General features: G+C 69.5%; 55 protein-coding genes and 1 tRNA gene (2 of these 56 only partly in view). 38 read left to right on the top strand and 18 right to left on the bottom strand.

What is annotated here, in order from left to right; genetic code table 11:
- The 3 genes from ACPW96_RS09125 to ACPW96_RS09115 form a co-directional block, all read left to right on the top strand.
- Window positions 1-730 carry the 3' portion of a CDP-glycerol glycerophosphotransferase family protein gene (locus ACPW96_RS09125; protein WP_425882809.1) on the top strand. 707 nt of this gene lie to the left of the window's left edge, so the window shows 730 of its 1,437 coding nt (coding positions 708-1,437); its start codon lies off the left edge, out of view; its stop codon occupies window positions 728-730.
- Window positions 731-840: 110 nt separating this feature from the next.
- On the top strand, window positions 841-1,128 hold the full coding sequence (locus tag ACPW96_RS09120; RefSeq protein ID WP_425882808.1) for a hypothetical protein: 288 nt from the start codon (window positions 841-843) through the stop codon (window positions 1,126-1,128).
- Between the two features lie 102 nt (window positions 1,129-1,230).
- Window positions 1,231-1,509 carry a DUF3253 domain-containing protein gene (locus ACPW96_RS09115; protein WP_425882807.1) on the top strand — a complete coding sequence of 93 codons (279 nt, stop codon included), beginning with the start codon at window positions 1,231-1,233 and terminating at the stop codon, window positions 1,507-1,509.
- A gap of 81 nt (window positions 1,510-1,590) precedes the next feature.
- On the opposite strand, the gene ACPW96_RS09110 is transcribed toward ACPW96_RS09115, so the two are convergent.
- The gene (locus ACPW96_RS09110; protein ID WP_425820215.1) at window positions 1,591-2,232 is read right to left on the bottom strand and encodes a nitroreductase family protein; all 642 of its coding nucleotides are present in this window, start codon (window positions 2,230-2,232) and stop codon (window positions 1,591-1,593) included.
- A gap of 182 nt (window positions 2,233-2,414) precedes the next feature.
- Between ACPW96_RS09110 and ACPW96_RS09105 the strand changes: the two genes are divergently transcribed.
- Entirely contained in the window at window positions 2,415-2,747 is a 333-nt protein-coding gene (locus tag ACPW96_RS09105; RefSeq protein ID WP_425882806.1) for a hypothetical protein, read from the top strand.
- Window positions 2,748-2,837: 90 nt separating this feature from the next.
- A complete protein-coding gene (locus ACPW96_RS09100) occupies window positions 2,838-3,773 on the top strand; it encodes a hypothetical protein (RefSeq protein ID WP_425882805.1) in 936 nt (311 codons plus the stop codon).
- 20 nt (window positions 3,774-3,793) lie between these two features.
- On the opposite strand, the gene ACPW96_RS09095 is transcribed toward ACPW96_RS09100, so the two are convergent.
- Window positions 3,794-4,606 (bottom strand): class I SAM-dependent methyltransferase, encoded by an 813-nt coding sequence (locus ACPW96_RS09095; RefSeq protein ID WP_425820218.1) that lies wholly within the window; start codon window positions 4,604-4,606, stop codon window positions 3,794-3,796.
- A gap of 3 nt (window positions 4,607-4,609) precedes the next feature.
- Here ACPW96_RS09095 and ACPW96_RS09090 point away from each other — a divergent pair, with 3 nt between their 5' ends.
- Window positions 4,610-4,849: a hypothetical protein gene (locus tag ACPW96_RS09090; RefSeq protein ID WP_425820219.1), complete on the top strand. Its 240-nt coding sequence runs from the start codon at window positions 4,610-4,612 to the stop codon at window positions 4,847-4,849.
- 21 nt (window positions 4,850-4,870) lie between these two features.
- Here ACPW96_RS09090 and ACPW96_RS09085 read toward each other — a convergent pair whose 3' ends face one another.
- A complete protein-coding gene (locus tag ACPW96_RS09085) occupies window positions 4,871-5,965 on the bottom strand; it encodes a glycosyltransferase family 2 protein (RefSeq protein WP_425882804.1) in 1,095 nt (364 codons plus the stop codon).
- Window positions 5,966-5,999: 34 nt separating this feature from the next.
- Here ACPW96_RS09085 and ACPW96_RS09080 point away from each other — a divergent pair, with 34 nt between their 5' ends.
- Window positions 6,000-7,307, top strand: a complete 1,308-nt coding sequence (locus tag ACPW96_RS09080) for a CDP-glycerol glycerophosphotransferase family protein (RefSeq protein ID WP_425882803.1) — start codon at window positions 6,000-6,002, stop codon at window positions 7,305-7,307.
- Here ACPW96_RS09080 and ACPW96_RS09075 read toward each other — a convergent pair.
- Together ACPW96_RS09075 and ACPW96_RS09070 are read right to left on the bottom strand one after the other, a co-directional pair.
- A complete protein-coding gene (locus ACPW96_RS09075) occupies window positions 7,291-8,676 on the bottom strand; it encodes a maltokinase N-terminal cap-like domain-containing protein (protein WP_425882802.1) in 1,386 nt (461 codons plus the stop codon). The two genes, ACPW96_RS09080 and ACPW96_RS09075, sit on opposite strands and share 17 nt — an antisense overlap.
- Window positions 8,677-8,738: 62 nt before the next feature.
- A complete protein-coding gene (locus ACPW96_RS09070) occupies window positions 8,739-10,106 on the bottom strand; it encodes an aminotransferase class I/II-fold pyridoxal phosphate-dependent enzyme (RefSeq protein ID WP_425882801.1) in 1,368 nt (455 codons plus the stop codon).
- Between the two features lie 121 nt (window positions 10,107-10,227).
- Here ACPW96_RS09070 and ACPW96_RS09065 point away from each other — a divergent pair, with 121 nt between their 5' ends.
- From ACPW96_RS09065 to ACPW96_RS09020, 10 genes are all read left to right on the top strand, one after another.
- Entirely contained in the window at window positions 10,228-11,076 is an 849-nt protein-coding gene (locus tag ACPW96_RS09065) for a nitrilase-related carbon-nitrogen hydrolase (RefSeq protein WP_425820223.1), read from the top strand.
- 14 nt (window positions 11,077-11,090) lie between these two features.
- Complete coding sequence (gene hydA / locus ACPW96_RS09060) at window positions 11,091-12,527, top strand: dihydropyrimidinase (protein ID WP_425820224.1); 1,437 nt, start codon at window positions 11,091-11,093, stop codon at window positions 12,525-12,527.
- A 58-nt stretch (window positions 12,528-12,585) separates the two neighbouring features.
- Complete coding sequence (locus ACPW96_RS09055) at window positions 12,586-13,602, top strand: TIGR03842 family LLM class F420-dependent oxidoreductase (protein ID WP_425882800.1); 1,017 nt, start codon at window positions 12,586-12,588, stop codon at window positions 13,600-13,602.
- Window positions 13,599-14,531, top strand: coding sequence for an ABC transporter permease (locus ACPW96_RS09050; protein ID WP_425882799.1), 933 nt, complete (start codon window positions 13,599-13,601; stop codon window positions 14,529-14,531). The genes ACPW96_RS09055 and ACPW96_RS09050 overlap by 4 nt, the downstream gene beginning before the upstream one ends.
- Window positions 14,528-15,475, top strand: coding sequence for an ABC transporter ATP-binding protein (locus tag ACPW96_RS09045; protein WP_425882798.1), 948 nt, complete (start codon window positions 14,528-14,530; stop codon window positions 15,473-15,475). Before ACPW96_RS09050 ends, ACPW96_RS09045 begins: the two co-directional genes overlap by 4 nt.
- Window positions 15,475-16,287 carry an ABC transporter permease gene (locus ACPW96_RS09040; RefSeq protein ID WP_425820228.1) on the top strand — a complete coding sequence of 271 codons (813 nt, stop codon included), beginning with the start codon at window positions 15,475-15,477 and terminating at the stop codon, window positions 16,285-16,287. Before ACPW96_RS09045 ends, ACPW96_RS09040 begins: the two co-directional genes overlap by 1 nt.
- An 85-nt stretch (window positions 16,288-16,372) precedes the next feature.
- Window positions 16,373-17,536 carry an ABC transporter substrate-binding protein gene (locus tag ACPW96_RS09035; RefSeq protein WP_425882797.1) on the top strand — a complete coding sequence of 388 codons (1,164 nt, stop codon included), beginning with the start codon at window positions 16,373-16,375 and terminating at the stop codon, window positions 17,534-17,536.
- A gap of 62 nt (window positions 17,537-17,598) precedes the next feature.
- A complete protein-coding gene (locus ACPW96_RS09030) occupies window positions 17,599-18,939 on the top strand; it encodes an aspartate aminotransferase family protein (RefSeq protein ID WP_425882796.1) in 1,341 nt (446 codons plus the stop codon).
- A 27-nt stretch (window positions 18,940-18,966) separates the two neighbouring features.
- On the top strand, window positions 18,967-20,502 hold the full coding sequence (locus ACPW96_RS09025) for a CoA-acylating methylmalonate-semialdehyde dehydrogenase (protein WP_425820231.1): 1,536 nt from the start codon (window positions 18,967-18,969) through the stop codon (window positions 20,500-20,502).
- A 12-nt stretch (window positions 20,503-20,514) separates the two neighbouring features.
- The gene (locus ACPW96_RS09020; RefSeq protein WP_425882795.1) at window positions 20,515-21,399 is read left to right on the top strand and encodes a quinone oxidoreductase family protein; all 885 of its coding nucleotides are present in this window, start codon (window positions 20,515-20,517) and stop codon (window positions 21,397-21,399) included.
- 10 nt (window positions 21,400-21,409) lie between these two features.
- On the opposite strand, the gene ACPW96_RS09015 is transcribed toward ACPW96_RS09020, so the two are convergent.
- The gene (locus ACPW96_RS09015; RefSeq protein ID WP_425882794.1) at window positions 21,410-21,634 is read right to left on the bottom strand and encodes a hypothetical protein; all 225 of its coding nucleotides are present in this window, start codon (window positions 21,632-21,634) and stop codon (window positions 21,410-21,412) included.
- Window positions 21,635-21,729: 95 nt separating this feature from the next.
- Here ACPW96_RS09015 and ACPW96_RS09010 point away from each other — a divergent pair, with 95 nt between their 5' ends.
- A complete protein-coding gene (locus tag ACPW96_RS09010; RefSeq protein WP_425820234.1) occupies window positions 21,730-22,710 on the top strand; it encodes a dienelactone hydrolase family protein in 981 nt (326 codons plus the stop codon).
- On the opposite strand, the gene ACPW96_RS09005 is transcribed toward ACPW96_RS09010, so the two are convergent.
- The 4 genes from ACPW96_RS09005 to ACPW96_RS08990 all read right to left on the bottom strand — a co-directional run bounded on the left by ACPW96_RS09005 (window position 22,680) and on the right by ACPW96_RS08990 (window position 27,535).
- Complete coding sequence (locus ACPW96_RS09005; protein WP_425882793.1) at window positions 22,680-23,990, bottom strand: alpha/beta fold hydrolase; 1,311 nt, start codon at window positions 23,988-23,990, stop codon at window positions 22,680-22,682. The genes ACPW96_RS09010 and ACPW96_RS09005 overlap by 31 nt on opposite strands.
- 46 nt (window positions 23,991-24,036) lie before the next feature.
- Entirely contained in the window at window positions 24,037-25,680 is a 1,644-nt protein-coding gene (locus ACPW96_RS09000; protein WP_425882792.1) for a S8 family serine peptidase, read from the bottom strand.
- A 69-nt stretch (window positions 25,681-25,749) separates the two neighbouring features.
- Window positions 25,750-26,754: a hypothetical protein gene (locus tag ACPW96_RS08995; protein ID WP_425882791.1), complete on the bottom strand. Its 1,005-nt coding sequence runs from the start codon at window positions 26,752-26,754 to the stop codon at window positions 25,750-25,752.
- An 88-nt stretch (window positions 26,755-26,842) separates the two neighbouring features.
- Window positions 26,843-27,535 carry an NTP transferase domain-containing protein gene (locus ACPW96_RS08990; protein ID WP_425882790.1) on the bottom strand — a complete coding sequence of 231 codons (693 nt, stop codon included), beginning with the start codon at window positions 27,533-27,535 and terminating at the stop codon, window positions 26,843-26,845.
- Window positions 27,536-28,440: 905 nt separating this feature from the next.
- On the opposite strand from ACPW96_RS08990, the gene ACPW96_RS08985 reads away from it, so the two are divergent.
- The 3 genes from ACPW96_RS08985 to ACPW96_RS08975 are packed head-to-tail and all read left to right on the top strand — an operon-like array spanning window position 28,441 to window position 31,084.
- Window positions 28,441-29,250 carry an ABC transporter ATP-binding protein gene (locus tag ACPW96_RS08985; protein WP_425882952.1) on the top strand — a complete coding sequence of 270 codons (810 nt, stop codon included), beginning with the start codon at window positions 28,441-28,443 and terminating at the stop codon, window positions 29,248-29,250.
- A complete protein-coding gene (locus ACPW96_RS08980) occupies window positions 29,226-30,791 on the top strand; it encodes a hypothetical protein (RefSeq protein ID WP_425882789.1) in 1,566 nt (521 codons plus the stop codon). The genes ACPW96_RS08985 and ACPW96_RS08980 overlap by 25 nt, the downstream gene beginning before the upstream one ends.
- Window positions 30,792-30,817: 26 nt before the next feature.
- Entirely contained in the window at window positions 30,818-31,084 is a 267-nt protein-coding gene (locus ACPW96_RS08975) for a DUF3039 domain-containing protein (RefSeq protein WP_325483155.1), read from the top strand.
- Window positions 31,085-31,173: 89 nt separating this feature from the next.
- Here ACPW96_RS08975 and ACPW96_RS08970 read toward each other — a convergent pair whose 3' ends face one another.
- Entirely contained in the window at window positions 31,174-32,499 is a 1,326-nt protein-coding gene (locus ACPW96_RS08970; RefSeq protein WP_425882788.1) for a nicotinate phosphoribosyltransferase, read from the bottom strand.
- An 84-nt stretch (window positions 32,500-32,583) separates the two neighbouring features.
- Here ACPW96_RS08970 and murI point away from each other — a divergent pair, with 84 nt between their 5' ends.
- The 4 genes from murI to ACPW96_RS08950 all read left to right on the top strand — a co-directional run bounded on the left by murI (window position 32,584) and on the right by ACPW96_RS08950 (window position 35,790).
- A complete protein-coding gene (gene murI / locus ACPW96_RS08965; RefSeq protein ID WP_425882787.1) occupies window positions 32,584-33,411 on the top strand; it encodes a glutamate racemase in 828 nt (275 codons plus the stop codon).
- 27 nt (window positions 33,412-33,438) lie between these two features.
- On the top strand, window positions 33,439-34,167 hold the full coding sequence (gene rph, locus ACPW96_RS08960) for a ribonuclease PH (protein ID WP_425882950.1): 729 nt from the start codon (window positions 33,439-33,441) through the stop codon (window positions 34,165-34,167).
- A complete protein-coding gene (gene rdgB / locus ACPW96_RS08955) occupies window positions 34,167-34,778 on the top strand; it encodes an RdgB/HAM1 family non-canonical purine NTP pyrophosphatase (RefSeq protein WP_425882786.1) in 612 nt (203 codons plus the stop codon). The genes rph and rdgB overlap by 1 nt, the downstream gene beginning before the upstream one ends.
- An 88-nt stretch (window positions 34,779-34,866) precedes the next feature.
- A complete protein-coding gene (locus ACPW96_RS08950; protein ID WP_425882785.1) occupies window positions 34,867-35,790 on the top strand; it encodes a cation diffusion facilitator family transporter in 924 nt (307 codons plus the stop codon).
- A 53-nt stretch (window positions 35,791-35,843) separates the two neighbouring features.
- On the opposite strand, the gene ACPW96_RS08945 is transcribed toward ACPW96_RS08950, so the two are convergent.
- Entirely contained in the window at window positions 35,844-38,576 is a 2,733-nt protein-coding gene (locus tag ACPW96_RS08945) for an ATP-dependent DNA ligase (RefSeq protein WP_425882784.1), read from the bottom strand.
- Window positions 38,577-38,681: 105 nt separating this feature from the next.
- On the bottom strand, window positions 38,682-39,953 hold the full coding sequence (locus ACPW96_RS08940) for an APC family permease (protein ID WP_425882783.1): 1,272 nt from the start codon (window positions 39,951-39,953) through the stop codon (window positions 38,682-38,684).
- 76 nt (window positions 39,954-40,029) lie between these two features.
- Here ACPW96_RS08940 and ACPW96_RS08935 point away from each other — a divergent pair, with 76 nt between their 5' ends.
- Window positions 40,030-40,983: a Ku protein gene (locus ACPW96_RS08935; protein ID WP_425820248.1), complete on the top strand. Its 954-nt coding sequence runs from the start codon at window positions 40,030-40,032 to the stop codon at window positions 40,981-40,983.
- Here ACPW96_RS08935 and ACPW96_RS08930 read toward each other — a convergent pair.
- Window positions 40,980-41,834, bottom strand: coding sequence for a DedA family protein (locus tag ACPW96_RS08930; protein ID WP_425882782.1), 855 nt, complete (start codon window positions 41,832-41,834; stop codon window positions 40,980-40,982). The genes ACPW96_RS08935 and ACPW96_RS08930 overlap by 4 nt on opposite strands.
- A 7-nt stretch (window positions 41,835-41,841) precedes the next feature.
- Window positions 41,842-41,923, bottom strand: a tRNA-Leu gene (locus ACPW96_RS08925).
- 163 nt (window positions 41,924-42,086) lie between these two features.
- Between ACPW96_RS08925 and ACPW96_RS08920 the strand changes: the two genes are divergently transcribed.
- The 8 genes from ACPW96_RS08920 to ACPW96_RS08885 all read left to right on the top strand — a co-directional run bounded on the left by ACPW96_RS08920 (window position 42,087) and on the right by ACPW96_RS08885 (window position 47,751).
- Window positions 42,087-43,223: a CpaF family protein gene (locus ACPW96_RS08920; RefSeq protein ID WP_425882781.1), complete on the top strand. Its 1,137-nt coding sequence runs from the start codon at window positions 42,087-42,089 to the stop codon at window positions 43,221-43,223.
- A complete protein-coding gene (locus ACPW96_RS08915) occupies window positions 43,220-44,077 on the top strand; it encodes a type II secretion system F family protein (RefSeq protein ID WP_425820250.1) in 858 nt (285 codons plus the stop codon). The genes ACPW96_RS08920 and ACPW96_RS08915 overlap by 4 nt, the downstream gene beginning before the upstream one ends.
- Window positions 44,074-45,027: a type II secretion system F family protein gene (locus tag ACPW96_RS08910; RefSeq protein ID WP_425882780.1), complete on the top strand. Its 954-nt coding sequence runs from the start codon at window positions 44,074-44,076 to the stop codon at window positions 45,025-45,027. Before ACPW96_RS08915 ends, ACPW96_RS08910 begins: the two co-directional genes overlap by 4 nt.
- Window positions 45,028-45,080: 53 nt before the next feature.
- Window positions 45,081-45,272 (top strand): hypothetical protein, encoded by a 192-nt coding sequence (locus ACPW96_RS08905; RefSeq protein ID WP_425820252.1) that lies wholly within the window; start codon window positions 45,081-45,083, stop codon window positions 45,270-45,272.
- Window positions 45,273-45,274: 2 nt separating this feature from the next.
- Complete coding sequence (locus ACPW96_RS08900; RefSeq protein WP_425882779.1) at window positions 45,275-45,685, top strand: TadE/TadG family type IV pilus assembly protein; 411 nt, start codon at window positions 45,275-45,277, stop codon at window positions 45,683-45,685.
- 70 nt (window positions 45,686-45,755) lie between these two features.
- Window positions 45,756-46,136: a hypothetical protein gene (locus tag ACPW96_RS08895; protein WP_425882778.1), complete on the top strand. Its 381-nt coding sequence runs from the start codon at window positions 45,756-45,758 to the stop codon at window positions 46,134-46,136.
- Entirely contained in the window at window positions 46,136-46,561 is a 426-nt protein-coding gene (locus tag ACPW96_RS08890) for a pilus assembly protein TadG-related protein (protein ID WP_425882777.1), read from the top strand. Before ACPW96_RS08895 ends, ACPW96_RS08890 begins: the two co-directional genes overlap by 1 nt.
- Before the next feature lie 185 nt (window positions 46,562-46,746).
- Window positions 46,747-47,751, top strand: a complete 1,005-nt coding sequence (locus tag ACPW96_RS08885; protein ID WP_425882776.1) for an Ltp family lipoprotein — start codon at window positions 46,747-46,749, stop codon at window positions 47,749-47,751.
- Between the two features lie 89 nt (window positions 47,752-47,840).
- On the opposite strand, the gene ACPW96_RS08880 is transcribed toward ACPW96_RS08885, so the two are convergent.
- From ACPW96_RS08880 to ACPW96_RS08870, 3 genes are all read right to left on the bottom strand, one after another.
- The gene (locus ACPW96_RS08880; protein ID WP_425882775.1) at window positions 47,841-49,466 is read right to left on the bottom strand and encodes a RecQ family ATP-dependent DNA helicase; all 1,626 of its coding nucleotides are present in this window, start codon (window positions 49,464-49,466) and stop codon (window positions 47,841-47,843) included.
- A 96-nt stretch (window positions 49,467-49,562) separates the two neighbouring features.
- A complete protein-coding gene (locus ACPW96_RS08875) occupies window positions 49,563-50,813 on the bottom strand; it encodes an FAD-binding protein (RefSeq protein ID WP_425882774.1) in 1,251 nt (416 codons plus the stop codon).
- Window positions 50,810-52,135, bottom strand: a complete 1,326-nt coding sequence (locus tag ACPW96_RS08870) for an MFS transporter (RefSeq protein WP_425882773.1) — start codon at window positions 52,133-52,135, stop codon at window positions 50,810-50,812. Before ACPW96_RS08870 ends, ACPW96_RS08875 begins: the two co-directional genes overlap by 4 nt.
- A gap of 20 nt (window positions 52,136-52,155) precedes the next feature.
- Between ACPW96_RS08870 and prfB the strand changes: the two genes are divergently transcribed.
- The 4 genes from prfB to smpB all read left to right on the top strand — a co-directional run.
- Window positions 52,156-53,265 carry a peptide chain release factor 2 gene (prfB, locus tag ACPW96_RS08865; RefSeq protein ID WP_425820260.1) on the top strand — a complete coding sequence of 370 codons (1,110 nt, stop codon included), beginning with the start codon at window positions 52,156-52,158 and terminating at the stop codon, window positions 53,263-53,265.
- A 165-nt stretch (window positions 53,266-53,430) separates the two neighbouring features.
- Complete coding sequence (ftsE, locus tag ACPW96_RS08860) at window positions 53,431-54,477, top strand: cell division ATP-binding protein FtsE (RefSeq protein ID WP_425820261.1); 1,047 nt, start codon at window positions 53,431-53,433, stop codon at window positions 54,475-54,477.
- Entirely contained in the window at window positions 54,474-55,388 is a 915-nt protein-coding gene (gene ftsX / locus ACPW96_RS08855) for a permease-like cell division protein FtsX (RefSeq protein WP_425820262.1), read from the top strand. Before ftsE ends, ftsX begins: the two co-directional genes overlap by 4 nt.
- 280 nt (window positions 55,389-55,668) lie before the next feature.
- Window positions 55,669-55,712, top strand: partial view of an SsrA-binding protein SmpB gene (smpB, locus tag ACPW96_RS08850; RefSeq protein ID WP_425820263.1) — the start only. The gene runs 433 nt beyond the window's last position; the window shows 44 of its 477 coding nt (coding positions 1-44); it begins with the start codon at window positions 55,669-55,671; the stop codon falls past the right edge of the window.

The raw sequence follows: 55,712 nt of genomic DNA, 5'->3' as shown, positions 1-55,712 counted from the left end.
CGACCCGCGCCGTGCCGCGGCGGTCGTCAAGGAGTCGCGGCGGTGGGACGTGCTGCTCGCGCAGAACCCCTATGCGGCCGGCATCCTGCGCAAGGCGTATGCGTTCCTCACCCGACCGATCTGGGTGGAGGGCTACCCGCGCAACGACGTGCTCAGCGCCGGTGATGCCACCGCGACCAGGGCCGCACTGGGTATCGGCGAGGACGAGAGGGTGCTGCTGTACGCCCCGACCTGGCGCGATGACCGCTCCGAGATCGTCGACTTCGTCGACCCCGCTGCCCTCGCCGCCGAGACGGACGCGGTCGTGCTCGTGCGGGGGCACTCCCGCACCCTGCAGCCGGGCCGCGACACGGCCGGACCGCGCGTGATCGACGTCACGGGCTACCCCGACACCTCGCAGCTGCTGCTGGTCGCCGATGCGCTGATCACCGACTACTCGTCGGTGATGTTCGATTTCTCCGTGACGGGGAAGCCGATGTACTTCCTGGTGCCCGACATGGAGCACTATCGCGGCGAGCTGCGGGGGTTCTACTTCGATCTCGCGGCGCACGCACCGGGCCCCGTCATCCGCACGCAGGTCGAGCTGGTGACGGCCATCCGTGCCGACGACGCGGCACCGTACGCCGAGGCGTACGCCGCGTGGCGCCGCAAGTTCAACGCCCGCGATGACGGCCATGCGGCCGAGCGCGTCGTGTCGAGGCTGCTCGACCAGCACTTCATCGAGGGCTGAGTCAGGCGCGGTGCGGAGCACCATCTCGCTGACCGACCAACGACCAACGGGAATGCCGGCCTCGGCTGCCCCGTTGCAGTTGTCTACCAGCCGACCCAGAGGGAGCCCCGATGGCTACATCCGCGACCACCGGCCTGCCAGACGCCACTGCCGCTCCGGTCGTCGCGCCGTCGGCGCCGAACCCGCCGTCAGTGCATGTCCGCGCGGTCATCACGTGGCTGGCGATCTTCCCGCTCGTCGCGATCGGCATGCTGCTCATCGGACCGGTCTCCGTCGACTGGCACCCGGTCGCCCGGGCGTTCGTGCTCACCCTCATCGTCGTACCCCTTGCGGTGTACCTCGTCGTCCCCCAGTTGATGCGCGCGTACGGCGCGATCCGCGCACGAAAGTCCCGCTGATGTCATCGAGTCGGGGCGGAAGGCGTCTCGCCTGCCGCGTGGTCGCGGCGTGGTCATCCCGACGCCCGCGCCGGTCGAGTCACGTGGGTGCATAGTTGGTATGTGAGCGGCGACGGTGGTGGCGAGCGTTCCCCCACCGGCGCGCGTTTCGAAGAAGCGATCATGGAACTGCTGGCTCAACGCGCCCTCACGTCGACCATCTGTCCGTCCGACGCCGCGCGCGTTGTCGGTGGAGAGAAGTGGCGCGAGCAAATGGACGATGCGCGGGCAGCAGCCGGTCGTCTGGTGGCAGCTGAGAAGGTCGATATCACTCAGCGAGGTGCAGTCGTCGACCTGGCGACTGCCCGCGGTCCGATCCGGATTCGCCGCCGCATGGGTTAGCCCATCCACCTTCCCTGTGCGGGACACCGCGAGCTCTTCACCCGCCCGACATCCAGGCGAGCGGCGATCCCGCGCTGACCCTCACCAGACGTCGATGTGCAGAACCTCCTCGAGCGGCGCACGATGTGCGGGTCGGAAGTCCGTTCCCACGGTGTACGCGACGGGCAGCAGCACGCCTTGGTGCACCGTCGGGGGGATGCCGAGGAGCTCTGCGATCTCGCGCTCGTACGCGAGATGCAGGGTCGTCCAGGCGCTGCCGAGGCCCCGTGCCCGCAACGCGAGCTGCAGACTCCAGGCGGCCGGGAGAAGTGACCCCCACAGACCGGCCTGGCTTCCGGCCTCGAAGTCCTCGGCGCCGGTGAAGATGGCGCCGATCACCAGGACCGGGACATCCCCCATGTGCTCGGCGAGGTAGTCGGCGCTCGATGAAACCCGCTGCTGCACCGCCTGACGGGTCGGGTCGGCGTACGTGCGGGCACCGGATGCGCGATAACGGGCGAATGATCGCGCGTACAGTTCGGCGATAGCCTGGCGCTTCTCTGCGTCGGTGACGACGATCCAGTGCCACGTCTGGGCGTTGCTGCCTGTCGGCGCCTGGAGTGCGACCTCGAGCGCTTCTCGGATGACGTCGACCGGGACGGGTCGTTCGAGGTCGAGCCGTCGCCGCACCGAGCGGGTAGTCGTCAACAGCTCGTCGGGGCTCAGTGGGAGTACGTCGCTCATAGCCCGACGTTATCGGGAGTGGAGGATTCCTCGGCGCCACTCCTTCTCCCCGGGACACATGATGCTGAGGCGCACGCAGACCGACACTGCGGGTTCACTGCGCTTCGAAGGACGCCCGAGGGCGGACGGTGCGTGCAGTGCGTGATGTACCGTCGAGGCGGCTGCTGTCGAAGGGAGCACGCGTGGGCTCGTTCTACATGCGGCTGCACACCGTCGACATGGCTGGCGATATGGACATCGAGGTGGGCGCCTTCGCCACCGCGCACGGCGACGAGAGGGTGCAGCGTGGCGCGGCGCCGAGCGGCACCTACGCGCTGCTGCGTTACATCAATCACTCGCTGCGAGCCCACCGACTCCTCTTCGAGTGGGCCGGAGCGGAGCTCATCCGGTTCGACGTAGAGGAAGCGGATGCCGGTGCCCGCTGGGCCGGGCGATTCGAGATCTACGTGACGGACCCTCGCACCGAGCCCCGCAAGACCCGCTGGGAGACAGAGCTCGCGTTCCTCACACGCTGAGGTGCACATCGCCGCGGCAGCCGGGCATCCGTGCCACCCGTCGGCGGCGCACCCCTGGCCCCGTTCAGCGGGCGGGAGGACAATGAGAACATGGATGCCCCGCGGGGGTCGGTCGTGTCCGAACAAGCGGACGAGTTGGAGCGCCTGCGACGACGCGCCTACGGACCGGAGGCCGACATCGCCGGCGATGCCGCGGCTCAGGCTCGCCTGTCCGAGCTGGAGGCCGCTCAACGCCGACAGCCGACTCGTGTCGGCGATGCCGGCACAGGGGTGCAGGCTCCGATCCCGGAACGCGTGCCGGTCGTTGAGACTGTTGAAGGGTGGCGTTCTGCTTCGACGTCGGTCCATCAGGCTGTCGGCGGGGCGTTCGCCGAGCAGGAGCGTGCTGCAACGTCGTTCATCGCGCAAGACGACGCAAAGGGGTCGACCGCCGATTCCGACGGGATCAACCGAGTCCCCGCGGTGTCGTGGTGGCGGCGCAGCCGCTCGTTGATCGTCGGCGCCGCCATCGCGGCCCTCGTCCTCAACGTGACCCTCACCGCGGGGATCTGGCAGCTGCTTGCTGATCAGTCCGCTCCTATTCCGGCCGAGACGGCGACCGCAGAGACGCCGCGCGTCCCCGCTGGGCAGGGACGTGGGTCGTACGTGCCCGCACCAGATCGCGTGCTCGCACTGCGGTCGGACGGTGTCGCTGCCGATCAGCCGAAGGATCCGGGCGGCAAACTCGATGTTCTGGGAATCAGTCCCGATGGGCTGAAGCGCTATGAGGACTTCGAGAGCCCCGTCGGGAGCCTCAGCGTCTGGAGCGGGGAGTCTCGCTTCGGCATGACCTGCGTGCTCATGGCCGCCTTCGGCCAGCCGATCAGCGACGGGGGGCGCGCCGCCGAAGGGTGCTCCCTCAAAGGCGCCGACACCATTGCGGACATCATGGGGAGCGGCAGTCTCACCCGCTTGGTGCTCAGGGGCGACCACATCAACGTCTACGTGTATCAGGACGGCGCTGACCCGAACGCGTCGCAAGGCTAGCCGGGGCGCTGCATTCACTGTCAATGGTGAAGATGCTGCGTCCCTACCTGACCGTCAGCCCGCTGCGCCACCATGAGCACACGTCGCCGCTGCAACGCCATAGTCGCCTCCATCTCGAGGATGCCCTCGCGCACCTGCTCGGGTGACTCGCCGGACTCGGCAGCGAGGTCCGAGGTTCGCTGCAGCAGCCGCGCGGTGATCGCGCGCTGATACTCGCGCCAATGAGGGGTGTCGTTGTACGCGATCACGTCGAAGCCGGCATCGTGGGCGATGTCGCGGTGGTCTGACACCTGCGGCGGGCGATTCGAGGGCTGACCGTCGAAATCCCAGGTCGTGACGACCAGCCGCGCGCCCGGGCGTGCGATACGGGCGAGTTCACGCAGGGCGGCCTCCTTGTGGGGGGTGAAGAGAAGGGCGTCTACGCTCATGATCGCGTCGGCGAAGCCGTCGGGGAGGCCGGTGGCCTCGAACGATCCGAGCTGGAATCCCGCACGATCGGCGAGCCCAAGCCGGACTGCCTGGGCGCGCGCGGATTCCAGCGCCGAAGCCGCGATGTCGATTGCGGTGAGGCGGGCCCCGGTCGCGCCCGCCACCCAGAGGCCGGGACCGCCACGTCCGCATCCGATGTCCACGAGCGCGCCTCCCACCCGGGGGATTGCGAGCCACTCGGCGATCAGACGCAGTTCTGATCGTGACGTGAATGAGTAGATCTCCAGGCCGGCGGGGTACTCGTCGCCATACACGTCCGCCCAGACCTCGTCGGCGACGGTCGACGCGGGTGTCGAGAACACCTCGTCGAAGGTCCGCGCCCAGTCCTCGAGCTCCGCTGCCATGCGATGAGTATCGGGCCCGTGCCGGAGGAGGGCAAGAGGTGCCGCAATCCGCTCTATCTCGGCTTGATCGCGCTGGATCTGGCTCTGGCCCTGTTCTGGCCGTCCTTCTGGGCGGCGGTGCTGTTGCCGGTGGGGGTGTTCGCCTTGTTGTGGGGAGCGATCCTCCCCGAGGAGCGCTATCTGGAGGGGAAGTTCCGCGCCGAGTACCGTGCGTACCGGGCCCGCGTGCGCCGCTGGCTCTGAGCATGCTCACGTTGTCGGGTTCTACGGCAGCGGCGTGTTGCGGTCGCCGAGGCGGCTGGTGTCGACGGTGTCGTGCGCGCCGCGCAGCAGGCCTCCCAGGAAGCCGACGCCCCACGTCAGGTGGATCGTCGGCAGCACGGCGAGCGTCCACAGCTTGTCGCGCCAGCCGCGGCCCCCGCCGCGACCCAGCGAGACGGCAACGATGAGCAGCGCGTACGCGAGCACGGGCAGGTAGACGACGGATGCCGCCAACGCCCACCACCCGGTCAGCACCCCCGTCAGCTGCAGGACCCCCACGACGAGGCTCAGAACGAGATCCAGCACGAGCGCCGGCGGCGCGAAGAAGCGGACGGAGTTGCGCCGGCCGTATCGGCGCACCAGCTCACCGCGCCAGGTTCCCGTCGCGTGGAACTGACGGGCGAGGCGCACCCAGCTCTCGCGGGGCCAGTACGTCACGGCCAGCGTCGGGTCGAACCAGACCCGGTATCCGGCGGCACGGATGCGGAGGTTGAGCTCCCAGTCCTCGCCTCGGCGGATCGTCTCGTCGAAAAGCCCCACCTCGTTCAGCACGGAGCGGCGCATCACGCCCAGGTAGGCCGACTCGGCCTCGCCCTCGTGTGTGCCACCGTGATATGCGCCGCCGCCGAGCCCGATGGGGGAGTTGTATGCCCGGGCGACCGCGCGCTGGAACGGCGTCAGCCCGTCTGCCCTCATCACGCCTCCGACGTTGGCGGCTCGCGTACGGGACAGCGTGTCGAGGGCGCGCTGTGTGTAGTCCGCTGCCAGTTCGGAGTGCGCGTCGACCCGCACCACCGTGGGCAGCGTGCTCGCGCGGATGGCGATGTTCAGACCGATCGGGATGTCCGCCTCGGGGTTGTCGACGAGGGTGATGCGCGGATCCGCCGCGCGAAGTCGCTCCGCCAGCTCGGTGGTGCCGTCGGTCGACGGTCCGAGCGCCAGCACCAGTTCAGTAGGACCGTCCACCTGCTGGGCGAGCGTGGTCTCCACGGCGCGCTCCAGATAGCGCCGCTCATTGAGCACGGGCATCACGAACGACACACCCGCACCATCGGCGACCGGAGGCGCGTCTTTGCGCCTCGGGTCGTCGACATTCACTCGTCGATCATGTCACGCACCTAAGCTGAAGCGCGTGGGATGGGTCTCGGACGCGCAGAAGGCGATCGCGCTGGTGCGCAGGGCCATGGCGTCCCGCCGCGCGGTGCAGAGCGTGCGGCACACCCTCGACGTGCTGCCGCCGCATCCGCTCCACCACTATCGCGTCGCCGTGTACTTCGCCGACGGCGCGGTGAACATGTACCAGATGAGGCAGTGGTACAAGCCGCTCGCCGAACTGTCGAAGACCTGGCCCGTGGTAGTGCTCTCCCGCGTCGCGACCGGAGCACGGGCGCTGCTGGCCGAGGATGCACCGCCCGTCGCCTTCGTGCCGACGGTGCGGGATGTCGAGGCGTTCATCGCCGACCAGGACATCCGGGTCGTGCTCTACGTCAACCAGAACACGCGAAACTTCCAGATGTTCCGATACGGTCGCCGCTGGCACGTGTTCATCAACCACGGCGAGTCCGACAAGATGTACATGACGACGAACCAGTACAAGGCGTATGACTACGCCTTCGTCGCCGGTCAGGCGGCGAGAGAGCGCCTCGGCCGGGTGCTGTGGGAGTACGACATCGACCGCCGCACGATCGAGATCGGCCGCCCGCAGGCGGACCACTACTCCGGGGCCCTGCCCTACACGCCCGACGAACGAACGGTGGTGCTATACGCCCCGACATGGGAGGGCGACAGGCCGTCGGCGCACTACGGGTCGATCCTCAGCCACGGGGAGGCCCTCGTGCGGGCGCTGCTCGCCACCGGCACGCACCGCGTCATCTACCGCCCGCATCCGCGCAGCGGAGTGGTGAACCGCGAGTACGGCGCCGCCAACCAGCGCATCATCGCCGCGCTCACGACCTCCAATTCCGCCGATCAGGCGGCGCATCACGTGTTCGACGACGGCCCGGAACTGGGGTGGCAGCTCGCCGCGGCGGATGTCGCGGTGGTCGACATCTCCGCGATGGTCTACGACCGGCTGGCTGCCGGCAAGCCACTGCTCGTGACGCGCCCCATCGACCCCGAGGCGGCCGTCGACACCTACGGTTATCTGCAGGCGTGCGAGTGGCTGGATGCCGCATCCGCCCCCGCGGTCGTGGGCGAGGTAACCCGCGTGCTGGGCGATGAAGCGGCCACCGCGCGGCTCACCCACTGGGTGACGCACTATTTCGGCGACACGTCACCCGGTGCCGCGACGGCGAAGTTCCACGCCGCGATCGAGCGGCTCATGGGGGAGTGGGACGTGTGGCACGACCGCGCGCTCGACGACGACGAGCAGGAGAACGATCCGGAACCGGAGGAGGCCGAGTTCGACGACTCCGAACCCGGGCTCAGTCCCGGGCGATGAGCCGCGAGATCGCGAGCAGCGGGATGGGGACCCACGTCGGGCGATTGCGCGACTCGTAGATCGCCTCGTACACCGCCTTGTCGAGCTCGAGAGCGTCGAGCAGGTGCCGCGTCGCGTCGAGTTCCGCGCCCGACGCCGCCGCATAACCCCGCAGGAAGGCACGCCGCGCCGTGAGCGCCCACTCGCGGACAGACTCCCTGGAGCGGTCCGGCTGGTCGAGCCGGATGGAGCCGGCGACGTAGTCGAACGAGCGCAGCATGCCGGCGACATCACGGAGTGCCAGGTCGGGTCGCACGCGCTCGGCCATCGGTCGCATGGGCTCGCCCTCGAAGTCGAGCAGCACCCACCCCCGGCCGGGGACGAGGATGACCTGACCCAGGTGGTAGTCGCCGTGGATGCGCTGCAGCGCCGGCCACCGCTCCTCGGCGGCACGCCCGTAGACGGCCTCGATCGCGTCTTCGCTCGCCGCCAGCTGGGGCACTTCGGCGATGGCCGTCGACAGCCTCCGCCGCCACGTACGGCGGGTGGCGTCTCGGTCGGCGGGCGTCGTCTCGTTCGACGGGAAGAGGGCGGAGAGCGACACGTGGACTTCGGCGGTTGCGACGCCGAGCGCGTACGCGCGGTCGGAGAAGTCCTCCCCGGATGCCGCGGCGCGCAGTGCCACGCGCCACGCGTCCTCGACCCCCGGCAGGAACTCCTGGGCGAACGCGAGCGATCCGCTCGTCGTGTTGCGGGGGTCGCTGGGATCGGGCCACTGGCCCTCGATCGAGCCGATGGCACGGGGCACCCGAGAGGAACCGGCAGCGGCGAGCGCGGTCTGCAGCTCGATGTCGGGGTTGAGGCCGGGGTGCACCTGGCGGAAGACCTTGCAGATCACCGGCACGTGGGCGGCGTTCTCGAGTCGGTAGACGATGCTCGTGTTGGACTGCTCGCCGGTGACCACGGCCGATTCGGCGTGCCGCGCGGTCGGCGGAGCCGCCGGCGAGGGAACGCCGCGGGCGAGCGTGCGGGACCCGCGCCCCTCGCCGCCGTGCGCGGCCATCCGCAGCAGCGCTCCTGCGTAGGCGGGGTCGAACGGACCGTCGATGAGGGTCGTGCCGGGTTCGGGGTTGCCGATCACGTGGGCGGCGGCGGCATCGACGGATGATGTGGCCCGCGCCACGACGGGCACCTGATACGTCACGGGCGGGAGGGAGCCCTCGTCTGTGACGAGGTACGTGCGGACGTGGGCGTCGCTGTCGTCATCGGCACCAGGGTCGAGGGGAAGATCCCAGGATGCGACGAAACGGAGGGTGGGTGTTCGGCCCTTGGCGGCATACCAGCGCTGCCTTGGCATCCAGGCCGCAAGACACGCCAGTGTGCTGTCCATCCTGTGAGACTATTGCCCGCGCGGCGCACGTGTCGATTCGGGCAGTAAGCGCTTGCGCACGGTCAGCGGCCTCCTAGAGCGAACACCGGCACAGCGGTGTGCGCGGCGGCCGATGCCAGGGCCCGGGCGGCAGGGGGGACGTCGCCGTTCAGCCCGCCGACCGTGACGCGCACGAACTCGGGTGCGCCCTCGGGGCCGCCGCCGACCATGAAGGGCGATCCCGAGGCGACCCGGATCTCGGCTGCCGCGAGCTGCACGATGGCGGCCCGCTCGCTGACCACCGGCAGCCACAGGTTGATGCCATCGGGAAGGGCGAGCGCGATTCCCTCTTCGGCGAGCGCCATGACCAGTGCCCTCTGGCGTGCGGCGTACGTTGCGCGCGCCAGTTCGACCTGAGCGGTGGCCGCGGCATCCGTCAGCAGGTCGTAGAGGATGCGCTGCAGCATGCGCGAGGTCCACCCAGGGCCGAGCATCCGCCGGGCCACGATCCGGTCGATCACCGCCGATGGACCGCCCAGTGCCGCGATCCGCAGATCGGGACCGTGTGACTTCGAGAAGCTCCGGACGTGGACGACGCGGTAGGGCAGCCAGCGGCCGATCGAGACGTCCGGAGCCAGCGAGATCAAGCCGGAGTGATCGTCCTCGACCACCACGACGTCCGCGGCGTCTCGGTGCGTCTCGAGGATCTGCGCCAGCTCCCGGGCGCGCTCCTCGGTCATCGACGCGCCGGTCGGATTGTGGGCTCGCGGCTGGAGGAGAACCGCACGCACGCGGCGACCGAGCGCGCTCGACAGTGCGGCGGGAGTCACGCCGCACTCGTCGACGGCCATGGGCACCGCATCCGCTCCGAGTGCGTCGAGCAGGTCGTAGAAGGGCGGGAAGCCGGGGCTCTCGATGGCGACCCGGTCGCCGAAGCTCAGGAGTTCTTCGAGGGTGCGGCTGATGCCGTCCAGGGCTCCGTCGACCACGGTGATCGACTGCGCCGTGGTCGGCCAGCTCTCGGCGAGCACGCGTGCGAGCTCCGGCATGACCGGCAGCTCCTGATAGCTTCCGGTCTCGGCCCGCATCGACACGCGCCCGAGCGCGGGCCCGAGCGGCGGCAGCAGCGCCGGATCAGGGGTGCCCCGGGAGAGGTCCAGCTTGAGGGGTTCGCCGTAGCCCGCCAGTCCTCGCATCCGCGGGGTGAGCCAGTCCCTCCGGCGTTCTCGCACGAACGACCCGGCGCGCCCGCGCGATTCGATGAGGCCGGCGCGGCCCAGCGCCTGCCACGCGGCGCTGATCGTCGCCGGGCTCACCCCGATGGCGGCCGCGAGCGTGCGGACGGTCGGCAGGCGGTCGCCGGGTGCGAGATCACCGGCCGATACGCCCCGGGCGATGGTCGCGGCGATGCCCCCCGGCGATCGATCCGGGAACTCGAGAGGAAAATCCATCGACGCCAGACCTTTCGCTGGGACCCGAAGGTGATGAACAATCGCAAAAGCGGGGAAACACAAACGAAATGTTCACGCATCACGATAACAAAACCGGAACGACGACAGACGGGAGCGGGGAATGGCCACGGTACGAGCCGCCATCACCCAGACGACATGGACCGGCGACAAGGAGTCCATGATCGCGAAGCACGAGGGCTTCGCGCGCCAGGCGAAGGAGCAGGGTGCCCAGATCATCTGCTTCCAGGAGCTCTTCTACGGGCCCTACTTCGGCATCACCGAAGACAAGAAGTACTACCGCTACGCTGAGCCGGCCGACGGCCCGATCGTGCAGCGTTTCGCGGCCCTCGCAAAGGAGCTCGAGATGGTCATGATCCTCCCGATCTACGAGGAGGACATCACCGGCGTCTACTACAACACCGCCGTGATCGTCGAGGCAGACGGCACGATCCTCGGCAAATACCGCAAGCACCACCTGCCGCACCTCGACCGCTTCTACGAGAAGTTCTACTTCCGGCCCGGCAACCTCGGATACCCCGTGTTCGACACCTCCGTGGGCAAGGTCGGCATGTACATCTGCTACGACCGGCACTTCCCTGAAGGATGGCGAGAGCTCGGCCTGAACGGCGCGCACGTCGTCTTCAACCCCAACGCCACCAAGCCTGGCCTGTCCAACCGGCTGTGGGAGGTCGAGGGCCCTGCCGCCGCCGTCGCCAACGGCTACTTCGTGCTTCAGCCCAACCGCGTGGGGCGCGAAGACAACGAATACGGCGAGCTGGCCGTCGACTTCTACGGCACCAGCCAGGTCATCGACCCCCGTGGCAATTTCGTCGGGGAGCGCGGGTCGGGCTCCGAAGAGGAAGTGCTCATCCGAGACCTGGACATGGACATGGTGCGGGAGATGCGCGACGACTGGCAGTTCTATCGCGACCGCAGACCCGACTCGTACAACTCGATCGCGAAGCCGTAGGCACGGGGGATGGCATGACAACGACACTTCTCACCGGCGGGACGGTCGTCAGCGCGACCGGGCGGGTGCAGGCCGATGTGCTCATCGACGGCGAGCGCATCGTCGCCGTGCTCGCACCCGGATCGCAGCTGCTCGGGACCGACCTGACCGCATCCGTCGACGCCGTTCTGGACGCCACGGGAAAGTACGTCATCCCCGGGGGGATCGACGCGCATACCCACATGGAGCTTCCCTTCGGAGGCACCGCCGCGTCCGACACCTTCGAGACCGGCACCCGGGCGGCCGCGTGGGGCGGGACGACGTCGATCATCGACTTCGCGGTGCAGCGCTACGGCGAGCGGATCGAGGACGGTCTCGCCGCGTGGCATGCGAAGGCCGCCGGCAATTGCGCGATCGACTACGGCTTCCACCAGATCATCGGCGGGGTCGATGACGACGCGCTGGCGGCGATGCCCGGCCTGATCGACGAGGGCATCACGAGTTTCAAGCTGTTCATGGCCTACCCAGGCGTCTTCTACTCCGACGACGCCCAGGTGCTGAAGGCCATGCAGGTCAGCCGCGACACCGGGCTCCTCACGATGATGCACGCCGAGAACGGGCCCGTCATCGACGTGCTGGCGGAGCAGCTCGTCGCCGAGGGCAAGACCGACCCCTACTTCCACGGCATCGCCCGTGCGTGGCAGATGGAGGAGGAGGCGACGCACCGCTCGATCATGCTCGCGAATCTCACCGGCGCGCCGCTGTACGTCGTGCACGTCAGCGCGAAGCAGGCCGTCGAGCAGATCGCCACGGCCCGCGACCGCGGTCAGAACGTCTTCGGCGAGACATGCCCGCAGTACCTGTACCTCTCCCTCGAGGATCAGCTCGGGGCATCGAGCGAGCAGTTCGGTCGGTTCGAGGGTGCGAAGTGGGTGTGCTCCACCCCGCTGCGCTCCCGCGCCGAGGGGCATCAGCACTCGATGTGGCAGGCGCTGCGCACCAATGACCTGCAGATGGTCTCCACCGACCACTGCCCGTTCTGCATGAAGGATCAGAAGGAGCTCGGCCTCGGCGACTTCCGCAAGATCCCGAACGGCATCGGCTCGGTCGAGCACCGCATGGACCTCATGTATCAGGGCGTCGTCACGGGCGAGCTGACACTGGAGCGCTGGGTCGAGCTGACCAGCACGACCCCGGCCCGCATGTTCGGCCTGTACGGCAAGAAGGGCGTCATCGCCCCCGGCGCGGATGCCGACATCGTGATCTACGACCCGAACGGGCACACCTCGATCGGATATGGGAAGACCCACCACATGAACATGGACTACTCGGCGTGGGAGGGCTACGAGATCGACGGGCACGTCGACACGGTGATCTCGCGGGGGCGCGTGATCGTCGACAGCGGCCAGTACCACGGTGCGGCCGGGCACGGGCAGTACCTCCGCCGCGGCCTGTCGCAGTATCTGGTGTGAACGTGCTGTCGCCGCGTTTCGTCTCGCTTCGCTCGCTCAACGACCGGGGGGTCTAGCCATGCAGTTCGGAGCAGTTCTCCAGACGAATCCGCCGGCGTCGCGCACCATCGCTCTCGCCAAGCTCGCCGAGCAGCACGGCTTCTCGCACGTCTGGACGTTCGACTCGCACCTGCTCTGGCAGGAGCCGTACGTCATCTACAGCCAGATCCTGGCCGAGACGCGTCGGGTCACCGTGGGTCCGTTCGTGACGAATCCGGCCACGCGCGACTGGACGGTCACGGCATCCGTCTTCGCCACCCTCAACGAGATGTACGGCAACCGCACCATCTGCGGCATCGGCCGGGGCGATTCGGCCGTGCGCGTGACCAACGGCAAGCCGACGACCCTCAAGGAGCTCCGCGAGTCGATTCACGTCATCCGCGAACTCGCCAACTCGCGCGAGGTCGAGTACAACGGGGCGACCCTGCGGTTCCCGTGGTCGGTCGGCAGTCGGCTGGATGTCTGGGTCGCGGCGTACGGACCTCTCGCGCTCAAGCTGGCGGGCGAGGTGGGCGACGGCTTCATCCTGCAGCTGGCCGACGTCGACATCGCCAAGTGGATGATCCAGCACGTGCGGGATGCCGCGGAGGCCGCCGGCCGCGACCCGATGAGCGTGAAGATCTGCGTCGCTGCGCCGTTCTACATCGGCGACGACCGGCAGCACATGCGCGACCAGTGCCGCTGGTTCGGCGGCATGGTCGGCAATCACGTCGCCGACATCGTCGCGAAGTACGGGGCGTCCGGGGCGGTGCCCCAGGCGCTCACCGACTACATCGAGGGCCGGCACGGCTACGACTACAACGAGCATGGTCGCGCCGGCAACACGCACACCGACTTCGTCCCGGACGAGATCATCGACCGGTTCTGCGTGCTCGGCACGTCGGCGCAGCACATCGAGAAGCTCCAGGAGCTCAAAGCGCTCGGGGTGGACCAGTTCGCCGGGTACCTCCAGCACGACAACAAGGAGGAGACGCTGCGCGTCTACGGCGAGACCGTGATCCCGGCGCTCTCCGACCACCTCACGGCCAAGGCATGACGACATCCACCCTGCTCGAGGAGGCGGCGCCTGCGCCGTCCATCCGCCGCCGACGCGGCGGGCGTGAGGCGGCGCGCTGGCTCTGGGGGATCGTGGGCATCGTGCTGGTGGCCGTGCTCTGGGAGCTCTACAAGGCGCTCGGTCCCGCGGAGGGCGTGCTGGTCGGCGACATGCGGGTGCTTCCCCGCACGACGGATCTCGCGATGCCGCACGTCTGGGACATGGGCGCCCGGCTGCTCGAGCCGGTGACCCGCTCGCCCTCGGCGAACCCGCTGTGGCTCGAGGTGGCGCTGGCCGCCGTCGTGACGCTCGGCATCGCCGCTGTCGGGTGGCTCATCGGGGTGGTGGTGGGCATCGGGTTCGCCCTGATCATGCAGCGCTGGCGGCTCGCCGAATGGGGCCTGCTGCCGTGGATCGTGCTCAGCCAGACGGTGCCGCTCATCGCCTTCGCGCCGATCGTCCGCAGCTGGGGCTCTCGCATCGAGATCGGTGCCCTCGAGTGGCAGGACTGGATGAGCGTCGCGCTGATCGCCAGCTACCTCGCCTTCTTCCCCATCGCGATCGGCGCGCTCCGCGGCCTGCAATCCCCCGATCGCATTCACACGGAACTGATGCGCACCTATGCGGCCGGCTATTGGGCGACGCTCCTGAAGCTCCGGTTCCCGGCATCCGTGCCGTACCTGATCCCGGCTCTGCGCCTCGGCGCGGCGAACGCCGTCGTAGGAGCGGTCGTGGCTGAGGTCTCGACGGGACTTCAGGGCGGCATCGGGCGCATCCTCATCCAGTATGCGGGGCAGGCGTCCGGCGACCCGGCGAAGGCGTGGGGGCCGATCTTCGGCGCGATCCTGCTGGGCCTCGTCGCCGCCGGATCGGTCGCCCTCCTCGGTGTGCTGTTCAGGAATTACCGTCGAGTGGAGGTGGGCGCATGACCCTTCGACAGGCTCAGGGACCGGAGGATTCGGCTCAGGGACCGGAGGATTCGGGTCAGGGCCCGGAGGATTCGGCTCAGGGACCGGAGGATTCGGCTCAGGGACCGGAGGATCCGGGCGCGATCGCGGGACTCGCCGCGGTCGAGGCCACGGGCGTCGACAAGACGTTCCAGACGCGCTCGGGCGAGGTGCCGGCCCTGGTCGGCGTCGACCTCACGGTGGCGGCCGGCGAGTTCGTATCGCTCATCGGGCCGTCGGGATGCGGCAAGTCCACGCTGATGCGCCTCATCGCCGACCTCGACTCGCCGACCGCCGGGGCCATCCGGGTGTTCGGCAAGACCGCCGAGCGGGCGCGCAAGGACCAGGACTACGGCATCGCCTTCCAGCAAGCCGGGCTGCTCCCGTGGCGCACGGTGTCGGCCAACGTCGCCCTGCCGCTCGAATTGCACGGGACGGATGCCTCGGGCCGGCGCGCCCGGGTGTCAGAGCTGCTCGAGATGGTGGGCCTCACCGATTTCGCCGACCGGTATCCCGACCAGCTCTCGGGCGGGATGCAGCAGCGCGTCGCGATCGCGCGCGCTCTCGCCGAGCGGCCGAGCCTGCTGCTCATGGACGAGCCCTTCGGCGCTCTGGATGAGATGACCCGGGAGCGGATGCAGACCGAGCTCGTGCGGATCTGCGGAGAGACGGGTGCCGCCGTCGTGTTCGTCACCCATTCGATCCCCGAGGCGGTTTTCCTCTCCGACCGTGTCGTCGTGATGTCGCCGCGACCCGGCCGGATCCAGGAGATCGTGCCCATGCGACTGGAGCGCACCGGCGCGCGCACCGACGATCTGCGCGAGGACACGTCGTTCTTCGAGATGGTCACCGCCGTGCGCGAAGCCCTGCACCAGGGCACCGGGTCGCTCGACGCGGGCGCGGCCAGGGGAGTGGAGAACCGCTGATGGCGACGGCATCCACCACCGCCACGGGCAGGGTGCGCGTGCGCACCGGCGGGAGCGACGGCTGGCTTCGGATCGCCGCACCGGTCGTCGTCGGGGTGGTCGTGCTGGGCGGGTGGCAGTTCCTCGTCAGCGTCGTGGGGGTGAGCGAGTACCTGCTGCCGAGCCCTGCGTCGATCCTCGAGCAGTTCGTCGCCTTCGCCCCCGCCATCCTCTCGGCGACCCTCATCACCGGCACGAACGCGTTCATCGGGCTGGTCGTCGGCTCGGTCCTCGGCATCCTGCTGGCCGCCCTCGCCTCGCGCTGGAGCGCCCTCGACATGATGAGCGCGCCCGTCGTCGCGAGCCTCGCCGTCATCCCGATCGTCGCCCTCGCCCCGGTGCTCAACTCGATGTTCGGCGCCGACAGCCAGTTCGGCCGCCAGGCGATCGCCGCGCTGGCCTCGTTCGTTCCCGTCTTCCTGAACACCCTCCGAGGCTTCCGCCAGGTGATCCCCGTGCATCGCGACCTGATGGCCGCGTACGCGGCCGGCGGCACCCAGATCCTCCGTACGGTGACTCTGCCCACCGCGGTGCCGTTCATCTTCACCGGCATCCGCATCGCCTCGTCGCTCGCCGTCATCTCGGCGCTGGTGGCCGAGTACTTCGGCGGTCCTCGCGGCGGGCTGGGCGGCCTCATCTCGACGTCGGCGGCGACGAGCGCCTACGCCCTGGCATGGGCGTTCGTGTTCGCGGCGATCCTGCTGGGACTGCTGTTCTTCGTCGCCACGCTCCTGCTCGAGCGTCTCGTCGTGCGCCGCCCCTCCGGCACATGAGCACTGCGACGGCGTCTTACCCACCCGTCCTCCCGCCACCGGGCGCCGAGGCCGAACTGCACCCGAGAGTAATGAAAGGACTGACATGACACACAGCACACGCCGCCTCGTCGCGGCAGGGGCGCTCGTCGTCACCGGAGCCCTCGTCCTGGCCGCCTGTTCCGGTGGCTCAGGCGGGTCGGGGGACGGCGACGCCTCGGGCGATGCCGGCTCCGGCGACCTGACCCCCGTCAAGCTGCAGCTGCAGTGGCTGCCGCAGGGCCAGTTCGCCGGGTACTTCGCGGCCCAGGAGCAGGGCTTCTTCGAGGAAGAGGGCCTGGAGGTCGAGATCATCCCGTCCGGTGGCGACATCGTGCCGCAGGATGCGCTCAACAACGGCGACGTCGACTACGCCATCGCGTGGGTTCCGAAGGTGCTCGGGTCGATCGAGGCCGGCGCGAATGTCACTGAGATCGCGCAGATCTTCCAGCGCTCCGGCACGCTCCAGGTCTCGTGGGCGGATTCCGGCATCGACTCGGTCGCCGACTTCGAGGGTAAGAAGATCGGCTCGTGGGGCTTCGGCAACGAGTGGGAGATCTTCGCCGCGATGGCCGAGGAGGGCTTGGACTCCTCCACGGTCGAGATCATCACGCAGGACTTCAACATGAATGCGTTCCTGCAGGGCGACATCGACGCGGCCCAGGCCATGACGTACAACGAGTATGCGCAGTTGCTGGAGGCGGTCGATCCTGAGACCGGTGAGCAGTACACACCAGACGATTTCTCCGTCATCAGCTACGAGGAGACCGCGGGCGCGATGCTGCAGGACGCCATCTGGGCCGACACCGAGCGTCTGGAGAGCGACGAGGAGTATCAGGACACGACCGTGAAGTTCCTGAAGGCCGCCATCAAAGGCTGGGTGTACGCCGCGGAGAACCCCGAAGAGGCGTCGGAGATCACGCTCGCCGCCGGCTCCGCATGGGGTCCGAGCCACGAACTGTGGATGGTGAATGAGACCAACAAGCTCATCTGGCCCTCACCGGACGGCATCGGATACATCGACGAGGCCGCGTGGAACAAGACCGTCGAGGGCGCGCTGGCCGCCGTCAACGAGACGGGCGCGAGGCTCATCAGCGAGGAGCCGCCCTCGTCCGCGTGGACGAACGAGTGGATCGAGAAGGCCCACGACGAACTGGCGGACGAGGACATCGACCTCACCGGAGACGGCTTCACCCCGATCGACGTCACCCTCGAAGAGGGCGGCAACTAGCGCCACCGTCGAGCGGGCCGCACAGCGCGGCCCGCTCGACCCCGAAGAAAGGCACCACCATCATGACCGCGGAACTGCAGACCGAGCCCGTGGAAACCGCGGACCTCGACGCCCGCACCTACGAACTCGACCGCGCGCACGTCTTCCATTCGTGGTCGGCGCAGGGGGCACTGAAGCCCCTCGTGCTCGCCGGAGGATCCGGCACCACCGTCTGGGACCATGCGGGCAACCGCTACCTCGACTTCTCGAGCCAGCTGGTCAACCTCAACATCGGCCACCAGCATCCGGCGGTCGTGCGCGCGATCCACGAGCAGGCCGACCTCCTTGCCACCGTCGCACCGTCGACCGCGAACCTGGCACGGGGGGAGGCCGCCCACCGCATCGTCTCGCGGGCGCCGGATGGGTTCTCGAAGGTCTTCTTCACCAACGGCGGCGCCGACGCCAACGAGAACGCGATCCGGATGGCGCGCCTGCACACCGGGCGCGACAAGGTGCTCTCCACGTACCGGTCGTACCACGGCAACACCGGCGCGGCCATCGTGTCGACGGGTGACTGGCGCCGCATCCCGAACGAGTTCGCCCGTGGCCACGTGCACTTCTTCGGCCCGTACCTCTACCGCAGCGAGTTCTGGGCGACATCGCCCCAGCAGGAGAGCGAACGCGCCCTGCGGCATCTCGAGCGGGTCATCCAGTCGGAAGGACCCGACGGCGTCGCTGCGATCCTGCTGGAGTCGGTGCCGGGCACCGCCGGCATCCTCATCCCACCACCGGGCTACCTCGCGGGAGTGCGCGCACTCGCCGACCGGTACGGCATCATGCTGATCCTCGATGAGGTGATGGCGGGCTTCGGACGCACAGGACGCTGGTTCGCGTTCGAGGGCTACGACGTGGTGCCCGACCTGATCACGTTCGCGAAGGGGGTCAATTCCGGCTACGTCCCGGTCGGCGGCGTGATCATCTCGGACGTGATCGCGGCGACGTTCGACGAGCGGGTCTTCCCGGGCGGACTGACCTACAGCGGACATCCGCTGGCGATGGCGTCCATCGTCGGGGCGCTGGACGCGATGGAGTCGGAGGGCATCGTCGAGAACGCCCGGCGGGTCGGCGCCGAAGCCATCGGGCCGGGATTGAACGCTCTCGCCGACGAGCATTCCGTTCTCGGAGAGGTACGAGGCGAAGGCGTATTCTGGGCCTTGGAGCTGGTGGCCGACCGCGACTCGCGTGAGCCCCTCGCGGCGGATGCCATGGCTGAGGTCAAGAAGAACCTGCTCGCACGCGGCCTTCTTCCCTTCGTGCAGGACAACCGCATACACGTCGTTCCGCCTTGCGTCGTCACCGACGACGAGGTGGCGCAGGCGCTGTCGATCTACGACGAGGTCCTGAGCCTCGTCCCGCAGAACTAGGCCTCCGGGTCCATAGAAGGGAACATCATGACCGATACGACGACGATCGAGCGTGAAGCGAAGACGACCGAGCCCACGGTGCTCGATCACTGGGTCGGCGGCGCCGCGTGGGCGGGGACGTCCACACGCACGGGCCCGGTGTACGACCCGGCGAAGGGCATCGTGCAGAAGGAGGTGCGGCTGGCATCGACCGATGACGTGTCGGCCGCCGTCGAGATCGCTTCGGCCGCCCTCGTCGAGTGGCGGGACGCCTCGATCGCCAAACGCCAGACGGTGCTGTTCGCCTTCCGAGAGCTGCTGAACGCGCGCAAGCAGGAGCTCGCCGAGATCCTCACCTCCGAGCACGGCAAGGTGCTCTCGGACGCGCTCGGCGAGATCGCCCGCGGCATGGAGGTCGTCGAGTTCGCGTGCGGCCTCGGGCACCTCACCAAGGGCGCTTACTCCGAGAACGTCTCCACCGGCATCGACGTCTACACGCTGCGTCAGCCCCTCGGCGTCGTGGGAATCATCAGCCCGTTCAACTTCCCCGCGATGGTTCCGCTCTGGTTCTTCTCGATCGCGCTGGCGGCCGGTAACGCCGTCGTCCTGAAGCCGAGCGAGAAGGACCCGTCCGCGGCGAACTGGATGGCGGCGCTCCTCAAAGAAGCGGGGCTCCCCGACGGCGTGCTCAACGTCGTGCACGGCGACAAGGAGGCGGTCGACGCGCTGCTCGAGCACCCCGATGTACGCGCGATCTCATTCGTCGGCTCCACGCCGATCGCTCGTTACGTCTACGAGACGGCCACCGGCCACGGCAAGCGGGTGCAGGCGCTCGGGGGAGCGAAGAACCACATGCTGGTGCTTCCGGATGCCGACCTCGACCTCGCCGCAGATGCCGCTGTCAACGCCGGCTTCGGATCGGCGGGTGAGCGCTGCATGGCCATCTCCGTCGTGCTGGCCGTCGACACGATCGCCGACGAGTTCGTTCAGAAGGTGAGCCAGCGCATGGGGACGCTTCGCACCGGCGACGGCACTCGCGGGTGCGACATGGGGCCGCTCATCACCGAGGTGCACCGCGACAAGGTCGCGTCGTACATCGACGTGGCATCGTCGGACGGCGCAACCGTCGTCGTCGACGGGCGCGACGTCGAGGTCGACGGCGACCCGGACGGATTCTGGCTCGGGCCCACCCTGATCGACAACGTGCCGACGTCATCGACCGTGTACGGCGACGAGATCTTCGGTCCGGTGCTCTCGGTGGTGCGCGTCGACGGCTACGAAGAGGGGCTGGGCATCATCAACGGCAGCCAGTACGGAAACGGCACGGCGATCTTCACGAACGACGGCGGCGCCGCGCGACGCTTCCAGCGCGAGGTGCACGTCGGCATGATCGGCATCAACGTGCCCATCCCGGTGCCGGTCGCGTACCACTCCTTCGGCGGGTGGAAGGCGTCGCTGTTCGGCGACGCGAAAGCGTACGGGCCGCACGGGTTCGACTTCTTCACGCAGGAGAAGGCGGTCACCTCCCGGTGGCTCGACCCTTCGCACGGCGGACTCAACCTGGGTTTTCCCCAGCACGACTGAGGCGCCGATCCCGTGGCGGGCGAGGGGCAGCTGCTCGTGACCGTCGACCGGGCCGGGATCAACTACGCCGACACGCACCAGGTGGAGGACACGTACCTTTCGCGCACGAAGCTGCCTCTCATCCCGGGTGGTGAGGTGGTCGGCCGGACGGCGGACGGACGCCGCGTCGTCGCGCTGATGGATGCGGGTGGCTACGCCGAGCGCGCGGTGGTCGACCGGCGGAGCGCCTTCGACGTGCCCGACGGGGTGGACGACCCGTCGGCCCTTGCCCTGATCGTCCAGGGAGCAACGGCGTGGCTGCTCCTGCACCACACCGCCCGCCTGCAGCCGGGCGAGAGCGTGGTGGTGCATGCGGCCGCAGGTGGGGTCGGCAGCCTCGCCGTTCAGCTCGCGCGCACTGCGGGGGCGGGTCGGGTCATCGCGACCGCGAGCACCCCCGAGAAGCGGCAGCTGGCGCTGTCGCTCGGCGCCGACATCGCCATCGATGCGGATGTCGAGGACCTGACCGGCGCACTGCGTTCGGCCAACGGCGGCAAGCCGGTGGATGCCGTCCTCGACATGACCGGCGGTGCCACCACCGACCAGAGCCTGGGGGCCCTCGCGCCGTTCGGCCGGCTGGCTTTCTACGGCATGGCCAGCCGCACGGCCCCGACGCCTGTGTCGCCGGCGAGCCTGCTCGCCCACTCGACGTCTATCTCGGGAATGTGGCTGCCGCACGCCGTCCGGGTCCCGGACCTCATGCCCCGGGTACTGGCCGAGCTCTTCGAGCTCGTGTCGTCCGGTTCGCTGCGCATCATCGCCGGCGGCGAATACCCGCTGGCGGACGCGCGGCGGGCGCACGAAGACCTGCGAGCACGACGCACGGTCGGCAAGCTCGTGCTCGATCCGTCGCGCTGACCGCACGCTCCTAGGAGCCCGCGGAGTCGCCCTCGGGCTCGGCCGGCGCCTTGACCGACTCAACCGCTTCGATGTCGACCGAGATCGAAGCGACCCCGGCGCCCGTGACGAGGCCGAGCAGGTCCACCGACTCATCGGTGGACAGTCGATCCGCGGGGGAGCGCTGCTCGAGTGGCTCCGAGGGGAGGCCTGCCCACTCCGTCGGCTCTTCAGGTCGCTGCGTGAACAATCCCATGACGACATCCTTCCCCCGTTGCGAGCCTGCCCATCGTACGTCGGGGATTCTCGATATGCCCGCCGCGGAGGCCGACCGTCTGCGACGATGGCCGCATGGACGAGCTTGAGAGCTGGGCCCCCCTCGATGTGACACACGGAGGAGAGACACGGCAGGTGTTCCGCAAGGGACGCGGCCCCGGGGTCATCGTGCTCCACGAGATCCCGGGGATCGAGCCCGACCTGGTCGCCTTCGCCGAGCAGATCGTCGCCCGGGGTTACACGGTGCTGCTGCCCCGGCTGTTCGAACTCGGCGGCGGGTTCTCCCCGGCCGGCATCGCCTCGACCGCGCGGCAGTTCTGCGTGCGCCGTGAGTTCTCGGTCTTCGCGCGGGGAAGAACCAGCCCGATCGCGGGTTGGCTTCGAGCGCTTGCGCGCGACCTGCATGCGGACACGGGCGGGAAGGGCATCGGCGTCATCGGCATGTGCTTCACGGGAGGCTTCGCTCTGGCCATGATGGCCGATGCCCCCGTGATCGCACCGGTGGTCGCCGAGCCGTCGCTGCCCGCCGCCGTCGGCCTGCCGCGCGGTGCTGCCCTGCGGGGGGCGGACCTCGGCCTCGATTCCCAAGATCTCGATGCCGTCAGGGCGAGCGGCTGCGACGTGCTCGGACTTCGCTACCGCACCGATGCGGCGACCGGCACGAGATTCGACACGCTCCGGCGGGAGCTCGGGGACCGCTTCCTCGCGGTCGAGTTCGAGGGGGCTGGGCACTCCGTGCTCACCCTCCACCGTCGCGAGTTCGCGGTGCACGAGGTGCTCGCCTTCCTCGACCGTGCGCTCCTGTCGTCGGTCGTCCGGGAGCAGCCGGAGCGGGACGGAACGCTGGAGAGCGTCCTGGAAGCGCGACTTCCGCCCGGCTTCACCGCGCGGATCACGCGCGACCCGTACCGCGTCGTCCTGTTCGTCGACCGCGGCCTCACCGAGTCCGGACGCCGGCGGGTCGAGGGCATCGCGCGTGATGAGACCGGGCTGACGCCCGAGATCGTGCGGCTGACACCTCGGCGTCAGGACATCACGGCGGAGAGCACGGCGTAGCCCACTTCGCGGCCCGTGATCGCGCCGTGGTCGGCGATGAAGGCATCCGATTTCACGTTGTAGACGACTCCGCGGGAGAACGCGTACGTCCCCCCGACCGGCAGCAGCTCGCCCGCGACGGCGCCGGGCGTGCGCTGGGCGCCGTTGCTGCCCATGCCTCCGAAGGTGTCATTCGCGTCGCCGAGGTCGACGCCGACGTGCCCCGCCAGCCGAGCGGCGATCGCGTACGCCATCCCGACCGCCTTGTCGTTTCGGGTGTGCGATACGAGCACCGGCCCTCCGATCTTGGCCGGCATGTCTGCGAAGGCTCCGCTGCGGCCGGGCAGCACTCCTGGCTTGTCCCAGTCCTCGCGGTCGAAGTTGCGGGCAAGCCCGTAATGGCTGTACGCGGCCTGCAGCAGCGTGACCGATGAAATGGGCGCCTTCGTCGTCAGTGCCGCGGCGGTGACGGCGCGCCCTCCGAACGAGTGACCGACGAGGTGCAGCCTCGCGTCGGGAGCCTCCGTGTGCACACGCTCGAGCAGCTTTGCAATGCCCTTCCGGCCGACCACGCCCGCGCGATCCTTCATCGTGTAGAACGTGGTGATGTTGACGAGGTTGCGTGCGGCGTCGAAGAACCCGCCGAGCGAGAAGCCCGCGCCGCCGCCGGTCGCGGCGATGCCCCCTGTTCCGCCGACGGATGCCGCGCCGCCGGAGACGGTTCTGGAGCCGCGCCGCCTCCGGCCTGGATTGCCCTTCACAACGGTGAAGACGTCGTCAGGGTCTCCCGTCGCAAACCGCGAAGGCGGGGCGTCGCCATCCTCGGTGGTGTCCTTGAACACGCGCGCCGGCACGCTCTTGCGGAGCTGCGCGAGGAATTCGGCGCGCGCCGCTGGGTCGTTCTCGAGTTCGGGGATCAGCGCCAGCAGCCGCTTACGGATGGTGCGACTCTCGATGCGCTGTTCGACGAGTTCGGCCAGGGCGTCCGCGGCGCCGAGCGCTCCCGCACCGGCGCCGGCGCTCTCATCGGGCGCCCACTGAATCGATGGCCAGACAACGCCCACGATGACGAAGCGCCGCGCTCGGGCGCCGCGGACCGCACCCCGGACCGCGACGAGCGACTCGACGAGCTTCTCGTACAGGTCACGTGCCTGCGCGGGGGAGCTGTTCCAGCCGTGGCTGAGCACGATGACGTCGGTGGGGTTCTTCTCGCCCAGCAGCCGCGCGAGCGCCTCGAGCTGAGCTGGATCGGCGAAGGCGCCCTTCTTGTCGATCGACACCTCGGCATAGGGAAGCTTCATGTCCTCCTCCTTCACACGTTGGGCGTCATCTCGGCGTCGGCGCCGATCACACGCTCTGGATCGCGCGCATGGCATCGACCAGCCCGCGACCCTGGAAATGCTTGTCGCGGCCGAGGTCGGTCGCAGCATCCATCAAGATGCGCTTCACGTCGTCGGGTCGCCCGATGTACTCCCGATGTATGGAGAGAAAGCCGGCGGCGACGCCTGATACATGCGGCGCTGACATCGAGGTGCCCGAGTCCTCGACGTAGCTGGCCTTCGTGTCCATCCCACGGGCCCGTTCGAGAAGCTTGCCGGTGCCCGCGCTGACCACCCGTTCGCCCGGGGCGACCAGGTCCGGCTTCACTCGCCCGTCGCCGGTCGGGCCTTTCGACGAGAAGTACGACACGCCGGTCGCATGCGGCTTGATGGATGTCGAGCCGACCGTGATGGCACGCGCGGCGTTCCCCGGATCATTGATCGTCATGCCGAATGCCATCGGGATGTCATTGCCATTGGTGCCCGATGCGAAGCCGTAGCCGGTGTTGCCGGCCGAGACGACCACGATGACGCCCTGGCTGACCAGACGATCGACCTCGCGGCACACGGGGCTCAGTCCGGTGGCGAACCACTCAGGGTCGAAGGTGTAGCCGAGGGACAGGTTGACCCCGTGCACGTTCATCTCGCGGCCGCCGCGGTTCAGGTCCTGGATGTACTCGAGGGCGGTGATCAGCGACTCGGTGTCGCCGATGCGGTCGTCATCGAGCACCTTGCACGAGACGATCCTCGTCTTCGGCGCCATGCCCTGGATGCGCGTGAGGCGCACGTCCGAGACCCCGGTCTGGCCGTCCTCAGTCCGATACCACGTGGCAGCGATGATCGGATTCTTGGCGCTGCCGACGCGACCGCCCGCGATGATCCCGGCGACGTGGGTGCCGTGTCCGTTCGCGTCGGCGAGCGCGTCCCCGTCATCTCCTCCCGGGAGGAAATTGCGGTGCCAGTTCTCCAGACCCTTGAGGTTGCCGTGCTCGGCGAAGTGCTCGTGCTTCCTGTTCACGCCCGAGTCGAGCACCGCCCACACGATGCCCTCACCAGTCGCTTCGAACGAGCGGACGGCCGCGTCCGCCTTGGTCGTCAATGAGCTTCGGTGGATCGTCGCCTGCACCTCGAAGTTCGGCCAGATGCGGTGCACGTAGCGGCGAGGCGCCGACTTCGTCATCTGTCCTTTCGGCGACGTGGCGGCCGACGCCGCTCCGCTGTCGAGTTCGACGAGGGCGCGGATCTCCTCCGCCGTGAGCGCCGCGAAGATGTAGGAGCGCGTGCGCCTCTTGGGCGCGTCCTTCGCGACGTTCCCGATCATCGTCAGCACCAGCACCATGACCTCGTCCGTGCTGATCGCCAGTTCGGAGCGCACCTCGATCAGCACTCCGATCCGCCGCCCCGCAGGAGACTGCGCCATCCGCTGCGCCAGCGGACGCGTGATGACGGAGTCCGGGACGAGCGACACCGACTCCGGCATGCCCGGAAGGGAGAAGTCGCCCGCTGGAGGGGGCGGCGCTTCTTCGGCGTCGCCCGGAGGCGGGGTGGGCGGCACGTTCCGCCGGGGACGCTGCGGCGCCGGCTCGGCGGGCGGCGTCGTGTCCGAGGTCTCGGGCGGACGCCCCGGGAACTCGCGCGGGAACGGCGCCGCCTGCTCGTCCGAATCGGCCATGGCCCCCGCGTTTCTCTCCCCGCGGTGAGAGTACCGCCAGGCGGCGGCGCGTGCCACGGGGTCGGGTGGTCAGGAGCTGGGAGTGAACGCCGGCTGGTCGGAGTCTGTGGCTTCTGCCTGATCGGCGCTCGGTGCTTCTGCCTGGTCGCTCAGAGCGTGGGGCTCGTCGCCGGCGGCCTTGCGGCGCGTCTTTCCGGTGGCCCCTGCAACGGCGCCGCCCGCCGCCTTGCCGACGGTGCCGACCGCGCTCGTGATCGCTCCGCCGACGCGGCGGGCGGTGCGGGTGGCGGCACCTCCGATGCGTACGGAGCCCGCACGCGGCTCGAGCTCGCCCGGCAGCTCCATGGGAGGCGTGCCGAATGCCCGATGCGATGTGATCAGCACGCGACGGCCGAGGATGTGGTTGCCGGCTCCGCCGATGGCTGCGCCGATGCCGAAGGGCAGGGCCTTGCCGATCCACGAGGCGCCTCCCCTGACGCCGAACTGGTGGATGAAAGACTTCTTGAGCCGATCGAGCAGCGGACCCACGGCGGCGCGGGGGAGGGACTTCGTCACCACCTCGCCCCAGTACTTGTCGCGGCCCTCGGACTTGCCGCGCGCCTGTCCGGCCAGCTGGCGGACGAGGTCGGTGCCCTCCTTGCCCAGCATGAGCGTGAGCACGAGGGCACGGGCGCGGTCGGGGTCCTCGATCGCGACCCCGTGCACCTCGGCGACCGATTGAGCGAAGAGGGCGGTCGACTCGAGGAAGCCGATCGTCTCCACGCCGGAGAGGGCGAGGGTGACACCGGTGACGATGCCGGGGACCACGGCCGTCGCGCCGACGGCGGCGCCGCCTGTCGTCACCGCGGCGAGGTAGCGGCGCTCGAGCATCCGCACGATATCGGACGGCGAGGCATCCGGATGACGACGGCTTATGCTGCGGATGTGCGCGAGCACGACGGGACGCTGGATGGCGAGCACCCGGTCGATCCCGCGGATCATGGGCGGATGCTCGACGGAGCCCACGGGAGGAAGCCCGCCCACCCACGCGGAATCGTCGGGGAGCGAGTGGATCTTGTGCACCTTCTCTGCCATCACGCCGATCCTAGGCGTCGACGCCGAGGCCCCGCTGGGGCTTGACAGAGAACAGCTGTGCGCTGTGCCATCCGGTGATGGCGCAGCCTCAGACGAAGAGGTTGGCGCGCTCCAGGTCCTCGGCGAAGTCGACCTCGACGGCATAGAGGTCCGAGATGTCGAGCGGCTGGATGCGCAGGCCGTCCTCGGCGATGGCGAGCTCCAGTCCGCGCTCGAAGTAGTCCTGGTCATCCACTCGCGACAGCTGGCGGATGAACGCCTTCTTGTCTGCGCGAGAGATGTAGTTGATGCCGACGGCCTCGCCGATCCCGCCCTTGACGGTCTTCGACAGCTGGTCGATGTGCCCGTCGGCCGTGACGGTGTACTTGACCTCTTCGTCGCTGACCTTGGCGGTGTTGACCGACACGAAGGACTGGTCGCGCTCGATGAGCGAGATGGCACGGCCGAGCACGCGCGGGTCGAAGACGACGTCGCCGTTCATCCACAGAACGCCGCTGCGGCCCGTCGCCTGCAGGGCGCGCAGCAGGCTCTTGGACGTGTTCGTCTGGTCGTAGCGGTCGTTGTAGACGTAGTCGGCTCGGGGGAAGGCCTCGACGATGGTCTCGGCGCGATAGCCGACGACGGTGGTGATCCTGGCGTCGTCTCCGAACGCGGCGCGGATGTTGTCGTGCTGCTGACGCATGATGCTGCGTCCGTCACTCAGCTCGGTCAGCGGCTTCGGCAGAGCACGGCCCAAGCGCGAGCCCATGCCCGCAGCGAGGATGACTGTCTGAAGTGTCAAGATGAGCTCCCGGAGTGCGCGTGTATTTCATTATCGATTCATCGATGCGACACTCCCTTGTGCCTGCCCCATGGTAGCGAAGAGGCCTGGGAAGTGGCACAATACGCGACCGCCGTTGTCGTTTCGTGACACTTCGCATCGGCTACGAGTTCGGGAACGCACCGGTTTCACAGAGGGTTGGTTGATACGTTGGGTCGGTGACTGCACCCATGCCGGCACGATCAGAGCCATTCGAGGACGACCCGGACGCCCGGGTCGTCTCCGGCGGCGAGGGCGGGCTCGCGGATGCCCTCTCGACACCCGTCCCGCGCAAGACGGCGAATACCCGCCCCGCCAAGAAGCCGCGTCCGCTCCGCGTCGCCGGGGAATCGGCGGAACCGCGGCCTACGCCTGCCGCCGCGGATCAGTCCTCCGGACCGCCGCCGGTCCCGGCGGAGATCATCGTGACGCCTGGGCGACCGGCGATCGTGGTGCCGCCGAGGCCGCCCCTTCCCGTGCCGGTGGCCCCGGCACTGAAGATTCCGGCCGAAGTGCCGGCCCTTGTCGTGGCCGGACCCGAAAGCCCCGTCGAACCCGAAGTCGTGGCGGAGCCCGAACTCGTGGCGGAGCCCGAACTCGTGGCGGAGCCGGAACTCGTGGCGGAGCCCGAACTCGTGGCGGAGCCGGAACTCGTGGCGAAGCCGGAAGTCGTGGCGGAGCCGGAAGTCATGGCCGAACCCGAAGTCGTGACCGAACCCGAAGTCGTGACCGAACCCGAATCAGTCGCCGAGTTCGGAGTTCGCGTCGAACCGGAGCTCGAGGTCGACGCCGTTCCCGCGACGATCACGCAGTCGGGGCACGAGGACCTCTCCGTCGTCGAGCCCCTCGAACACGTCGAGCCCGTCGACCACGAGGCGGCCGAGGCACTGGCCGTCGCACTCACGGCACAGGGCGATGCGCCGCAGCCCAGCGGGGAGGCCCCGGCTCTGTCTGTGCGCGGCCTCACCAAGCGCTTCGGCGACACGGTCGCCGTGGACGGGATCGACCTCACGGTGCCGGCGGGCACGTTCTACGGGGTGGTCGGTCCCAACGGCGCCGGCAAGACCACCACGCTGTCGATGGTCGCCGGTCTGCTGCGCCCCGACCGCGGCCACATCGAGGTGTGCGGCCTCGATGCCGCGAAGGACCCCGTGGCCGCCAAGCGGCTGATGGGCGTGCTGCCCGATCGATTCCGCACGTTCGACCGGCTGACCGGGCGCCAGCTGCTGTACTACTACGGCATCCTGCGCGGGCTTCGCCCCGCCGTCGTCGAGTCGCGCACGGCGGACCTTGCCCGCGCCTTCGACCTCACCGATGCCCTCGGCCGGGTCGTCTCCGACTACTCGGCCGGCATGACGAAGAAGGTCATGCTCGCGGGTGCGATGATCCACTCGCCGCGCCTGCTCGTGCTCGATGAGCCGTTCGAGTCGGTCGATCCGGTGTCTTCGGCGATCATCCTCGACATCCTCGGCACCTACGTCGCGCATGGCGGCACCGTCATCCTCTCCAGCCACGGCATGGAGCTCGTCGAGCGCGTCTGCTCGCGCGTCGCGGTGATCGTTGCAGGACAGGCACTCGCGGAGGGGACCCTCGCCGATGTGCGGGGAGAGCTCACGCTCGAGCAGCGCTTCATCGAGCTCGCCGGCGGACTCAGCGACGTGGAGGGCCTCGAGTGGCTGCACACGTTCTCGGACTGAGGGCGGTGATGCTGCTGGGCGCCCTGCGGGGCGACCGCACGCACGTCGCTCGGGTGGTCCTGGGGCTGCTCCTCCTTGCCGGAGCCACGGCCGCCGGATGCTGGGCGCTCCTCACGCTGACGGATGCGCCGACCGATGTGGCGCAGACGGTGATCCTGTTCGGCGGCTCCGCGCTGACGCTCGGGTTCGCGCTGGCCCCGCTGATCGCGGGCGCGAGCGATCCTCTCGATCCTCGGCGCTTCGCTGTCTTCGGGCTGCGCGAACGCTCTCTCGCCGGCATCCTGCTGCTCGCCGGCTTCGTCAGCGTGCCGATCGTCGCAGTGGTCGCGCTCGCGGTGTGCACGGTGATCGTCTGGGAGGCGCACGGCGTGCCGGTCGTGTTCGGGGCGCTGTCGGCGCTCCTCGGGGTGCTCTCCTGCGTGCTGCTGGCCCGGGTGTGCATGGCGATCACGGCCCTTGCGCTGCGCGAGCGCCGCTCTCGTGAACTGTCGGGACTGTTCGCACTCGCCATCATCGTCGTGCTGGTGCCCACCGTCGTGTTCCTCGCCTCCCTGGAATGGAACGGACAGGTGCCGACACAGCTGGAGTCAGCGGCCTCCTTGCTGGCCGTCACGCCGTTCGGCGCGGCGTGGGCGATTCCCGGCGTGATGGCACAGGGAGGCGTCGTCTGGACGCCCGTGCTCATCGCGCTCGCCACGGTGCTGGTGCTGGCGGCCGTCTGGTACTGGCTGGTCGCGCGCCTGCTCACCACGACGGAGGGGCCGGTCTCCGTCCGGGAGCGCGGCGGGCTCGGCTGGTTCGCCGTGGCGCCGGGCACGCCGACGGGTGCGGTGGCGGCGCGGAGCCTCCTGTACTGGCTGCGCGACGCGCGCTACCTCGTGAACGTGCTGGTCGTCCCGGTGGCGGCCGGCCTGGTCATGGTGCCGCTGCTGATCGCGGGAGTGCCGTTGCCCATCGTGGCGCTGGTGCCCGTGCCGATCATGGCGCTGTTCTTCGGCTGGATGCCGCACAACGACGTTGCCTACGACAACACCGCCATCTGGATGCACATCGCGAGCGGCATCCACGGGGCCGCGGACCGCGTCGGCCGGCTCATCCCGATCCTGCTGATCGGCATCCCGCTCCTGGCTCTCTCGATTCCGTTCGCCATCACGATCTACGACCGATGGGCGCTGCTGCCCGCGATGATCGGCGTGTGCGCGGCCCTGTTCCTCTCGGGACTCGGACTCTCGAGCATCGCCTCGGTGGTCGCGCCGTACGCCGTCTCCCGGCCGGGAGACAGCCCCTTCCAGCAGCCCCAGCGATCGAGCGCCGGGGGAGCGATCTCCCAAGCGGTGGTTCTGCTCGGCGCGATCGTGGTGAGCGTCCCCACCCTCTGGTGGGCGTGGCTCGCGCTGACGCGCGACATCTCGTACGCCATGCCGGTTCTGTGGGCCGGGATCGGCACGGGTCTGGCGGTGCTCGTCTGCGGCATCGCGATCGGGTCGCTGCTGTTCCGCCGGCGCGGTGCGCGCCTCATGGAGTTCGCCGAGGCCGCATAGCCCGTGCGAGGCTAGACTGGCTGACCATGAGCACCCCCCTCGAGAGCCCAGACCAGGGCGGACTTGCGACCCTCGACCGCGAGCTCGAAGAGCTCATCCGCGAGGAGAACATCGAGCCGGGCGACCACGAGCGCTTCTCGCATTACGTCAAGAAGGACAAGATCCTCGAGTCCGCGATCACCGGCAAGCCGGTGCGGGCGCTGTGCGGCAAGAAGTGGACGCCCGGACGGGATCCCGAGAAGTTCCCGGTCTGCCCGACCTGCAAAGAGATCTACGAGTCGCTGAACAAGTGACGCAGCGCCGCGTCCGCTCCCGACAGGTCTGATTCGGGACGCGTCCGATTCCGGACGTGTCCGATTCGGGACGTCCGGTTCGTGCTGGGTCAGGATGCGTCGACGAACACCGTCGGAAGCGCCGGGTCGGAGCGGCTGAGGGCGAGGCCGCGCACCGGCAGCTCTTCCCGCGCGCGTCCGTGATGCTCGCGGGCGCTCAGCACGCCGGCCGGACCCTCGAAGGACGCGTCGATGTCGCCGGCGACCGCGAGCGGCACCTGCAGCAGCCGGGCATCCGGATGCTCGTCCTGCGTGTCGACGGCCTCGAACCCGTCCGACACGGCGATGAGTTCGCTGGTGGCCGTGCCGTTGTCCAGCGTGCGGAACGCCGCCTTGCGCCCGCCCTTCGAGCCCTTGTCGGTCGACGCCTTCGCGACGGCGACCCACGATTCATCCGCCGCCTGCCGGGCGACCAGCTTGTAGACCATGCCCGCCGTCGGCGTGCCCGAGCCCGTGACGACCGAGGTGCCGACGCCGTATGAGTCGACGGGGGATGCCGCGAGCGCGGCGATCGCGAACTCGTCGAGGTCGCTGGTGACGGTGACCTTGGTCGCGGTGGCACCGAGCTCGTCGAGCTGCGCGCGCACCTCGGCGGCCACGATGGGCAGATCGCCGGAGTCGATCCGCACGCCGCCGAGCCCCGTGCCGGCGACGCGGACCGCGGTGGCGACGCCCTCGCGGATGTCATAGGTGTCCACGAGCAGCGTGGTCTCGGCGCCGTGCGACTCGACCTGGGAGCGGAAGGCATCCTCCTCGGTGTCGTGCAGCAGCGTCCAGGCGTGGGCGGCGGTCCCCATGGTCGGGATCCCCCAGCGGCGGCCCGCCTCGAGGTTGCTCGTTGCGCCGAAACCCACGATGAAGGCGGCGCGGGCCGCCGCCACCGCCGACTGCTCGCCGGCACGGCGCGAGCCCATCTCGGCGAGGGGCCGGTCGCCCGCGGCGATGCTCATACGTGCGGCGGCCGTGGCCACGGCGGAGTCATGGTTGAGGACGCTGAGGGCCAGGGTCTCGAGCACGACCGCCTCGGCGAACGTGCCCTCGATCGTCAGGATCGGCGAGCCGGGAAAGTACAGCTCGCCCTCGCGATAGCCGGTGATCGAGCCGGTGAAGCGGTAGTTCTCCAGCCACGTCAGCGTCTCGGCATCCACCACCCTCTCGTCTCGAAGGAAGCGCAGCTCGTCGTCGCCGAAGCGGAAGTCGCGGATGAGGCTCAGCAGTCGCCCGCTGCCGGCGACCACGCCGAAGCGGCGACCGGCCGAGAGCCGCCGGGAGAAGAGCTCGAAGACGCAGCGCCGGTGCGCGGTGCCGTCGCGGAGGGCGGCATCCAGCATCGTGAACTCGTAGCGGTCGGTGTGCAGGGCCGTCGACGCCGTCATGGCCACAGCCTACTGAGGCCCGCCGCCCCCGAGACGAAGGGCCCCGAACGACCGGAGATGAACGGCGGCGTAGGCTGGGGAACCATGAACGACGCGCCGATCGGCATCTTCGACTCCGGGGTCGGCGGTCTCACCGTGGCGAGGGCGGTCACCGATCAGCTCCCGCGGGAGTCGATCATCTACGTCGGTGACACCGCGCACTCGCCGTACGGCCCCAAGCCGATTGCCGATGTGCGGCGCTATTCGCTCGAAGTTCTCGATGCGCTCGTCGACCAGGGCGTGAAGATGCTCGTCATCGCATGCAACACCGCGTCGTCCGCGATGCTGCGGGATGCGCGCGAGCGCTATGACGTTCCGGTGGTCGAGGTGATCGGGCCGGCGGTTCGCACCGCCATGTCGACCAGCCGCAACGGCCGCATCGGCGTCATCGGCACGGAGGGCACGATCGGGTCCGGCGCCTACCAGGACATGCTCGAGGTGAACGAGCGGCTGCGCGTGTTCGCGCGCGCGTGCCCTCGCTTCGTCGAGTTCGTGGAGGCGGGCCAGACCAACACCCCCGAGGTGCTCGCCGTCGCCGAGGGGTATCTCGCGCCGCTCCGCCACGCGGGGATCGACACGCTCGTCCTGGGGTGCACGCACTACCCGTTCCTGAAGGGTGCCATCAGCTACGTCATGGGACCGGATGTCTCCCTCGTCTCGAGCGATACGGAGACCGCGAACGACGTGTACCGGCAGCTCGTAAGCCGGGACCTCCTCGCCGGCGCGAACGCCGCATCCACGCACATCTACGAAGCCACCGGCGACTCCGCCGACGACTTCGTCGCCCTCGCCAACCGTCTGATGGGCCGCGAGGTGCACGACGTGCAGCTCGTGCGCACGGGCGCCATCGACCTGCCGCTCGCGGCATCCTGAACAGGAGCACACAGCAGAATGACCGACATCGTCCGCGCCGATGGGCGCGCCACCGAGAATCTGCGCCCCATCACGATCGAGCGCGGGTGGAGTGCGCACGCGGAGGGCTCGGCACTGATCAGCTTCGGCGGCACGAAGGTGCTCTGCACCGCATCCTTCACCAACGGCGTGCCGCGGTGGCTGGTCGGCAAGGGCAAGGGGTGGGTCACCGCCGAATACGCGATGCTGCCCCGCGCGACGAACAGCCGCAACGACCGCGAGAGCGTCAAGGGCAAGATCGGCGGCCGCACGCACGAGATCTCGCGCCTGATCGGCCGCGCGCTGCGGGCCGTGGTCGACACCAAGGCGCTAGGCGAGAACACCATCGTGATCGACTGCGACGTTCTGCAGGCCGACGGCGGGACCCGCACGGCCGCCATCACGGGCGCCTATGTGGCCCTCGCCGATGCGATCGAGTGGGGTCGCGCCAAGAAGTTCATCGGCCAGAAGGCGACCCCCCTGCTCGACTCGGTCGCGGCCGTCTCGGTCGGCATCATCGACGGCGAGCCGATGCTCGACCTCGCATATGTCGAGGACGTGCGGGCCGAGACCGACATGAACATCGTCGTCACCGGCCGCGGACTCTTCGTCGAGGTGCAGGGCACGGCCGAGGGCGCCCCCTTCGACAAGCGCGAGCTCGACGCGCTGCTCGAACTCGGCATCGCCGGATGCGCCGACCTCCGCGACCTGCAGGCTGCGGCCCTCGCGGCGGACTGATGGGCCGGATCGTCCTCGCGACGCACAACGCGCACAAGGTCGTGGAATTCCAGGCGATCGTCGCCCGGGCGCGACCCGACCTCGAAGTGATCGGCTACGACGGTCCGGAGCCGGTCGAAGACGGTGTGACGTTCGCCGGGAACGCCCTGATCAAGGCGCGGGCGGCCGCCGCATACACGGGGCTGCCCGCGCTGGCGGACGACTCCGGCATCGCGGTCGACGTGCTCGGCGGGTCGCCTGGGGTATTCTCGGCCTACTGGGCCGGGCACGCGAAGGATGCCGCGGCCAACGTCGCGCTGCTGCTCGACCAGCTCGCGGACGTCGCCGACCCGCACCGCGACGCGTCGTTCGTCTCGACGATCGCGCTCGTGGTGCCGGAGATCGAGGGGCACGCCGGCGCCGAGCACGTGGTCGAGGGGCGCTGGCCCGGCCGCCTGGCGACGCGGCCTTCAGGGAGCGGGGGCTTCGGCTACGACCCGATCTTCATCCCCGACGACCAGCCCGCCGCAGCCGAGCGCACCGTGGGGGAGTGGTCGGCGGCGGAGAAGAACGCGGCATCCCACCGCGCCCGCGCCTTCGAGGCCCTCATCCCGCTGCTCGAGTCCCTCTGACCCGACCGAGGTGAGAGTGAGAACCGGACTCATTCCCGACTAGGCGGTTCGGGCTTCGCTGGGCGCCCCGCGGTCGTAGCCTGGGCGCATGCACGATCACGCCCCCGGCGGCGAAGGGATCCGCGGCGCGAGCAACCGGCGCCTGCTGGCGATCTCGCTCGCGATCACGAGCCTCGTCATGGTCGTGCAGGTGGTGGGCGCGATCCTCAGCGGCTCGCTCGCCCTCTTGGCGGATGCCGCGCACATGCTGACGGACGTCGCCGCGCTCATCATCGCCCTGATCGCCAGCGCGGTCGCCGCCCGGCCCGCCAACGAGCGGAGCACCTTCGGCTACCGCCGGGCGGAGGTGTTCGGCGCCCTGGCCAACGGCGTCATCCTGATCGTCCTGTCGATCGGCGTCGCGTGGGAGGCCGTGCGGCGCCTGATCGAGCCGGGGGAGACCGAGGTGGCCGGCGGGCTCATGCTCGTCGTGGCGACCGTCGGCCTCGTGGCGAACGGCGTCGCCATGTGGCTGCTCGGCAGGGCGCAGCGCACGAGCATCAACGTGCGCGGCGCCTACCTGGAGGTGCTCGGCGACCTGATCGGCTCGGCGGCGGTGATCGTCGCGGCGATCCTCATTCTGACGACCGGGTGGATGCCGGCCGATGCCCTCGCCTCCCTGTTCATCGCGGCGATGATCGTGCCCCGCGCGATCGGACTGCTGCGCGAAGTGGCCTCGGTGCTCTCGGAGGCCGCGCCCAAGGGCATGCAGGTCGCCGACATCCGCGACCATCTCCTGGGCGCAGCCGGGGTGCGGGACGTGCACGACGTGCACGTGTGGCAGCTCACCCGCGGCGCGCCGGTGTTCTCGGCACACGTCGTGGTCGACGAGGCCGTTCTGATCGGCGACCGGGCCGGCCGCCTTCTCGTCGAGCTGCAGGGATGCCTCGCCGACCACTTCGACGTCGAGCACTCGACCATCCAGCTGGAGCCGGCCGGACATTCCGACCGTGACGAGGCGCTGCACGCGTAGCGTCCGCGCCCGAGGGCTGTGTCCTACCGCCCGCTTCTGTCCGGAGCGCCGTTTCAGGACTCCCGGACCACCTCGTCGGCGCTCTTGTCGGGTCGAAGCCCCCGCCAGCGCGCCTGCCGCAGGATGCCGCCCGGCGTCCACTCCGCGAACTCCACCTCGCCGACCACCTCCGGCCGGACCCACAGGGCGTCCCGGGTATCCGCCGCGGGCACGCCGACGAAGGGGTTCTTCTTGGACCCGAGAGGTCCGAGCGCGGTTTCGAGCTGCTTCAGCACGGCGTCGCTGAAACCGGAGCCGACCCTCCCCGCATACTGCAGTCCGTCCTCGCCCGGCACACCGATCAGCAGGGAGCCGATCGTGCCGGCACGGTTGCCCTTGCCCGGCCGGATGCCGCCGATCACCACTTCCTGAGTCTGGGTCAGCTTGACCTTCACCCAGTCTTCGGAGCGCGTCGCCCGCCGGTACGACGACCTGGGGTTCTTCACCACGATGCCCTCCAGCCCGAATTCGCGGCTGGCGGCGAGCGTCGCCTCGACGTCGTCGAACACCGGCGGGGTCGCGATGCTCGGGCCCGCCTCCGCGGCGATCCGTTCGAGCAGCTCGCGGCGCTCGGCGAGCGGCAGCGCGGTGACGTCCTCTCCGTCGAGCTCGAGGATGTCGAACAGGTAGTACCGCACCGGCGTGCGCGCCGACTCGCGCTCGATTTCGCGCGCCTTGGTCAGGTTCATGCGCAGCTGCAGCATCGAGAAGCTCGGGCGCCCCCGCTCGTCGAGCGCGACCAATTCTCCGTCGACGACCGCGGATGTCGCGGCGAAGCGCACTGCGCCGGGCGGCGTCAGCTCCGGATACCGCGCGGTGATGTCGCTGCCGCGTCGGGCGAAGAGACGCAGGCGCCCGTCCGCCCAGTCGCCGAGCGAGCGGATGCCGTCCCATTTGAACTCGACCCACGCACCCGCGTCGTGCGAACTCCACCGTCGCCCGGCACCGGCGGCCAGAGTCGGCGATGCGTGCGTTGCGAGCATCGGAGCGAGCCGGTCCGACGTCCCGGCGCCGGGCGCAGGGCGGCGTTCGGGCGTGGCGGCGAAAGTGGCGCGCGGCCGGCGCGTATCGGCTTCAGTGTGAGGCGGCGCGGCGGTGGCAGCATCGTGGCGTTCGTGTGGGGCAACCCCGTCCTGGAGCTCGTGGCCGCTTTCGCGGGCCACCCGCGTGGACGCGGCGTCGGGTCGGGCCGGTGCGACTGCGTCGGCACCGCCCGCAGCCCGCGCACCACCGCCCGCTCCCGGTACCTCATCCGCCTGCTCGGAGGGCACGACAGGCTCCCCGTCCGCCTGTGGCCGACCCTCGGCATCCGTCTTCATCCGGTGCATCAGCCAGGTGGACTTCTCGCCCTTCCCGTCCGTGCGGATGAGCGCCAGGCGCACGCGCCCGAGCGGCCCTCCGGGTCTGCCTTCCACGGTGAGGATCACCTCGTCGTCCCGCCACTTCTCGAGCTCGTAGCGGCCGTCGTCCCAGATCGTGACCGTCCCGCCGCCGTACTCGCCCTTCGGGATCGTGCCCTCGAAGGTCCCGTACTCGAGGGGATGGTCCTCGGTCATCACCGCGAGGTTGTTACGCGCGGTGCTGGAGGGCACGCCCTTCGGAACGGCCCAGCTCACGAACACGCCGTCGTGCTCGAGGCGGAAGTCCCAGTGCAGGCGGGACGCGTGGTGCTCCTGGATGACGAACCTTGGCCGCTCGCCGGGATCGGCCGTCGCACCCATCGCGTTGCTCGGCACCGGCTCCGGAGTGCGGCCCGCGGTGCGCTTTGCGATGTAGGTGCGCAGCGGACCGTCATCCGATTCGCGGCCACCGGCGTGGAAGCCGAGCGCCGCCATCGGATCGCCGAGGGTCTCTGCCCTCTCGAGCACCTGCAGGAAGTCGAGGTGCTGCAGTTGGGGATCATCCAGCTCGTCCCATGTCCGCGGAGCGGCGACCATGGGATGCGGCCGCCCGCGCAGCGAATACGGCGCGATGGTCGTCTTGTTCTTGTTGTTCTGGCTCCAGTCGATGAACACGCGCCCCGGGCGCTCGACCTTGGCCATGTTGCTCACGACGAGATCGGCGTGGTCGGCCTCGATGGCCCGCGCCAGCCCTTTGGCGAACATGGTGATCTGGTCGCTCGTCTGCTCGCCGGGGAGGGCCGCGTACAGGTGGATGCCCTTGCTCCCGCTGGTCAGCGGGTACGGGTCGAGGCCCATCCCGGTGAGAATCTCCCGTGCCCAGCGCGCGACTTCGGCACACTCGAGCAGTCCCACACCCGGCCCAGGGTCGAGGTCCAGCACGATGCGGTCCGGGTTGCCGCGTCCGCCTTCGGGGGTGAACCGCCACTGCGGCACGTGCAGTTCGAGGCTTGCGACCTGCGCCAGATAGACGAGCGTCGGCACGTGCTCGACGAGGGGATAGTCCTTTGCGCCGCTGGAGTGCTCGATCGGCCGGCGGGGGATCCACGAAGGCGCTCCCGGTTCCAGATGCTTCGCGAAGAATGCCGGCTCGGGATGCTCCGCCGTGCCCACCCCTTCGACCCAGCGCTTTCGCGTCACCGGTCGGCCGCTGGCGTGCGGGATCAGCAGGGGAGCGATGCGGGTGTAGTAGTCGAGCACCTCGCCTTTGGTCGTGCCCGTCTCCGGGTAGAGCACCTTGTCCAGGTTCGTGAGGCGCAGCCGCCGGCCGGCGATGCTGACGAGCTGCTCGCCGGCACCGTACGCGGCCACCGGGCCGGATCCGGATCGGGCGTCGGGAGGCGACATGCCCCCATCCTGCCCCGTTCCCCGGACCGGTGGGGGATCGCGGCGTCGACCCGCGGGGAGAACGAGTTCGCCGTGCAGATCGAGGTCCGCGCGTAGGGCCTGCGGTCAGCGACGGGCCTGGACCCAGAGCCGGATCGCGCGGTATCCGATGCCGACCAGCACGACAAGGGCGCCGACGATCACCCCGAGGGTGGGAAGCGTCACCACCAGTGCGACGCAGCCGGCGGCGCCCAGTGCCTGCAGCGCCCGTGGGTAGAGCCGCGCGCGTGCCGCCTGACGCCATGCCGCAACGTTCGCGATGAAGTAGTAGATCAGCACGCCGAAGGAGGAGAACGCGATCGCTCCGCGCAGATCGACCAGCAGCACCGCGGCGATCACGAGAAGCGCCACGGCGACCTCCGCCCGGTGCGGCACCCTCCAGCGCGGGTGCACGGCCGCGAAGTAGCGGGGCAGATCGTCCTCCCGGGCCATCGCCAGGCTCGTGCGGCCGATGCCGGCGATGAGCGCGAGCAGCGCTCCGAGCGACGCGGCCGCGGCCCCGACCCGCACCAGCGGCTCGGCCCAGGGCCACCCCGGGGAGGCCGCCGTGTCGGCGAGCGGCGCGAGCGAGACCGCGGTACCGGCTGGTCCGAGCGTCGCGAGCACCGTCAGCGCGATGACCCCGTAGACCCCCACGGCGATGCCGAGCGACAGCACGATCGCCCTCGGGATGGTGCGCCGGGGATCGCGCACCTCCTCGCCGAGGGTCGCGATGCGGGCGTAGCCCGCGAAGGCGAAGAACAGGAGGCCGGCCGACTGCAGGATGCCGTACGCGCCCGCGTCGACGGCATCCGTGCGAAGCACCTGCACGCCCCTCCAAACGTCCGGTATGCCCTCCGCGTCGATCCCTGCGGCCACGACCACGGCGAGCGTCATCAGCACGAAGACCACGATGATCCGCGTCAGCAGCGCGGTCCGGGTGATGCCGAAGTAGTTCACGGCCGCGAGTGCGGCCACGGCCACGACCGCCACCGGCCGCTCCCACCCGGGCGGCGCGGCGTATGCCGCGAAGGTCAGGGCCATCGCGGCGCAGCTCGCCAGCTTTCCGATCACGAAGCACCAGCCGGCGACGAATCCCCACCACGGGCCGAGCTCGGCCCGGCCGTAGGCATACGTTCCGCCCGACGTGGGGTGCGCCGCCGCGAGCTGCGCGGACGCCGTTGCGTTGCAGAACGCCACGATCGCCGCCAGAGCCAACCCGATCAGCAGCGCGGTGCCCGCCGCGGCGGCCGCAGGGGCGAACGCCGCGAACACGCCCGCGCCGATCATCGATCCCAGCCCGAGAAAGACCGCATCCGCCAGCCCGAGGCGTCGGAGGAGGGCGGGCTGGGAGTGCACGCGCAGACTCTACAGACATCGGACGACCGGATATGGTGACTAGCCCTGTGGCGTGCGGCGGGTGTCTACTTGAGGGATGAGATCGATCTGGAAGGGCGCCCTGACCTTCGGACTCGTCAACGTGCCCGTCAAGGTATATTCGGCGACCGAAGATCACGATGTCTCGCTGCATCAGGTGCACAACAAGGACGGCGGCCGCATCCGGTATCAGCGCGTCTGCGAGATCGACGGCGAAGTGGTGCCGTATTCCGATATCGACAAGGCCTACGACGACGGCCAGCGCACGGTCGTGCTGACCAAAGAGGACCTCGATTCGCTGCCCTCGGAGCGCAGCCGGGAGATCGATGTCGTCGAGTTCGTGCCCAGCGAGCAGGTCGATCCGATCATGTTCGACAAGGCCTACTACCTCGAACCCGACTCCGCGTCACCGAAGGCATACGTCCTGCTGCGCAAGACGCTCGAGCAGACCGACCGCACCGCGATCGTGCGGTTCTCGCTTCGCCAGAAGACCCGGCTCGCCGCTCTGCGGGTGCGCGGTGACGTGCTCATGCTGCAGACGCTGCTCTGGGCGGACGAGGTGCGCGAGGCCGCGTTCCCGTCCCTCGAGGAATCGGTGCGCATCTCGTCGAAGGAGCTGGAGCTCTCGTCATCCCTCGTCGACAGCTTCTCGAGCGAGTTCACCCCCGATGAATTCGTCGACGAGTACCAGGCAGAGCTGCGCACCCTGATCGAGGCGAAGATCGAGCAGGGCGACGCGCTCGACACCGAGGCGACCTTCGGCGACCGTGAGGAGGAGGACACCGGTGGTGAGGTCATCGACCTGATGGAGGCCCTGCGCGCGAGCGTCGAGCGTTCGCGCGCGGCGCGCGGTTCTTCATCCGAGAAGAAGGATGACGACGCCGACAAGCCGGCCGCCAAGAGTGCGCCGAAGGCCGCGGCGAAGAAGCCGGCCGCGAAGAAGCCGGCGGCCGCCAAGAAGGACGACGCGGCGAAGCCCGCCGCCAAGAAGAAGACGGCGAAGGCGTCCTAGAGCGGCGGGCGTGTGTCGCCGGCGCGACCGTCGCCCGCGGCGTCGCCGTGGTGCCCCACCTCGGGGCCACGATCGAAGACCTCGGGGTCGAGCACGAGCTCCTGCGCCTCGACGGCATCCGTCACCACGTCCTCGCCCGCCGCGGCCGCCTTCTTGGCCTTGCGACGCTCGCTGAAGTAGTGCCACAGCGTGATCACCGCGGTGCCGCCGACGGCCACCAGCAGGATGATGTCGATGTACTCGGTGACGATGTCGGCGATCCAGGGCACGAAGCCGATGACGTAGCCGAGCATCACGAGGCCGAACCCCCACAGCAGCGCGCCGATGAGGTTGTAGAGCGTGTACCGCCGCCAGGGCATGTGACCCACCCCGGCCGCGACGGGAGCGAAGGTGCGCACGATCGGGACGAATCGGGCGAGGATGATCGTCAGCCCGCCGAAGCGCTCGAAGAACGCGTTCGTGCGCTCGACGTTCTTGACGCTGAAGACGCCGGATTCCTTGCGTTCGAAGACCGCGGGTCCGCCCTTGTGGCCGATGTAGTAGCCGACCTCACCGCCGATGAAGGCGGACAGTGCGATGAGCAGCGCGACGACCCAGATGTTGACGCCGAAGATGTTGCTCGTGTTGGTCAGCAGGCCGGAGATGACGAGCAGGGTGTCGCCGGGAAGCAGGAAGCCGACCAGCAGCCCCGTCTCGGCGAAGACGATGAAGCAGACCACGAGCAGAGCCCAGGGGCCGGCCGCAGCGATGATTGTCTCCGGGTCGAGCCAGGGGATGAGGGCGATATTGTGCACGTTGTCGTTCCCGTCGGTCTTGTGCGGCGGTCGGCAGTTCAGCGGATGGCGCGCCATCGAGCCGTGCGGAAGGTGGGACTTGAACCCACACGCCCGAAGGCACAGGAACCTAAATCCTGCGTGTCTGCCAATTCCACCACTCCCGCGGGTGCCCCCAGTCTACCGATGGGGCTGTGCGTCACCTGCGGGGGGCAGCCCCCGAACCTGAACCGGGGCTTGCACCCCTGACCCGCCGCGCTCGGGCGGATCCGCCGGGCGCCTGTGGATAACTTTCGGCCGCTGGCCCGCGGATTTGTGAGGATCGTCGACGTGAGTCCCGCCGCCGCATCCGTCGCCGAACGCGTGCGCGACCGACTGCGGGCAGAACAGGCGGATCCGGGACGGCGCCCCGAACTGGCGGCGCAGATCGCTCGCGCCGAGGTGCAGCGTCACAACGACTACGCCCTCGCCCGTGGGCTGGCGCCGGTGGATGACGAGGCTCGTTGCGTGCGCGAGGTGCTCGCGGCGGTCTCGGGGTACGGTCCACTGCAGGCGTACCTCGACGATCCGAGCGTCGAGGAACTCTGGATCAACGCCCCTGACCGCATCTTCGTCGCACGCGGCGGGGTGCCCGAGCGCACGCCCCTCTCGTTGACGGATGGCGCGATCCGCGATCTGGTCGAGCGGATGCTGCACGCCTCCGGTCGCCGGGTCGACCTGAGTCAGCCCTTCGTCGACGCCTCCATGCCCGACGGGAGCCGCCTGCACGTCGTCATCCCCGACATCACCCGGGCGCATTGGTCCGTCAACATCCGCAAGTTCCTGCCCGGCTACCGCTCGCTCGAGAAGCTGGTGGATGCCGGGTCCCTCGCCCCGGAAGCGGCGACGATCCTCCATCAGGCGGTGGTCGCGGGGCGCAGCATCCTCGTATCGGGGGCGACGCACGCCGGCAAGACCACCCTGCTCGGCGCTCTGATCGCCGCCTGCCCGCCGCACCAGCGGATCGTCACGGTCGAGGAGACGTTCGAGCTCGCGGTCGACGCCCCCGACATCGTGTCGCTGCAGGGCCGGCAGCCTAGCCTCGAGGGAACGGGCGAGGTCACGCTCCGTCGGTTGGTCAAGGAGGCCCTGCGCATGCGCCCCGACCGGCTCGTCGTCGGCGAGGTGCGCGATGCCGAGGCCCTCGACCTGCTGCTCGCGCTCAACACCGGCGTCCCCGGCGCGGCGACGATCCACGCGAACTCCGGCCGCGAGGCACTCGCCAAGCTCGCGGCCCTGCCGCTGCTGGCCGGGCGCAACATCGACAAGGGCTTCGTGCTGCCGGCGGTCGCGACATCGGTCCATCTCGTCGCGCACTGCGCGATGGACGGGCGCGGACGACGCAGAGTCATCGAGCTGGTCGCACCGACGGGACGAATCGTCGACGATGCCATCCAGGCGCGCACGCTCTACGAGGTGCAGAGGTGACGATCGTGTGGGGTGCGGTGCTGGCCGCGGGTCTGCTGCTGGCGCTCTCGCCGTGGCTGTGGCCGGCACGGCCGGATGCCGAGCCTACGACGCTCGATGGTCCGCTGACCGCGCTTCTCGAGGCCGCCGGCCTCGCGCACGTTCCCTCTCGCATAGTCCTGGTCGGGGCGGCTTTCGCCGGTGCGCTGGCGACCTCGATCGCCTGGCTCGTCACCGGCGTACCGGCACTCGCCGGAGTGGCGGCGGTCGCCGGGTGCGCGGCCCCCATCGCGTGGCTGCGGGCGCGGGTGCTGAAGCTCCGCAAGGTCCGCCGCGGCCTCTGGCCCGACATCTGCGATCTGCTGATCGCCTCCGTCCGGGCCGGGATGTCGCTGCCGGACGCAGTCGCGAGCCTGTCGTCATCCGCGCCCGCATCCTTGCGGCCGGCGTTCGTGTCGTTCGAGGCCGATCTCGCGGCTTCCGGTCACTTCGACTCGAGCGCCGAGCGCCTGAAGACCCAGCTCGCCGACCCGACGGCTGACCGCATCCTCGAGACCCTGCGGATGGCCCGGCAGGTCGGCGGCACCGAGCTCACTCCGGTGCTGAGGGCGCTCGCCGCGTCCGTTCGAGCCGATGCGGCGCTTCGTGCCGAGGTGGAGGCGCGGCAGTCATGGATCCGCGGAGCCGCCGTGCTCGGGGTCATCGCACCGTGGGTCATCCTCGCGATGCTGGCGCTGCGGCCTGAGGGAGCGAAGGCCTATGGCAGCCCCGAGGGCGTCGTGCTCATCCTGGCGGGTGCGGCGGTCTCGTTCGTCGCCTTCCGCATCATGATCCGGATCGGGCGGCTGCCCGAGCCTCGGCGGTGGTTCGGATGACTCCGGCGGGCTGGGGGACGGATGCCGCGCTGGCGCTCGTGCTGGGCGCGGCGTTCGGCGTCGGTGTCTGGAGTCTGCTGGCGCTCGCGCCACGCTGGGGTGCTCCCTCGCTGGCGCGCCGGATCGCTCCGTACGTGCGCGACGTAACCGATCCCCGCGGCGCGACGCCGTGGGGATCGAGCAGCGATCCGGCCGGCATCCTCGTCGGCGGAGCCTCCGCGGTGTGGGGGAGTGCCCGCGACCGATTCGGATCGGCGCTCGGCGGGTCCGAGACCATCGCCCGACGACTCACCCAGGCAGGATGGACGATCGACGTCCCGGCCTTCCGCGGACGTCAGCTCGCATGGGCGCTGGTCGGCATCGCGCTGGGCGGACTCCTGCTCGTCGGCCTGGCGCTCGCCGGCACGCTCACGGCGACCGGCGTTCTCGTTCCGCCGGTCTTCGCCGTCGGGGGCTTCGTGCTCTGCGATGCGCGCCTCACCCACGCATCCCGTGCCCGTGTCGCCCGCATCGAGGACGAGCTGCCGACCGTGCTCGAGTTCCTGGCGCTCTGCCTCGCGGCCGGCGAGAGCCTGCTCGACAGCCTGCGCCGCATCGGCTCCGTCGGGGCGGGAGAGCTGACCCTCGAGATGCGGACCGCGGTGCTCGCAGTCAGCACGGGGTCATCGCTGTCCGACTCGATGGGTGCCCTCGCACACCGGCTGCAGGTACCCGCGCTGACGCGGGCGATCGATCACCTCGTCGCCGCGATCGACCGCGGCGCGCCGCTGGCGCTCGTGCTGCAGGCCCAGGCCACCGATGCACGCGAGGAGGCCAAGCGCGGCCTCATCGAGCGCGCCGGGCGGAAAGAGATCTACATGCTCATCCCGCTCGTCTTCCTCATCCTTCCTCTGAGCGTGCTGTTCGCGGTGTTCCCCGGCGTCTTCATGCTTCGGCTGGGTGTCGGATGACGGTTCCACATCAACATGCAGGTGACCGCTCGCGGTCGGGAAAGGACAACACCATGCTTCGGCGCACCATCGCGCGCACGCGCACCTTCTGGGGAGACGTCTACGACGATGAGCGGGGCGACGTCCCCGGGTGGGTGCTCATCACGCTTATGACCGCGGGTCTGGTCGTCGTGATCTGGGCGCTCGCGGGTCCCGCCCTGGCCGGCGTCTTCGAGCAGGCGATCGCGCGCGTGTCGGGCTTCTAGGCGTGCGGCGCCTGTGGGAGGCGCTCGCGAGGGAGACCCACGACGAGCGCGGTTCGAGTCCCGTCGAGTTCGTGCTCGTGGGGACTCTCCTGACCGTGCTGACGCTCGCCGTGCTGCAGCTGGGCCTCGCGATCTACGTGCGCAACGTCGTTCACGACGCGGCGGTCGAGGGAGCGCACCACGCCGCCCTCGCGGACACCTCGCTCGCCGAAGGCAGCGCGCGCACGCGGGAGATCGTGGCGAGGACCGTCGGCTTGGAGTACGCGGGAGACGTCTCGGTGCGGCAGAGCCACTCGTTGGAACACGAGAGCGTCGAGGTCACCGTCGTCACGACCCTGCCCCTCGTCGGTCTGCTCGGGGCTCCCCGCTCTCTGGAGGTGACGGCTCATGCGCCGGTGGAATCGCTGGAGTAGCCGGCTGCGGAACGCCGCATCTGGCGAGGTAGGGTCCGCGGCGCTCGAGTTCATCACCGTAGGGGTGCTCATGCTCGTCCCACTGGTCTACCTGGTGGTCGCGCTCGGCCAGATCCAGGGTCAGGCGCTCGGCGCGGAGGCCGGCGCGCGACACGTCGCGCGGGCGATCGCCTCGGCACCGGATGCCGCGGCGGCGACGGCCCGGACGGATGCCGTGCTGCGCTCCGTCGTCGGCGAGTATGGCATCGATCCCGATGAGGTGAGGCTGTCGCTTTCCTGCCGGCCCGCGGGATCGGTATGCCCGGAGGCGGGCTCGACGGTCGTGGTCACGGTCTCGACCCGCGTCGCGCTGCCGCTGATCCCTTCGGTGCTCGGGCTCGAATCGCTCGCGAGCGTTCCGGTGGAGGCATCCGCCGCCCACAAGGTGTCGCGGTTCTGGGGTTCCGAGTGATGCTGCGCCCGCGCGTGTCGGACCCGGATGAGGAGGGCAGCATCCTGCTCCTCACGCTCGGCTATGCGATGCTCGCCATCGTCGCGATCCTGGTGTGCGTGAACGCGACGAGCCTGTACCTCGCGCAGAAGCGGCTCGACTCGCTGGCGGATGCCGCGGCGCTGGCCGGCGCCGACGGGTTCAGCATCGGCATGTCGGGCGGGGAGCCGCATGCCGAACTGCGGGACGACGCGGTGTTCACGCAGGCGAGCGAGATCGTCGATGCCGTCGGCGACGGCGCGATCCTCGTCTCGGCCGGCACACCCGACGGGCTCTCCGCCCGCGTCTCGGTCGCGACCGTGTGGCAGGCCCCGATCGTCTCGCTGTTCGTGCCGGAGGGTGTGCGGCTCGCTTCGACAGCGACGAGCCGCACCGCTCTGCGCTGAACCACTGGTGGTGCCCTAGGCGTCCGCGCTACCATCGGGCCTACGTCGTTTTCATTGTTCGAAAACCGAGTCCCCACATGCTTGCTCGCGCGCGCCTCGTCCTCCTCGCAGGGGCATCCATCGTTGTGTCCGGCTTGTTCGGTGCGTCGTCAGTGATGGCGACCGCGAATGAGCGAGCGACTGACTTGTCGAGTTCGAGCACCGCACTCGAGGTGTCTTCGGGGATCGCGCCCACCGGGGCGGTCGCCGGCGTGTCCACAGGGATGGCCGCTTCCAGCGCCTCGACGCCCGTTTATCGGTTCTACAGCCCCACCTTTCAGGGACACTTCTACACCGCGGACCCCGTCGAGCGGGACACGATCATCAGGCAGTGGTCAAGCGACTGGACCTACGAGGGTGAGCGCTACAGCGCGTTCACGACGCAGGTCGCCGGCACGGTGCCGCTGTACCGGTTCTGGAGCGACCAGCTGCGCGGACACTTCTACACGGCCGACCAGGGGGAACGCGACCACGTCATGCGAACGTGGGCGGCAACCTGGTCGTATGAGGGCGTCGCCTACTACGTCTACCCGGCCGGCTCCGGTGCGCCGAACACGGTTGCGGTGAGCCGATTCTGGGGTCCGGGGGTTCAGCACCACTTCTACACGGCGGACGCGACAGAGCGCGACACGGTGATCTCTAGGTGGCCGAACGTGTGGAGCTTCGAGGGCGAGCGGTTCCGTGTGCCCTTGCCCGGCAATCCGGTCGAGCCGTCGGTCCTCACGCAGACCCAGCAGAACGCGGTCGCTCTCGCCAAGGAGTATCTGAAGTACCTGAGCTTCTCGCGCCTCGGGCTCATCGAACAGCTGGGGTACGAGGGGTTCAGCACGGCTGACGCCACGGTCGGCGTCGACCACGCTGGGGCCGACTGGAGATCCGAGGCCGTCGAGGGTGCCTCTCTCTACCTCGACGAGTGGAGCTTCTCGCGCTCGGGGCTGATCGAGCAGCTGGAGTTCGAGAGCTTCAGCACCGCTGACGCCACGTACGGCGTGGACCACGCCGGCGCCGACTGGAACGCGGAGGCGGCGGAGGGCGCCGCTTGGTACATGCAATCCTCGAACTACACCCGTGATGCGCTGCGCGCCGCACTGGTCCGCGACGGCTTCACTCCGTCACAGGTCGAATTCGGACTGGACTCGGTCGGCTACTGACCGATCGAGTGTGGAGCCTGACGATCTCCTGGGCTAGACGCCGCTGACCATCCTGCTCGACCGAACCACGCGCGAGGGTCGAGCCCCCGTCAGCCCGCGAGCGTCAGCAGCCCGTGCTCCTGCACGAGGTCCAGCGCCAGCACCTTGTAGCCCTGCTCGCCGAAGAAGACGGTGAGTCGGTCGTCCTCGACATCCACCACGCTCCCGCGGCCCCACTCGATGTGCTCCACGGCAGCGCCGGCGGGGAATGGAACGGAGAACTCGTTCACGACGATCTCGTCCGCCGTTCCGGCGCGGCACGTGTCGCAGTGCCCGCAGGGCTCCGGCAGGTTCTCGCCGAAGTAGCCCAGCAGTACCCGCCGACGGCAGTCGCGCGTCTCGGCGTAGCGGCGCATCACCTCGACGCGCGACTCCTCGATGCGCTGCCGGCGCTCGGCCGCCTCCTCCGCGGCGACCACGGCATCGTCCGCATCGAGCGGGCCCATCGTCTCCGCGCCATCGCGCGTCAGACGCACCGACCCGCCCTCGACGAGCTGATTGACCAGCGCGGTGACGCTCCGCGTCGATACGCCGAGCTGTGCGGCGAGATCCTTGCCGCGCAGCGGCCCTCGTGCCGCGGCCAAGACGGTGTAGGCCCCGCGCAGCCGGACGGCATCCGTCCCCCTCGCAGCGAAGTACTTCCGCAGACCGAGGTCTTCCGAGCGGTAGAACAGCACTGCCGACGCCGCCTCGCCATCGCGGCCGGATCGACCGATCTCCTGGTAGTAGGCGTCGAGCGACTCGGGGACGGACGCGTGCACCACGAACCGCACGTCCGGTTTGTCGATCCCCATCCCGAACGCGTTGGTGGCGACGACAACGTCGGATGCCCCGTCGAGGAACGCCTCGTGCACGCGAGCTCGCTCACGGGCCGAGAGCCCCGCGTGGTAGACGTCGGCGCGCATGCCGCGGGCCGAAAGCTCCGTGCCGTACTCCTCGGCCTCGCGTCGGGTCGCCGCGTACAGCAGACCGGGGCGTGGCAGGCTCGGCACCAGCTCGAGGACGGCATCCCGCTTCTCGCTCTCCGAGGTGGCTCGCCGCACGTCGAGGTCGATGTTGGGACGGTCCACGCCGTGGACGACGACCAGCGGATCCTTCAGGGCCAGCCGCTCGATGATCTCCACCCGCACCGGTTCCGCCCCGGTCGCGGTCAGCGCCACGGTGGTGGGGTTGCCGAGCGCGTCGCGGACTTCGCCGAGGCGCAGGTAGTCGGGACGGAAGTCGTGGCCCCAGCTGGCGACGCAGTGCGCCTCGTCGACCACGAAGAGGGTGATCCGCAGCGTCGCCAAGCGACGGAGGACGTCATCCTTCGCCAGCTGCTCGGGGGCGAGGAAGACGAACTCCGTCGCTCCGCTCTCCAGCGACTCCCAGGCCTCCTCGGTCGCGCGCTCGCCGAGGGTCGAGTTGATCGCGACGGCCCGCGGGGCGTTCGGATGCTCGCTGAGCTGATTGAGCTGGTCGGCCTGGAGGGCGATGAGCGGCGAGACGACGATCGTGATGCCGTCCCGCAGGATGCCGGCGAGCTGGTAGATCGCGGACTTGCCGCCTCCGGTAGGCAGCACCGTGAGCACGTCGCGGTCCTCGAGCAGGGCGGAGATCGACTCTTCCTGTCCACCCCGCAGGCTCGGCCACCCGAAGACTTCCTGCGCTGTCCGAGTGATGGGCGAGTGCGGCACGTGAAGGCTCCTTCCCGCCCGGGGGAGGGCGACGGTCCATCCTCCCTGATCGCATTTCCCGTGCGGACGGGATTGACAAGACTGTGGAGAAACCCGTTACAGCCCGAGCTCCGCCATCCAGTCGTTGCGCAGCACTCCTCGGGGGTCGAACCGCTCCCGCAGCGCGGCGAAGTCCGACCACCGCGGATACAGCCGGCCGACGTCGCGCCCGACGAAGAGCTTGCCCCAGTGCGGGCGCGCGTCGAACGGCGCGAGCGCCGCCTCGAGGTCGGGAAGGAACGCCTCGACCCCCGGCTGGTCGGGCAGCCATGTGAAGTGCAGGCCGACGGCATCCGTCTCGTACGACGAGCTCAGCCACAGGCCATCCGACGCCACCGTGCGCACCTCGCACACCTGCAGCAGCGGCGATATGCGCCCCGCGAGCGACCGGAGGGTGCCGAGAGCCTCGACCGCGAAGCGCCGCGGCACGAGGTATTCGGACTGCAGCTCCTCGCCGTTGGAGGGCTGGAAACCCATGCGGAAGTGCGGCAGCCGGTCGAGCCAAGGCCCGGCGGAGCCCTGCTGCGGCGTGCAGTTCACGGCAGAGACACCGGGCAGTGGATGCCGGTCCTCCGGCGCCGGCCGCGCACCGAGCACCTCGTCGGGCACCGTGCCGCCGGCGTCCACCCGCGCCTTCATCCAGAGCTGGTCGACGACGTCGGCGTCCCGCCAGGTCGTGAACATGCTCGTGCTGTAGCCGAGCGCGGTGACGGCATCGAGGTCCGCGAGCACGCCGTCCCACGGCAGTCCTTCGAACACGGTCTGCGCGATCTCGAACGACGGCACGATGTCGAGGTCGATCGCGACCATCACGCCGAGGGCGCCCAGCGAGACGACCGCCCCTTCGAAGTCCGCGTCGCCTCGTTTGAGGGAGTGCAGGTCGCCGTCCGGTGTGACGAACTCGACGCGGGCGACGGATGCCGCGAGCGAGGGAACGCGGTCGCCCGAGCCGTGTGTTCCCGTTGCCACGGCGCCGGCGACGGAGATGTGGGGGAGGGAAGCGAGGTTCGGCAGGGCCCAGCCCGCCGCCTGGAGTTCGGCGGCGAGGTCGCCGTAGCGCGTGCCGGCCGACACCCGCACGAGCCTCTGGTCGGCGAAGATGTCGGCGACCGACGGCAGTGCGGACACGGAGACCAGCGTGCTGTGCGTGTCGGCGATGCGGTTGAAGGAGTGCCGAGTGCCGAGCGCGCGTACTCGCGAGGCGCCCCGCAGCACATCGGCGAGCGCCTCCACGCTCGTCGGTCGTGCGATCTCGGTCGCCGAGTAGGCGAGATTTCCGGCCCAGTTCGTTCCCACAGCGGTCGTCATGGTTCCACTCTTTCATCATCCGGCGGACCGGCGTCGGCACCGGTGCGAGGCACGAACATGGGAACCCATCGGACGAAGGCGCCGGCGCCCAGCAGGCCGACCACTCCGACCAGCCCGGTGGCGAGGGCGAGCGAGAACGCGGCCGTCAGGCCCGCGACCACAAGCGGGGTGACCGCCCCACCGGCATCGGTCAGCGTGCGCCACGATCCGAGGAAGGGGGCAGGGTCCTCCCGCGGCGCGACGTCAGCGCCGAGGGTCAGCAGGATGCCGGAGGACAGGCCGTTTCCGACGCCGAGGATCATCGCGAACACCCCGAACCACAGGTCGGCGGTCGGCAGGTCGTGCGTGAACGCGAGGGCGAGGAACCCCAGTCCCATCAGCACCATCGCCGGCAGCGCCGCCCAGAGGCGGCCGAATCGGTCCATCACCTGGCCGCTCGCGTAGAAGAGGGCGAAGTCGATGGCGCCCGAGAGCCCGACGATGAGCGCGATCGTCGACGCGTCCAGGCCGATCGACACGCCCCAGAGCGGGAGCACGAGCTGGCGCGCAGATCGCACGGCCGACAGCGAGGCGGCCGCGAGGCCGAGTCGAGAGAGGAGGCGGCGGTACTCCCACATCGTGCGGAAGACCCCGGCTCCGGGTTTCAGGGCGCGACCCAGGCCGGACGTCGGGATGGAGCCTGTGACCGGCTCGCCCGTGTCTTCGACGGAGGCTCGAGCCCCGGCATCCGCCCCGTTCACGACCTTCTCCGGGTCGGGCCCGAGAAGTACGAGCGCCACGGTGGCGATCAGGCACACCCCGAAGAACCAGATGGCGGCGTGCTCGTCGCCGAAGAGCGCCAGCAGCCCGGCAGCGACGAACGGACCGATGAACATGCCGAGCCGGAAGGTGCCGCCGAGCAGCGACAGGGCACGGGCGCGGAAGCCGAAGGGCACCCGCGTCGTCATGAAGGAGTGCCGTGCCAGGCCGAAGGCGGCGGCGCAGAAGCCGATGACGAACACGGATGCTGCGAGCACGCCGATGTGCGCCGCGAAGATCATGCCCGCCACGCCGGCGAGGCAGACGACCCCCGCGATCGCCATGGTCAGGCGTTCGCCGATGCGGGCGACCGCCCACCCCGCCGGAAGATTGCCGCAGAGCTGGCCGACGACGAGGGCCGAGGCGACGAGCGCCGCGGTGGCGATGTCGGCGCCAAGCTGCGCGGCGAGCACCGGCAGCAGCGGGATCACCGCGCCCTCGCCGACCGCGAACAGCAGGGTGGGACCGTAGATCATCGGCGCGAACCGGCGGAGGACGGTCGTCGCGCTGTCGGTCACGAGCATCCACGTTAGTCTGGAGTGTCATGCTCGAACTCGATCTCTCCGCCGACATCCAGGCGCTTCGCACCACGTTCCGCGACATCCGCGAGGTGGTCGATGTCGAGCGCCTCCAGGGTGAGATCGCCCGTCTCAGTGAGGAAGCCGGTGCGCCGGACCTCTGGGACGACACCGATAAGGCTCAGAAGGTCACGAGCGCGCTGAGCCACCGCCAGTCGGAGCTCGCGAAGATCGAGAGCATCGAGTCGCGCCTCGATGATCTCGATGTGCTCGTCGAGCTCGCGAACGAGATGGGCGACGAGGACTCCGCCGACGAGGCTCGCAAGGAGCTGGCAGAGCTCGAGGACATCATCGGCCAGCTCGAGGTGCAGACGCTGCTCGACGGCGAGTACGACGATCGTCCCGCTGTCGTCACCATTCGGGCGGGTGCGGGCGGGGTGGATGCCTCCGACTTCGCCGAGATGCTGCTGCGGATGTATCTGCGCTGGGCCGAGCAGCACAAGTACCCGGTCACGATCATGGACTCGTCCTACGCGGAGGAGGCGGGCATCAAGTCCGCCACGTTCGAGGTCGACGCCCCCTACGCCTTCGGCACCCTGAGCGTCGAAGCAGGCACGCACCGCCTCGTGCGGATGAGCCCGTTCAACTCGGCCGGCAAACGGCAGACGTCGTTCGCCGCGGTCGAGGTGATTCCGCTGCTCGACGAAGCCGTCGAGGTGGAGATCCCCGAGTCGGACCTGCGCGTGGACGTGTTCCGCTCGTCAGGTCCAGGCGGGCAGTCGGTCAACACGACCGACTCCGCCGTGCGCCTGACGCACCTTCCCACCGGCACCGTCGTGTCCATGCAGAACGAGAAGTCGCAGATCCAGAACCGTGCCGCCGCGATGCGCGTGCTGCAGTCGCGCCTGCTGATCCTCCAGAAGGAGCAGGAAGCCGCGATCAAGAAGGACCTCGCGGGCGTCATCACCGCGAGCTGGGGCGATCAGATGCGCTCGTACGTGCTCGCGCCGTACCAGATGGTCAAGGACCTGCGCACGGATCACGAAGTCAACAACCCGTCCGCCGTCTTCGACGGCGACCTCGACGGCTTCATCTCCGCGGGCATCCGCTGGCGCAAGCGCCCCACCGACGACTGAGCGACGTTCCGTTCCAGACCGGGTCCCGCTCCCTGAGCCTGTCGAAGGGTCGCGCGGGCAGGGACGCCTCGACAGGCTCGGTGAGACCGGGAGTGAGTGCCGGATGCCGCCGCGTTGGGTGTCGCTGGGCCACGAGTCGCGTGGCGAGAATAGGCTCGTTCAGCCATGATCCGCTTCGAAAACGTCACCAAGAGGTATCGCGGCACCGTACGGCCGGCGCTCGACGACGTCGACTTCGAGGTGCAACGGGGCGAATTCGTCTTCCTCGTCGGGCCCTCCGGATCGGGAAAGTCCACGTGCCTGCGCCTGATCCTGCGCGAGGACACCCCCAGCTCCGGCCGCGTCGTCGTGCTCGGCCGTGACCTGCGCACCCTCTCGAACCGCCGCGTCCCGTACTTCCGTCGGCACATCGGTGCGGTGTTCCAGGATTTCCGGCTTCTCCCGTCGAAGACCGTGTTCCAGAACGTGGCGTTCACCCTGCAGGTGATCGGGTCCTCCCGCGGCTTCGTGCAGCAGGCCGTACCCGAAGCGCTCCGCCTTGTCGGCCTCGAGGGCAAGGAGAAGCGGTTCCCCCACGAGCTCAGCGGCGGCGAGCAGCAGCGCGTGGCGCTTGCGCGAGCCCTGGTGAACCGGCCGCAGGTGCTGCTCGCCGACGAGCCGACCGGCAACCTCGACCCGGGCACGTCCGTCGACATCATGCAGCTGCTGGCCCGGATCAGCGCCGGTGGCACCACCATCCTCATGGCGACGCACGAGGCCGGCTTCGTCAATCAGATGCAGCGCCGCGTGATCGAGCTGAGCGATGGCCAGATGGTGCGCGACGAGCGCCACGGCGGATACGGCGACACGTCCGCGATCCCGAGCCTCACCCCGCTCGTCGAGCGCGGAGCCGCCAGCGTCGCGGCTCTCACCGCGGTGCTCGAGGTGCAGCGCGAGGTGCTCGCCACCGACTCCGTGCAGCTGGCCGCGGCATCCACCATTCGCGAGCCCGAGGTCGAGGCGCTGCACCACCAGCCGGATCTGATGGAACCCGATCCCGAGCCGGAGACCGAGGCGGAGGCGATCCGAGAGGCCGAGGCATCCCCCCCGATGCACACCGGCCCGGTGGCCCTGCCGCAGATCGCCGACATCGAACTCGCGGATCTCGGCGTCGCCGATCGGCTCGGCCTGTCCGGGCACGACGACGAGGAAGAAGTGGGGCCGACCACATGAGGTTCGGTCTGATCGCGTCGGAGGTCTTCACGGGTCTTCGCCGCAACGCGTCGATGGTCATCTCTGTGATCCTCGTCACCTTCGTGTCGCTGACGTTCGTCGGCGCGGCGATCCTGATGCAGGCGCAGATCGGCACGATGCGCGACTTCTGGGTGGATCGTGCCCAGGTCGCGGTCTACATGTGCACGTCGGTCTCGACCGAGGACACGTGCGTCGGCGGAGAGGCGACCGATCAGCAGGTCGCCGAGGTGGAGGCTGCGCTGCAAAGCCCGACGCTCGCGCCACTGATCCAGAACGTGCGCTTCGAGACCCACGAGGAGGCGTACGCGAACCTGATCGAGCTGCTCGGCGACGACTACGCCGACGTCATCACGCCCGAGCAGGTGAACGAGACATTCTGGGTGAACCTGCGCGACCAGACGCAGTCCGATGTGCTCATCGAGGCGTTCAGCGGAACCGCCGGCGTCGAGGAGGTCGCTGACCAGCTCCAATACCTGGAGCCGCTCTTCTCGGCGCTCACCGTCGCCACCTACATCGCGGTGGGCATCGCCGCGCTCATGCTGATCGCCGCGGTACTGCTGATCTCGACGACCATTCGGCTCTCCGCATATGCCCGCCGCAAAGAGATCGGCATCATGCGCCTGGTGGGCGCATCCAATCGCTTCATCCAGACCCCGTTCGTACTCGAGGGCGTCTTCGCCGCCCTGATCGGGTCCGTGCTGGCCAGCGCGGCGATCGTCGCCGGCGTGCAGTTCGGTGTCAACGACTATCTGCGGCAACGGGTCGATTTCGTCACCACCTGGATCGATCTCACCGACGCGGTGCTCGTCATCCCCGTTCTGATCGGCATCGGCGTCATCCTCGCCGCGCTGTCCGCGGGCTTCGCGATCCGGCGCTGGCTGCGCGCGTAGTCCTGGCATCCGTGTCGGCATCCACGCCCGCGTCCCGGCCTTCATCCGCGCGTCCGGGCCTGCATCCCCCACCGCGGTGGGCCAGCTGCCGGCTCGCGTCGGTCCGTGAGCCGGGCTCGCGTCGGTCCCTGAGCCGGCTCGCGTCGGTCCCTGAGCCGGCTCGCGTCGGTCCCTGAGCCGGCTCGCGTCGGTCCCTGAGCCTGTCGAAGGGTAGACTGAACGGCTGTCGTGCGCCCGCACGGAGAGGATCCGTCCTCGCAGCAAGCCATCAGGAGTCGTCATGCCCCGGGAACGCGGAGAGAACGTCGTCGCGACGAACCGTCG

Source organism: Micromonospora sp. DT81.3, assembly GCF_049847225.1.
Lineage (GTDB): Bacteria > Actinomycetota > Actinomycetes > Actinomycetales > Microbacteriaceae > Microbacterium.
The sequence above is the reverse complement of the archived record's forward strand: the minus strand, read 5'-3'. Positions and strand labels throughout refer to the sequence as shown.

Excerpts from the sequence above, each read along its gene's own strand:
- ACPW96_RS09070 (WP_425882801.1), bottom strand. The coding sequence starts at position 10,106 with ATGGATTTTCCTCTCGAGTTCCCGGATCGATCGCCGGGGGGCATCGCC.
- ACPW96_RS09120 (WP_425882808.1), top strand. The coding sequence starts at position 841 with ATGGCTACATCCGCGACCACCGGCCTGCCAGACGCCACTGCCGCTCCG.
- ACPW96_RS08895 (WP_425882778.1), top strand. The coding sequence starts at position 45,756 with ATGCTCGTCCCACTGGTCTACCTGGTGGTCGCGCTCGGCCAGATCCAG.
- ACPW96_RS08875 (WP_425882774.1), bottom strand. The coding sequence starts at position 50,813 with ATGACGACCGCTGTGGGAACGAACTGGGCCGGAAATCTCGCCTACTCG.
- ACPW96_RS08935 (WP_425820248.1), top strand. The coding sequence starts at position 40,030 with ATGAGATCGATCTGGAAGGGCGCCCTGACCTTCGGACTCGTCAACGTG.
- ACPW96_RS08970 (WP_425882788.1), bottom strand. The coding sequence starts at position 32,499 with ATGACGGCGTCGACGGCCCTGCACACCGACCGCTACGAGTTCACGATG.
- ACPW96_RS09025 (WP_425820231.1), top strand. The coding sequence starts at position 18,967 with ATGACCGATACGACGACGATCGAGCGTGAAGCGAAGACGACCGAGCCC.
- ACPW96_RS08930 (WP_425882782.1), bottom strand. The coding sequence starts at position 41,834 with ATGGCGCGCCATCCGCTGAACTGCCGACCGCCGCACAAGACCGACGGG.
- ACPW96_RS09055 (WP_425882800.1), top strand. The coding sequence starts at position 12,586 with ATGCAGTTCGGAGCAGTTCTCCAGACGAATCCGCCGGCGTCGCGCACC.
- ACPW96_RS08995 (WP_425882791.1), bottom strand. The coding sequence starts at position 26,754 with ATGGCAGAGAAGGTGCACAAGATCCACTCGCTCCCCGACGATTCCGCG.
- ACPW96_RS09050 (WP_425882799.1), top strand. The coding sequence starts at position 13,599 with ATGACGACATCCACCCTGCTCGAGGAGGCGGCGCCTGCGCCGTCCATC.
- ftsE (WP_425820261.1), top strand. The coding sequence starts at position 53,431 with ATGATCCGCTTCGAAAACGTCACCAAGAGGTATCGCGGCACCGTACGG.
- ACPW96_RS08950 (WP_425882785.1), top strand. The coding sequence starts at position 34,867 with ATGCACGATCACGCCCCCGGCGGCGAAGGGATCCGCGGCGCGAGCAAC.
- ACPW96_RS08945 (WP_425882784.1), bottom strand. The coding sequence starts at position 38,576 with ATGTCGCCTCCCGACGCCCGATCCGGATCCGGCCCGGTGGCCGCGTAC.
- ACPW96_RS09005 (WP_425882793.1), bottom strand. The coding sequence starts at position 23,990 with ATGAAGCTTCCCTATGCCGAGGTGTCGATCGACAAGAAGGGCGCCTTC.
- ACPW96_RS08905 (WP_425820252.1), top strand. The coding sequence starts at position 45,081 with ATGCTTCGGCGCACCATCGCGCGCACGCGCACCTTCTGGGGAGACGTC.
- ACPW96_RS09045 (WP_425882798.1), top strand. The coding sequence starts at position 14,528 with ATGACCCTTCGACAGGCTCAGGGACCGGAGGATTCGGCTCAGGGACCG.
- murI (WP_425882787.1), top strand. The coding sequence starts at position 32,584 with ATGAACGACGCGCCGATCGGCATCTTCGACTCCGGGGTCGGCGGTCTC.
- ACPW96_RS09065 (WP_425820223.1), top strand. The coding sequence starts at position 10,228 with ATGGCCACGGTACGAGCCGCCATCACCCAGACGACATGGACCGGCGAC.
- prfB (WP_425820260.1), top strand. The coding sequence starts at position 52,156 with ATGCTCGAACTCGATCTCTCCGCCGACATCCAGGCGCTTCGCACCACG.
- ACPW96_RS08870 (WP_425882773.1), bottom strand. The coding sequence starts at position 52,135 with ATGCTCGTGACCGACAGCGCGACGACCGTCCTCCGCCGGTTCGCGCCG.
- ACPW96_RS09030 (WP_425882796.1), top strand. The coding sequence starts at position 17,599 with ATGACCGCGGAACTGCAGACCGAGCCCGTGGAAACCGCGGACCTCGAC.
- ACPW96_RS08975 (WP_325483155.1), top strand. The coding sequence starts at position 30,818 with ATGAGCACCCCCCTCGAGAGCCCAGACCAGGGCGGACTTGCGACCCTC.
- ftsX (WP_425820262.1), top strand. The coding sequence starts at position 54,474 with ATGAGGTTCGGTCTGATCGCGTCGGAGGTCTTCACGGGTCTTCGCCGC.
- ACPW96_RS09015 (WP_425882794.1), bottom strand. The coding sequence starts at position 21,634 with ATGGGATTGTTCACGCAGCGACCTGAAGAGCCGACGGAGTGGGCAGGC.
- ACPW96_RS09040 (WP_425820228.1), top strand. The coding sequence starts at position 15,475 with ATGGCGACGGCATCCACCACCGCCACGGGCAGGGTGCGCGTGCGCACC.
- ACPW96_RS08890 (WP_425882777.1), top strand. The coding sequence starts at position 46,136 with ATGCTGCGCCCGCGCGTGTCGGACCCGGATGAGGAGGGCAGCATCCTG.
- ACPW96_RS09100 (WP_425882805.1), top strand. The coding sequence starts at position 2,838 with ATGGATGCCCCGCGGGGGTCGGTCGTGTCCGAACAAGCGGACGAGTTG.
- ACPW96_RS09095 (WP_425820218.1), bottom strand. The coding sequence starts at position 4,606 with ATGGCAGCGGAGCTCGAGGACTGGGCGCGGACCTTCGACGAGGTGTTC.
- ACPW96_RS09075 (WP_425882802.1), bottom strand. The coding sequence starts at position 8,676 with ATGGACAGCACACTGGCGTGTCTTGCGGCCTGGATGCCAAGGCAGCGC.
- ACPW96_RS09010 (WP_425820234.1), top strand. The coding sequence starts at position 21,730 with ATGGACGAGCTTGAGAGCTGGGCCCCCCTCGATGTGACACACGGAGGA.
- hydA (WP_425820224.1), top strand. The coding sequence starts at position 11,091 with ATGACAACGACACTTCTCACCGGCGGGACGGTCGTCAGCGCGACCGGG.
- ACPW96_RS09090 (WP_425820219.1), top strand. The coding sequence starts at position 4,610 with ATGAGTATCGGGCCCGTGCCGGAGGAGGGCAAGAGGTGCCGCAATCCG.
- ACPW96_RS09000 (WP_425882792.1), bottom strand. The coding sequence starts at position 25,680 with ATGGCCGATTCGGACGAGCAGGCGGCGCCGTTCCCGCGCGAGTTCCCG.
- ACPW96_RS09035 (WP_425882797.1), top strand. The coding sequence starts at position 16,373 with ATGACACACAGCACACGCCGCCTCGTCGCGGCAGGGGCGCTCGTCGTC.
- ACPW96_RS08910 (WP_425882780.1), top strand. The coding sequence starts at position 44,074 with ATGACTCCGGCGGGCTGGGGGACGGATGCCGCGCTGGCGCTCGTGCTG.
- ACPW96_RS09110 (WP_425820215.1), bottom strand. The coding sequence starts at position 2,232 with ATGAGCGACGTACTCCCACTGAGCCCCGACGAGCTGTTGACGACTACC.
- rdgB (WP_425882786.1), top strand. The coding sequence starts at position 34,167 with ATGGGCCGGATCGTCCTCGCGACGCACAACGCGCACAAGGTCGTGGAA.